The organism is Helicobacter macacae MIT 99-5501, from assembly GCF_000507845.1.
Classification (GTDB): domain Bacteria; phylum Campylobacterota; class Campylobacteria; order Campylobacterales; family Helicobacteraceae; genus Helicobacter_B; species Helicobacter_B macacae.
The window spans coordinates 1503161-1560831 of record NZ_KI669454.1; the positions used below are offsets into that span (position 1 = coordinate 1503161).

General features: G+C 40.4%; 51 protein-coding genes and 2 pseudogenes (1 of these 53 cut by a window edge). 32 read left to right on the plus strand and 21 right to left on the minus strand.

Annotated elements, in window-relative coordinates; genetic code table 11:
- A protein-coding gene (locus HMPREF2086_RS06690; RefSeq protein WP_023928027.1) for a ribonucleotide-diphosphate reductase subunit beta crosses the window boundary here: on the minus strand, window positions 1-144 show its 5' end (the start). The gene continues 921 nt to the left of window position 1, outside the view; the window shows 144 of its 1065 coding nt (coding positions 1-144); it begins with the start codon at window positions 142-144; its stop codon lies off the left edge, out of view.
- Window positions 145-544: 400 nt separating this feature from the next.
- Between HMPREF2086_RS06690 and rpmE the strand changes: the two genes are divergently transcribed.
- The 5 genes from rpmE to HMPREF2086_RS06715 all read left to right on the plus strand — a co-directional run bounded on the left by rpmE (window position 545) and on the right by HMPREF2086_RS06715 (window position 5044).
- A complete protein-coding gene (rpmE, locus tag HMPREF2086_RS06695; RefSeq protein ID WP_023928028.1) occupies window positions 545-748 on the plus strand; it encodes a 50S ribosomal protein L31 in 204 nt (67 codons plus the stop codon).
- 22 nt (window positions 749-770) lie between these two features.
- Window positions 771-1715: a 16S rRNA (cytidine(1402)-2'-O)-methyltransferase gene (gene rsmI / locus HMPREF2086_RS06700; protein ID WP_023928029.1), complete on the plus strand. Its 945-nt coding sequence runs from the start codon at window positions 771-773 to the stop codon at window positions 1713-1715.
- 59 nt (window positions 1716-1774) lie between these two features.
- Window positions 1775-2680 (plus strand): 23S rRNA (guanosine(2251)-2'-O)-methyltransferase RlmB, encoded by a 906-nt coding sequence (gene rlmB / locus HMPREF2086_RS06705; protein ID WP_023928030.1) that lies wholly within the window; start codon window positions 1775-1777, stop codon window positions 2678-2680.
- Between the two features lie 9 nt (window positions 2681-2689).
- Complete coding sequence (locus HMPREF2086_RS06710) at window positions 2690-4000, plus strand: hypothetical protein (RefSeq protein WP_023928031.1); 1311 nt, start codon at window positions 2690-2692, stop codon at window positions 3998-4000.
- Between the two features lie 213 nt (window positions 4001-4213).
- Window positions 4214-5044 (plus strand): hypothetical protein, encoded by an 831-nt coding sequence (locus HMPREF2086_RS06715; RefSeq protein WP_023928032.1) that lies wholly within the window; start codon window positions 4214-4216, stop codon window positions 5042-5044.
- Window positions 5045-5331: 287 nt separating this feature from the next.
- Here the strand turns inward: HMPREF2086_RS06715 and dnaB are convergent, their stop codons facing one another.
- Entirely contained in the window at window positions 5332-6819 is a 1488-nt protein-coding gene (dnaB, locus tag HMPREF2086_RS06720; RefSeq protein WP_023928033.1) for a replicative DNA helicase, read from the minus strand.
- 308 nt (window positions 6820-7127) lie between these two features.
- On the opposite strand from dnaB, the gene HMPREF2086_RS06730 reads away from it, so the two are divergent.
- Together HMPREF2086_RS06730 and HMPREF2086_RS06735 are read left to right on the plus strand one after the other, a co-directional pair.
- Window positions 7128-8090, plus strand: coding sequence for a hypothetical protein (locus HMPREF2086_RS06730; RefSeq protein ID WP_023928034.1), 963 nt, complete (start codon window positions 7128-7130; stop codon window positions 8088-8090).
- A 28-nt stretch (window positions 8091-8118) separates the two neighbouring features.
- Window positions 8119-8637, plus strand: coding sequence for a hypothetical protein (locus HMPREF2086_RS06735; protein WP_023928035.1), 519 nt, complete (start codon window positions 8119-8121; stop codon window positions 8635-8637).
- Window positions 8638-8778: 141 nt separating this feature from the next.
- Here the strand turns inward: HMPREF2086_RS06735 and HMPREF2086_RS06740 are convergent, their stop codons facing one another.
- The 3 genes from HMPREF2086_RS06740 to HMPREF2086_RS06750 form a co-directional block, all read right to left on the minus strand.
- Window positions 8779-9582 (minus strand): UbiX family flavin prenyltransferase, encoded by an 804-nt coding sequence (locus HMPREF2086_RS06740; RefSeq protein WP_023928036.1) that lies wholly within the window; start codon window positions 9580-9582, stop codon window positions 8779-8781.
- A 143-nt stretch (window positions 9583-9725) separates the two neighbouring features.
- A complete protein-coding gene (locus HMPREF2086_RS06745) occupies window positions 9726-12629 on the minus strand; it encodes a phosphoenolpyruvate carboxylase (protein WP_023928037.1) in 2904 nt (967 codons plus the stop codon).
- A 152-nt stretch (window positions 12630-12781) separates the two neighbouring features.
- Window positions 12782-13510 carry a methyltransferase family protein gene (locus HMPREF2086_RS06750; RefSeq protein ID WP_023928039.1) on the minus strand — a complete coding sequence of 243 codons (729 nt, stop codon included), beginning with the start codon at window positions 13508-13510 and terminating at the stop codon, window positions 12782-12784.
- A 270-nt stretch (window positions 13511-13780) separates the two neighbouring features.
- Between HMPREF2086_RS06750 and ilvC the strand changes: the two genes are divergently transcribed.
- Window positions 13781-14827 carry a ketol-acid reductoisomerase gene (gene ilvC / locus HMPREF2086_RS06755; protein WP_023928040.1) on the plus strand — a complete coding sequence of 349 codons (1047 nt, stop codon included), beginning with the start codon at window positions 13781-13783 and terminating at the stop codon, window positions 14825-14827.
- Window positions 14828-15122: 295 nt separating this feature from the next.
- Here ilvC and HMPREF2086_RS06760 read toward each other — a convergent pair whose 3' ends face one another.
- The 4 genes from HMPREF2086_RS06760 to galE all read right to left on the minus strand — a co-directional run bounded on the left by HMPREF2086_RS06760 (window position 15123) and on the right by galE (window position 21806).
- A complete protein-coding gene (locus tag HMPREF2086_RS06760; RefSeq protein ID WP_023928041.1) occupies window positions 15123-16814 on the minus strand; it encodes a LeoA/HP0731 family dynamin-like GTPase in 1692 nt (563 codons plus the stop codon).
- A gap of 65 nt (window positions 16815-16879) precedes the next feature.
- A complete protein-coding gene (locus HMPREF2086_RS06765; protein ID WP_023928042.1) occupies window positions 16880-18919 on the minus strand; it encodes a GTPase in 2040 nt (679 codons plus the stop codon).
- A 168-nt stretch (window positions 18920-19087) separates the two neighbouring features.
- Window positions 19088-20569: a hypothetical protein gene (locus tag HMPREF2086_RS06770; RefSeq protein WP_023928043.1), complete on the minus strand. Its 1482-nt coding sequence runs from the start codon at window positions 20567-20569 to the stop codon at window positions 19088-19090.
- A 193-nt stretch (window positions 20570-20762) separates the two neighbouring features.
- Window positions 20763-21806, minus strand: a complete 1044-nt coding sequence (galE, locus tag HMPREF2086_RS06775) for a UDP-glucose 4-epimerase GalE (RefSeq protein WP_023928044.1) — start codon at window positions 21804-21806, stop codon at window positions 20763-20765.
- 272 nt (window positions 21807-22078) lie between these two features.
- Between galE and HMPREF2086_RS06780 the strand changes: the two genes are divergently transcribed.
- From HMPREF2086_RS06780 to HMPREF2086_RS06810, 8 genes are all read left to right on the plus strand, one after another.
- Window positions 22079-22507: an acyl-CoA thioesterase gene (locus HMPREF2086_RS06780; protein WP_408605734.1), complete on the plus strand. Its 429-nt coding sequence runs from the start codon at window positions 22079-22081 to the stop codon at window positions 22505-22507.
- A 35-nt stretch (window positions 22508-22542) separates the two neighbouring features.
- Window positions 22543-22857, plus strand: coding sequence for a hypothetical protein (locus tag HMPREF2086_RS06785; RefSeq protein ID WP_023928046.1), 315 nt, complete (start codon window positions 22543-22545; stop codon window positions 22855-22857).
- Window positions 22850-23143 carry a type II toxin-antitoxin system RelE family toxin gene (locus HMPREF2086_RS06790; protein WP_023928047.1) on the plus strand — a complete coding sequence of 98 codons (294 nt, stop codon included), beginning with the start codon at window positions 22850-22852 and terminating at the stop codon, window positions 23141-23143. Before HMPREF2086_RS06785 ends, HMPREF2086_RS06790 begins: the two co-directional genes overlap by 8 nt.
- 170 nt (window positions 23144-23313) lie before the next feature.
- Window positions 23314-23802 (plus strand): pantetheine-phosphate adenylyltransferase, encoded by a 489-nt coding sequence (coaD, locus tag HMPREF2086_RS06795; RefSeq protein WP_023928048.1) that lies wholly within the window; start codon window positions 23314-23316, stop codon window positions 23800-23802.
- A 48-nt stretch (window positions 23803-23850) separates the two neighbouring features.
- Window positions 23851-24519: a dTMP kinase gene (locus HMPREF2086_RS06800; protein WP_023928049.1), complete on the plus strand. Its 669-nt coding sequence runs from the start codon at window positions 23851-23853 to the stop codon at window positions 24517-24519.
- A 60-nt stretch (window positions 24520-24579) separates the two neighbouring features.
- A complete protein-coding gene (locus HMPREF2086_RS10865; RefSeq protein WP_023928050.1) occupies window positions 24580-25575 on the plus strand; it encodes a phosphoribosyltransferase in 996 nt (331 codons plus the stop codon).
- Between the two features lie 205 nt (window positions 25576-25780).
- A complete protein-coding gene (locus HMPREF2086_RS11595; RefSeq protein WP_148374482.1) occupies window positions 25781-25975 on the plus strand; it encodes a hypothetical protein in 195 nt (64 codons plus the stop codon).
- A gap of 262 nt (window positions 25976-26237) precedes the next feature.
- A complete protein-coding gene (locus tag HMPREF2086_RS06810) occupies window positions 26238-26702 on the plus strand; it encodes a DUF4156 domain-containing protein (RefSeq protein ID WP_023928051.1) in 465 nt (154 codons plus the stop codon).
- Between the two features lie 276 nt (window positions 26703-26978).
- On the opposite strand, the gene HMPREF2086_RS06815 is transcribed toward HMPREF2086_RS06810, so the two are convergent.
- Window positions 26979-29138, minus strand: a complete 2160-nt coding sequence (locus tag HMPREF2086_RS06815) for an extracellular solute-binding protein (RefSeq protein ID WP_023928052.1) — start codon at window positions 29136-29138, stop codon at window positions 26979-26981.
- A gap of 264 nt (window positions 29139-29402) precedes the next feature.
- Here HMPREF2086_RS06815 and HMPREF2086_RS06820 point away from each other — a divergent pair, with 264 nt between their 5' ends.
- Window positions 29403-32414: a hypothetical protein gene (locus tag HMPREF2086_RS06820; RefSeq protein ID WP_023928053.1), complete on the plus strand. Its 3012-nt coding sequence runs from the start codon at window positions 29403-29405 to the stop codon at window positions 32412-32414.
- Window positions 32415-32653: 239 nt separating this feature from the next.
- On the opposite strand, the gene HMPREF2086_RS06825 is transcribed toward HMPREF2086_RS06820, so the two are convergent.
- From HMPREF2086_RS06825 to HMPREF2086_RS10870, 5 genes are all read right to left on the minus strand, one after another.
- Entirely contained in the window at window positions 32654-32854 is a 201-nt protein-coding gene (locus HMPREF2086_RS06825) for a hypothetical protein (RefSeq protein WP_034560442.1), read from the minus strand.
- 187 nt (window positions 32855-33041) lie between these two features.
- Entirely contained in the window at window positions 33042-33482 is a 441-nt protein-coding gene (locus HMPREF2086_RS06830) for a CoA-binding protein (RefSeq protein WP_023928054.1), read from the minus strand.
- Window positions 33483-33767: 285 nt separating this feature from the next.
- Complete coding sequence (dnaK, locus tag HMPREF2086_RS06835; RefSeq protein WP_023928055.1) at window positions 33768-35663, minus strand: molecular chaperone DnaK; 1896 nt, start codon at window positions 35661-35663, stop codon at window positions 33768-33770.
- 36 nt (window positions 35664-35699) lie between these two features.
- Entirely contained in the window at window positions 35700-36350 is a 651-nt protein-coding gene (grpE, locus tag HMPREF2086_RS11600) for a nucleotide exchange factor GrpE (protein WP_023928056.1), read from the minus strand.
- A 61-nt stretch (window positions 36351-36411) separates the two neighbouring features.
- On the minus strand, window positions 36412-37203 hold the full coding sequence (locus HMPREF2086_RS10870) for a hypothetical protein (RefSeq protein ID WP_023928057.1): 792 nt from the start codon (window positions 37201-37203) through the stop codon (window positions 36412-36414).
- A 393-nt stretch (window positions 37204-37596) separates the two neighbouring features.
- Here HMPREF2086_RS10870 and HMPREF2086_RS06850 point away from each other — a divergent pair, with 393 nt between their 5' ends.
- The 15 genes and pseudogenes from HMPREF2086_RS06850 (at window position 37597) to rpsR (ending at window position 50063) form a co-directional block, all read left to right on the plus strand.
- A complete protein-coding gene (locus tag HMPREF2086_RS06850; protein ID WP_023928058.1) occupies window positions 37597-38907 on the plus strand; it encodes a TolC family protein in 1311 nt (436 codons plus the stop codon).
- A 10-nt stretch (window positions 38908-38917) separates the two neighbouring features.
- The gene (locus HMPREF2086_RS06855; protein WP_023928059.1) at window positions 38918-39700 is read left to right on the plus strand and encodes an efflux RND transporter periplasmic adaptor subunit; all 783 of its coding nucleotides are present in this window, start codon (window positions 38918-38920) and stop codon (window positions 39698-39700) included.
- A 79-nt stretch (window positions 39701-39779) separates the two neighbouring features.
- Window positions 39780-40778 carry an ABC transporter ATP-binding protein gene (locus HMPREF2086_RS06860; protein ID WP_023928060.1) on the plus strand — a complete coding sequence of 333 codons (999 nt, stop codon included), beginning with the start codon at window positions 39780-39782 and terminating at the stop codon, window positions 40776-40778.
- Window positions 40765-41100: an ATP-binding cassette domain-containing protein gene (locus HMPREF2086_RS11925; protein WP_023928061.1), complete on the plus strand. Its 336-nt coding sequence runs from the start codon at window positions 40765-40767 to the stop codon at window positions 41098-41100. The genes HMPREF2086_RS06860 and HMPREF2086_RS11925 overlap by 14 nt, the downstream gene beginning before the upstream one ends.
- A complete protein-coding gene (locus HMPREF2086_RS11930) occupies window positions 41039-41512 on the plus strand; it encodes an ATP-binding cassette domain-containing protein (RefSeq protein WP_023928062.1) in 474 nt (157 codons plus the stop codon). The genes HMPREF2086_RS11925 and HMPREF2086_RS11930 overlap by 62 nt, the downstream gene beginning before the upstream one ends.
- The gene (locus HMPREF2086_RS06870; protein WP_023928063.1) at window positions 41513-42697 is read left to right on the plus strand and encodes an ABC transporter permease; all 1185 of its coding nucleotides are present in this window, start codon (window positions 41513-41515) and stop codon (window positions 42695-42697) included.
- Window positions 42694-43902 (plus strand): ABC transporter permease, encoded by a 1209-nt coding sequence (locus HMPREF2086_RS06875; protein ID WP_023928064.1) that lies wholly within the window; start codon window positions 42694-42696, stop codon window positions 43900-43902. Before HMPREF2086_RS06870 ends, HMPREF2086_RS06875 begins: the two co-directional genes overlap by 4 nt.
- A gap of 71 nt (window positions 43903-43973) precedes the next feature.
- The gene (locus tag HMPREF2086_RS06880; RefSeq protein WP_023928065.1) at window positions 43974-45128 is read left to right on the plus strand and encodes an N-6 DNA methylase; all 1155 of its coding nucleotides are present in this window, start codon (window positions 43974-43976) and stop codon (window positions 45126-45128) included.
- A complete protein-coding gene (locus HMPREF2086_RS06885; protein ID WP_023928066.1) occupies window positions 45115-45903 on the plus strand; it encodes a R.Pab1 family restriction endonuclease in 789 nt (262 codons plus the stop codon). The genes HMPREF2086_RS06880 and HMPREF2086_RS06885 overlap by 14 nt, the downstream gene beginning before the upstream one ends.
- Window positions 45900-46505, plus strand: coding sequence for a TetR/AcrR family transcriptional regulator (locus tag HMPREF2086_RS06890; RefSeq protein WP_023928067.1), 606 nt, complete (start codon window positions 45900-45902; stop codon window positions 46503-46505). Before HMPREF2086_RS06885 ends, HMPREF2086_RS06890 begins: the two co-directional genes overlap by 4 nt.
- Before the next feature lie 153 nt (window positions 46506-46658).
- Window positions 46659-47495, plus strand: a complete 837-nt coding sequence (locus HMPREF2086_RS06895; protein WP_023928068.1) for a type 2 periplasmic-binding domain-containing protein — start codon at window positions 46659-46661, stop codon at window positions 47493-47495.
- Window positions 47496-47510: 15 nt separating this feature from the next.
- Complete coding sequence (gene holA / locus HMPREF2086_RS06900) at window positions 47511-48512, plus strand: DNA polymerase III subunit delta (protein ID WP_023928069.1); 1002 nt, start codon at window positions 47511-47513, stop codon at window positions 48510-48512.
- A gap of 155 nt (window positions 48513-48667) precedes the next feature.
- Window positions 48668-49003 (plus strand): annotated as a pseudogene (gene rpsF / locus HMPREF2086_RS06905) (30S ribosomal protein S6); the annotation flags it as partial.
- Window positions 49004-49207: 204 nt separating this feature from the next.
- Window positions 49208-49783, plus strand: a complete 576-nt coding sequence (locus HMPREF2086_RS06910; RefSeq protein WP_023928071.1) for a single-stranded DNA-binding protein — start codon at window positions 49208-49210, stop codon at window positions 49781-49783.
- 28 nt (window positions 49784-49811) lie between these two features.
- Entirely contained in the window at window positions 49812-50063 is a 252-nt protein-coding gene (rpsR, locus tag HMPREF2086_RS06915) for a 30S ribosomal protein S18 (protein WP_023928072.1), read from the plus strand.
- 264 nt (window positions 50064-50327) lie between these two features.
- Here the strand turns inward: rpsR and HMPREF2086_RS06920 are convergent, their stop codons facing one another.
- The 6 genes and pseudogenes from HMPREF2086_RS06920 to guaA form a co-directional block, all read right to left on the minus strand.
- Window positions 50328-51440, minus strand: coding sequence for a tyrosine-type recombinase/integrase (locus HMPREF2086_RS06920; RefSeq protein ID WP_023928073.1), 1113 nt, complete (start codon window positions 51438-51440; stop codon window positions 50328-50330).
- 80 nt (window positions 51441-51520) lie between these two features.
- Window positions 51521-52228, minus strand: coding sequence for an NYN domain-containing protein (locus HMPREF2086_RS06925; protein WP_023928074.1), 708 nt, complete (start codon window positions 52226-52228; stop codon window positions 51521-51523).
- Between the two features lie 126 nt (window positions 52229-52354).
- Window positions 52355-53956 carry an McrC family protein gene (locus HMPREF2086_RS06930; RefSeq protein WP_023928075.1) on the minus strand — a complete coding sequence of 534 codons (1602 nt, stop codon included), beginning with the start codon at window positions 53954-53956 and terminating at the stop codon, window positions 52355-52357.
- Window positions 53934-55100 carry an McrB family protein gene (locus HMPREF2086_RS12525; protein ID WP_408605735.1) on the minus strand — a complete coding sequence of 389 codons (1167 nt, stop codon included), beginning with the start codon at window positions 55098-55100 and terminating at the stop codon, window positions 53934-53936. Before HMPREF2086_RS12525 ends, HMPREF2086_RS06930 begins: the two co-directional genes overlap by 23 nt.
- 267 nt (window positions 55101-55367) lie before the next feature.
- Window positions 55368-55463 (minus strand): annotated as a pseudogene (locus tag HMPREF2086_RS12530) (hypothetical protein); the annotation flags it as partial.
- Between the two features lie 425 nt (window positions 55464-55888).
- The gene (gene guaA, locus HMPREF2086_RS06940; protein WP_023928077.1) at window positions 55889-57502 is read right to left on the minus strand and encodes a glutamine-hydrolyzing GMP synthase; all 1614 of its coding nucleotides are present in this window, start codon (window positions 57500-57502) and stop codon (window positions 55889-55891) included.
- Window positions 57503-57671 lie beyond the last annotated feature (169 nt).

Sequence of the window (57671 nt, forward strand, 5' to 3'; positions counted from 1 at the left end):
GATTTTGTTTAAATCAAAAATACTCGTAGGGTCACCTCCAAAAATCCGTCTTTCATTTACGCTTTTTTCGGTGGAATTTGGGTTGTAGATTTTTTTGCGTTTGACTATGGTATCGCCTGTTTTAAATGTGTCGTTGCTTGTCATTGGCTATCCTTTGCTTATGAAGTGTGATTGAAGTATGAGGCAAAATCTAATACTGCTAAATCTAGTCAAAATCTCTGCACTAGCAGAAGCTAGCAAATAATGCTAGCAAGGGAAGCTAACACAAAAAACTAGCGAGAAAATCTTGCAATAAATTCTCAACAGCAAAGATTTAAAAAACAATTTGGAAGTATAACAACAAAAGACTTAAAACCTAATAATAAGCCAAGACATTTTTAGAAAAATTACACAAAAATTTTGTGGATTTTTGTGTGTTAATTATCTATTCATTGTCAAATATTTTTTATGTGAAATTTATCACAAAAATGCAGAAAAATTAAACTTTCTTTTATGATAGTTTTGCTAAAATCACGCCTTTTATACTCTAAATAAAGGCAATGCAATGAAAAAAGGAATCCACCCAGAATATGTCCCTTGCAAAGTTACTTGCGTAACAAGTGGTAAACAAATCGAAGTGCTAAGCACCAAACCAGAAATCCGCATAGATATTTCTAGCTTTTGCCACCCATTCTACACAGGAAGCGACAAAATCGCTGACACCACAGGACGAGTAGAAAAATTCCGCCAAAAATACAATATGAAATAGCCCTTAGGCTATCGCCACTTCTGTGCTTACGCTTATCCCCACTCCGCTAGGCAATCTAAAAGACATAACCATTAGGGCTTTGGAGCACCTAGCCACAGCCAAAGTCGTGCTATGTGAGGATACGCGTGTAGCCAAAAGCCTTTTTAAAAATCTATTTGATAGATTTGAAAATAACTTTGAGCGTAAATTCACAGACAATCTTGCAGGCAAATGCGATTCTCCAAAAACTCCACTAGATTCCACCAAAAATCCAAAAACTCTAAATCCAAAATCTAAGCAATTTATCTCCTTGCATTCTCACAATGAGCAAGATTTCCTATCCACTATTGCGCCTGATTTTTTCTCCCAAGAAGTCATCTACATAAGCGATGCAGGTATGCCAAGTATTTGCGACCCGGGCGCACTAATTGTCAAATACGCACAAAAGCACAATCTCCCTTATAATGTGCTTGTGGGTGGCTGTGCGCTAAGTGCTGCATTTTGCTTTAGTGGATTTGCCTCTCAAGGCTTTGTATTTGGTGGATTTTTGCCACACAAAAACAAGGAGCGCGTAGCCAAACTCCAAGAATGCGCCATATCAAGCCTCCCTACGATTTGGTATGAAAGCCCTCACAGAATCCTAGATTCCCTGTGCGACATTGATAGACACCTGCCAGATACTCACATTTTTGCCATAAAAGAGATTAGTAAACTTCATCAGCGACACTTTAGTGGCAAAGCAAACGAGATTTTATCCGCACTTAGCCCAAGCAATGCGGGCAAAAAAAATAGCAATGATGATAGCAAAATCTTGCAAGGCGAATGGGTGCTTATCCTAGAGCCTAGCAGTGCTAAACTCCCTTGCCTTACACTATATGAGAACGACATTATCTCCCTAGAGATTCCCCCCAAAGCAAAAGCTAAGCTACTATCAACACTCACGGGCAAAGATGCAAAAACCATTTATGCCTCCCTCACAAAAACCTAGAAAAATCGCAAAAAACAAAAGCTAAAAATCTACAAACAAAATCTCTAAGGATAAGCAAAATGCCAACTAAAAACCCACGCTACAAGCACCCTCAAACTGATTCTAAGACTTCCAAAAAACCGCAAGATTCCTCACAAAATCTTTTGCAAAATCACTCACAAAACCCACCCAAAACTTCGCACAAAGCCCTGCAAAACCTCCTGCAAAATTTCTCGCAAAACAACTCGCAAGATTCCCTAATCATCTATGGCAAGCAGATTTTACTCTCCATCATCACTCATCACAGCGACAAAATAGAACAAATCTACCTCTCAAAAGACATAGACAAAGCTACCTTTGCCTATCTAAAATCAGCCAACAAACCCATAATAAAAATCGACAACAAAAAAGCCCAAGCCCTCGCACGCGGTGGGAATCATCAAGGATTTTTAGCTTCTATTTCGCCCCTCACACCTCTAAGCCTAAAAGAAATAAAACAATATGACAAAATCATCGTGCTTTGCGGGCTAAATGATATGGGAAACATCGGCGGGATTTTTCGTAGCGCGTATTGCTTAGGAGTAGATGCAATCATTTTGGCAGATTCATTTAGTGATTTTGCTACCAAACTCACTGCCAAATCCGCACAAAAATTTGCAACCATTACACGCTCCTCGGTAGGTGCGGCGTTTGATATGCCTTTTTGCATTGTCCCTAGTGCGCTAGAAATCATTAGCGAGCTAAAAGAAGCGGGATTTATGTTACTTGGCACAGCACCACAAGGCGAAAATATCAAAGATTTTAGAGAATCCAAAAACTACCAAAAAAATAAATGGGCATTATTTTTAGGCAGTGAAGAGAATGGATTATGCGCAAAAATAACAAAAAAATTTGATAAAATTCTAAGCGTAAAAATGCACCGCGATTTTAACTCGCTCAATGTAAGCGTAGCAGCGGGGATTGTTATGTCATATCTATTAAATTAAGGAGTTAGAATGGATGAAAATATCCAAAAATTACAGCAAATCGGCATTAAAGAGATTTCCAAGCAGACAAGGATTTCTAGCTCTCGTCTAAAAAACATTTTTGAGTATAATTTCGCTAATTTCAAGCGCGTGCATTTGGTGGGCTTTTTGCAGATTTTGGAGCGCGAATACAAAATGGACTTATCAAGCGTCTTAGAAGCCTATGATAGATTTGGCGAAAATGACGGAATGCAAGTCCCTTATGATGAGGATTTGCAAGATGATTTCTATCAAGCAAAATCCACTGCCAAACACACAAAGAACCAAGAAGCCCAAGAGCACACACCTAGCCACTCTACACAGCAAGAACCCAAAAAGGCACAAGAACAAATCACTTCTTTTGACTTTGGCGTGATTGACACAGATAATGAACCAAAGCAAAAAACTCCAAAAGAGATTCCACACATTGACTTGCGACTTGATATTGATGAACCCAAAAAAGAAAGCCAAGTAGACACAGCAAACATAAAAGAGAGCAAGTCAAAAGATGAAAATCCTGCAAAAATCCTGCAAAAATCAAAAGAGCCAAAATCCCCAAAAGAGAAAAAATCAATCCAAATTCACAATGAAACGAGCTTTGACACACAAAAAAGACGATATGACTCCATAGACACACGCAAAAAAGAAGCCATCTCAAAGCAGAGATTCTACCTAACTATTGTTTGCACAATCATCGCTGTGCTTATCTACCTCATCTACCAAAACCTCTCCGCACAAAAGCAAATCAACCAAGCAGACAATGACTTGATAATCCCCGAAGAAACAGATAGAAGCTATGAAACGCAATCTATTGAGCAAAATCCACAAAATGGACAAAGCCAAGCAAGCGAGCAAGCCCTAGAAAACACTCAAGACACCCAAGATGAAGAAGCTACAAAAGAAACCCAAGAGGGTAGCACAGATGTGCAAGCACTAGATTCTACCCAAGCAAGTGCCACAAACCAAAATCTACAATCCCTCCAGCCCACACAGCCTGCCCCACAAATCGCAGGCAAAATGGTGCTAAAAGCAGAAACTATGCTGTGGTTTGATATTGTGGATTTGGATACAAATAGACGCAAATATCAAGGTGTAACAAGCGACACCTACTCTATCGACAAAGATGACAACCACAGGTGGCTACTTGCATTTGGGCATAGCAATTTTAGCCTAAGTATGAATGGTGCGTCCGTAGATGTCCCCCGCCTAGATGTGCCACTATACTTTATCTATGAGCCTGCAAGCGGATTTAAGCGCGTAGATAATGTAACTTATAAGCGACTATCCGACCAAGCACGCTAGCGATTTGACAAAATAGCAAAACAAAATAGTAGAAGTAGTAAAGGCAGTAGAATCTTTACTAAAGCATTAAAGTTTTTTGCTTTGCCCTAGATTTTTTGATTTTATCTCTACCCACGCATAGACACACAAAATCAAATCTAGGGCTACCACAAATCTAAGCTAGAAAATCTAAAATTCCACACGCCTCATAAAGTCAAACAAAAAAGGCAAACAATGAAAATCCTGCGACAATTCTTTTTTTATCTCCTTTGTGCCACGCTTTTTTACACTCCTAGCCTTGCTGATATAGTCGATGACAAAGTCCAAGAAATCATAGGCGAAAGCTCATACAACCAAAACAAAGCATTCATAGCCAAAATATTTCAAAACAAAGCCCGCTTTGTCATCTCTGGCACAGAGCGCGTAAATATCGCCCTACTTCTAAAAGAATTGCGTGATAATGGATTATTACAGCTAAAATTCCCAACCCCACTAGAGCTAAAAGCCCGCTTTGTATCAGAGTCCTCGCCTGTATTGCTAAGCTACACGCTAAATAATGTCCTCTCCTCCATTGGCTATTCGTTTTTCATCACTTCAAAATCTGCCAAAATCAAAAACTTCTCTATGATAGAGTTTTCACTCATTACCGAGCACGCACTTGACCCGATGATACTCATAGGCGAGCTACAAAGGCGTGGATTTCGTCTAAATGATATAAAAAAGCTCTCCATAAACGAGTGGGAATACTACATAGGCGCGACAAATCCACAGCTTTTTAATGCCAAGCCAATAAGTGTAGGCAACACACTTATTTTGCGCGAAGTGAGCGGACAATATTGGCTAAACACCATTTCAAAAGGCACGCTAAATATCATTGCAAATGCAAAGTGGATTCCCCGCGTGGTGTGCTATGACAAAAATCTAGAAATCATAAACCTAGTAGTAGCCACCACCCCACAAGCCCGACTAAGCCTAAAAATAGATAGCAAGACTGCCTTTGTGATGATAACCGATGCACAAAATCCAACAATGATTAAGCAAATCGACATTGCATTTTCGTTTTAGTCTATTTGAGTTTTTTGGTTTTTTGGTTTTTGCTTATATTTTTACCTAAATCTAGCTTTTTTTATTTTTTGCCAAAAACGCTTTTTTACGCACATTTACAGGGTTTGCGCAAGCAAATATCACAATGATAATAAAGATTCCCCCCCTCCTTTGTGCGAAAAGTGGCTAGTGGGTGGATAATATTTTCCCTTTAAATCTCAAGCAAAGCTAAGGACTGTTAATAACGCAAATACCACAGCCATTGTGAATAAATCGCAATGATTGTGTAACAATAAAAAAAGCAAAATCTAAATCTGCACCACATCAATACTATCAGGGCTATCTGGCAAATCCATTTTGGTATTTGTAGGTTGATAGGAGGTTTCTCTCTCACTTGCCCTATCTTCAAACCTCACAAAAGGTGCGTTAAACTGCACTTTGACTTCGTCAATCTCGCCATTGCGATTTTTGGCGATGATGATTTCAGCTGTTTCTATGACATTTTCTTCGCGCTTTTCCTTGCGCTCTTGCTCAAGTTTGCGCACTTCATCATCTTTTTTGCCCTCTTGTCTTGCCTTAGCGATTTTGGCACGCAGTGCCCTATCTACATAGACAAACTCCCTATACAAAAACAAAATAATATCCGCATCTTGCTCTATCGCCCCACTCTCACGCAAATCAGAAAGCATAGGGCGTTTGTCATCGCGAGATTCTAGTGAGCGGTTTAGTTGAGATAGAGCCAAAATAGGGATTTCCAAATCCCTAGCAAGTGTTTTTAGTCCGCGTGAGATTTCGCTTATCTCCTCTTGCCTTGCGCCATCTCCCCTCCTTGTGCCACTCCCACGCATAAGCTGCAAATAATCAATAACCGCAAAAGACACACTATCATCTTGGCTTTTTAGTTTGCGAAGTTTTGAGCGCAGTTGCGCTATGCTCAAATCACTGCTATCATCGATATATAGTGGCTTTTGTGAGACACTTTGAGCTATGCGGGTAAATTCACTCATCTCATTATCATTCATTTTGCCGATGATTAAATCCTGCAAGGTAATGTTTGAAAGTGAGGCAAACATTCTAAACATTAGCTGTTCTGCTGGCATTTCTAGGCTAAATATCGCAGCTCCTTTGCCACTATTTAGCACACTTTGGACAAACGCTAAGCAAAGTGCTGTCTTGCCCATAGATGGTCTAGCACCTAGCACGATTAGCTCGCCTTTTTTAAACCCCGCCGTGAAGTGATTTAGCCTAGCAAATCCCGTGTTTAGCCCCACAAGCACGGTATTTCCCCTCTCTTTGCGCTCTTTTATGAGATTGATAGTATGCTCTACGACTTCTTTACTCCCTCTAAAGCTAGTTTCCGCACCCTGTGAGGAAATATCATAGATTCCTTTTTCTATCTCATCTAAAATCTCAATCCCCTTTAGCGCACTATCGCCTGTCTTATCCGCGATAAGCATAGCAAATTTATTTAGCTGTCGCTTGATAGAAGCGTCTTTTATCTCTGCTATATAGCCTTGTATATTGGCGATAGGCGAAGTAGCGATAATCTCGCTAAACTCCGCTTGAGAGACAAAATACGCCCCCTCTAGCCTGCTTAGCACAAATTCTGGCGTGATAGGAATCCCTTGAGAATGCAGACTTTTACACACATCAAAAATCTTTCTATGCGAAGTGTGCAAAAAATCATTACCACTTAGCACATCTGCTATCTCGCTAAATGTCTCACTATCAAAGAGAATGCTAGCGATAAGTGTGCTTTCAATACTGATGATTTGGGGAGTGGGGTTTGTAGGCATTTATCTATCCTTAAGAGATTTTATGGGCATTTTTATCGCAAAGTTTAGCAAATAGTTTTTTATCATAAGCAAATCTAAAGCCACACCAAAAATGCCTAAATTTTACTTTGATAAATGTTTCATAAAAATTTGCAAAATCTCTGCACGATTTTGACTTCTTAAAATGTGTAGAAACGATACGGTTTATATAGAAATTTTGCAAAAAATACCTAAAATTTGCAATTTTTTGCAAAAGCAAACCAAAAAAAAAAAAAAAAACAGCGTTAAAATGCTTATTTGCAAAATCTACTTCACAAAAAGGACACAAAATGAAATCAACCAAACTTCCCTCTTGTTTATTTTTTGCGACATTTGCATTTGCCCTGCTAGGAAGCACAGCACTTGCCCAAAACACGATAGATGACATAGAGAGAGAAATCCAAATGCTAGAGAAGCAAAAAAAACTCTTAGAGCTAAAAAGGCAAAATAGGGCATTGCAAAAAGAGCTAGAGCAAACCCCACAGCAAAGCAAAACACAGCAAAGCAAAAAGCAAAATTCACAAAATCAAGCCCCCTACTATCCACAAAATAACCAAAACGCCCAAAATCAGCAAAACGCGCCATACTACCCTAGTGATAATTCTAGTGCGGCAACTTATGATGAAGCATATCAGCAAAGCTACAAAAAAGCCTACCAAGAAGAAAAAACCTCTCAAGGCTACATTCGCCTAGAGGGAAGCTATGGGACTGCGCTTGTAGCTTCGCCTATACACTATGCTAGCGATGTCTCTGTGAGGACAAATCTATGGCAAGCAAATGTCGAGTTTGGCAAGCAGCTTGGCGGACTTGCACGAGCATATCTTGGCACTAGCTTTATGGAGTATAGCTACAAAGAAGCAGATACTGATGCAGCAGGGAAATTTGATGGACAATACATTACGCTACATTTTGGCACGGATTGGATTCCAAAATTTGGCAAAAGCCCACTGCGAGGTGTGCTAGGTGCGTATATAGGATTTGTCTATGCGGAGTTTCAAGACAAGCTAGAAACTGTAAGTAGTAGATTGCAACAAACAACAGGCATAAAATCTGTAGAATTTAGCTCCAAAGGCTTTGGCACAACGCTAGGGATACGACTAGGACTTGCGCTTGATTTGGGCAAACACGCACAGCTAGAAGTAGGTGGCAGAATGGGGTATAATCTTTTGTTTGGCTCTAGTGTAGGCTACCTTTCTACCTACCCTTACGCGCTATATGTAAATGGCTATGGCGCACTTACATTTTTGTTTTAGTTGATTTTATGTTTTTTAAGGATTTTGTATGAATGCTCGGTTGGTGATTATTTTTGGCGTGGTGGTAAGCGCGTTTTTTATGAGTGCTTGCGCCCCTATGCCAAATCAGCTAGTATATGGAGCACAAGATAGCGCGTATCTTGGGTTTAACATAGAGGGCAACTCTAGGCTTTCAAACCCACCAAGCGATAGAGCTAGAATCTACTTTGGCAGGGCTTCTAGCTTCATAGGTGTAGCCATAAGCTACAAAGCATACTTCGCGTATAATCCACCTGCAAATGGCTTTGGTGGCTACCGCATAAGCAAAGATATGGCACAAGGTAGCTTTGGTGAGCTAAGCAGTGGGGCGAAGTTTGTCGCAGATGTGGGGGGTGGCACACCTCTAGTAGTCTTTGGCAATACAGAAGAGATAAGCTATCTTGTTTTCACTCCTACGGCTGGGAGAGTGTATTGCATAGAGGGCGAAGTCATAGCGGGGAATTTCATCGGGCGTCCAAATCTAAAATTTGTCGATAGAATGCGCTGTGAAGTGTTATTTGGCAAATAAAAATCATAAATTTGCTTTTGCTAGTGTGGCATAAAAGAAAAAAATATCAGGATAAAAACGGGGATAAAATAGCGCAAAATCAAAAATAATGTGTGAAAAACTTAAGGGATTTTGCCTTTTTTATTTTGCTTATTTTGCTTCTCACAGCTCTCCCCAGCGGGTAAAAAGCTCATTTGGTATGCCTAAAATATCTAGCCACTTACCGTAGATGAAGTTTTCCATTTCCTCTAAGTCTTTGGGATAGCTATAATACGCGATGATAGGTGGCGCGATGATAACGCCAAGTGTGGCTAGCTTTTGCATTTGCTCGCAAACTATCGCATTTAGTGGCATTTCGCGCGGTGCTAGCAATAGTGTGCGCCTCTCCTTTATCATCACGCTTGCCGCGCGCGTAAGTAGCGTATCGCTAATCCCACACGCGATTTTTGCCAAGCAATCCATACTCGTTGGGATTATCGCCATAGCTTGCGCTTCAAAGCTCCCAGAAGCCACAGGTGCACCTATCTCACTATCCTCATAAATATAGACTTTGCTATTTTTACTTGCAAGACTTTGACTAGCTAGATTTCGACTAGAATCAAAATCCATAAATTCACTAGATTTTATCTCACTATGCCACACTTGGCTAGAATCTGCATTGCTAGATTTTGCTTTATTTGTTTTTGTTTGGCTTATTTTTGCTTGACTTGTTTGGCTTGATTTTTGAGTAGATTTTACTTGGCTAGAGGTAGTTTGACAAGATTCCAAAAGATATGCTTTTAGCTCGTCTTCATTGCATTTTAGCTCATATTTTGCGCACTCTAGCGCACCTTTTGAAATAATGATATGCACCTCAAAATCTCTCGCAATATGTCGCAAAAATCCCTTAGCTAGCTTTACCCCACTAGCCCCGCTAATCCCCAAAATAAACCTCTTTGGCAAAATCCTTTTTGGCACAAAATCCATATTTTCTCCATTTATTTACATTTAAAATATCTTAAAATCCAAGCAAAGCACAACCAAAACGCTGCTTAGAAAACCCCACCACAAAATCTATAAAAATCCTCCACAAAAATCAGTGCAAAACAAACGCAAAAATCAGCACAAAATCAACCTGTATTGCGAAGCCCTTGTGCTATGCCGATGATAGTGGAGTGGATTTGCTCCATAAGGCGAGATTTTTGCGCATCATAAGTAGCGTTATTATATTTTTTGATAAGCTCGATTTGAAGTAGATTTAGCATCATTACAGAATTATTGCGCAAAAGGATAGATTTTTGCAAAGTAGGCTCGCTATCTAGTAGTCGCTCCTCCCCTCTTATGCCCACAAGCGCATTCATTGTGCGCTCATATTCTAGGCAGATTTTTTGCCAAATATTTTTCCTCACTTCATCATCTTGCACGAAAAAATTATATTGCGCCGAAATAGACAAATCCACTTTCAAAAACGCTTGAGAAATATTACTAATCGTGGCGGCAAAAAACTCACTCTCCTCGTAGCACTCCCTTAGCCTAGCAATATCGCCAATAGATTCTAGCCCGCTTCCTAGCCCATACCACGCGGGCAATATCGCTCGATTTTGCGTCCAAGCAAACACCCACGGAATCGCACGCAAATCCTCAACCCTAGTAGTATCTCGCCGTTTGCTTGGGCGTGAGCCTAGATTTAGCTGCTGGATAAACGCTATTGGTGTAGCGGACTTAAAAAACTCAATAAACCCATCGCTTTCATACACCAAATCGCGATAGACTTTGTGCGATACGCTTGAGATTTGCTTCATCAAGTCTTGGTGTGGATTACTTATGGAGCATTTGATAGCAGATTTTGCAAAATCTTTGCTTGGTTTATTTGCGATTTTTTCATCGCTTTTGTTATTTGCTCCTAGATTTAGCTCCCCTGCACAAAAAGAATCATAGCTTGATTTTTTTAGTAGTGCGCTCATTGTGGAGGATAAGAAAAACTGCGCACTTGAGCGGTTTAGGTATTTTGAGCTTATCATCTCGCCTTGCTCTGTGGTCTTTAGAAATCCTTGCACGCTTTTGGGTGGGGAGGCAAGCAGGGCTGACTCTAGCGTGCCACCACCGCGCGAGACACTTCCACCGCGCCCGTGAAATAGCACAAAATCAATGCCGATTTGCTCTTCTAATTTTTTTAGTGATTCAATAGCGACATAAAGACTATAATTGCTAGTAAAGATTCCGCCATCTTTGCTAGAATCTGAATAGCCCACCATTATTTCTTGTCGCATACCTATATCACGCAAATAGTGCGCATAGTGCTTGTTTGCCACAAGAGTTTGCATAATGCTACCTGCCCTCTCTAAGTCATCTATGGTTTCAAATAACGGCGTGATAGCGATTCTAGCGCGAGATTTGGCAGATTTTGTGGAGTATTTTTGATTGCTAGATTTTGCGCTTGTTTGCTCTAGGGAATCTAGCAAATTTGGCTCTTTGCTTTCTTTGCTTGGCTTCCATAGATTTGTATGCTTAGCAAACCACAGCACGATAAGCAAATCACTCGCTTCAGTCGTCATAGACAAAATAAAAGTGCGCAAAACATTTTCGCCGATATATTTTTTGCCCCACGCGATGCGCATAAATATTTCTACCACTATTTGCGTTTTTTCGCTTAGTTTTTCGGCTAGACTTCCTAGCTCGATTTTAGACATCTCTAGTGCTTTATCAAGTATTTCTAGTTTTTTGGATTCTGCATAAGTCATAAAGTCATTATCACAAATTCCTAGCAAGCAAAAAATCTCACTAATGGCGTTGATAAAGACATCTTTGTGTTCTCTAAAATCTAGCTGCATAAGATGAAATCCACCAAGCAAGACAAATCGTCTAAATTGTCGCAAATACTTGCTTGAGACGCTATCAAGGCATTCTATTAGCATTTCGACATCTTCTAGTAGCTCACTAGGTGTAGTGTATGTCTGACTCACACTATCAGGGGCATTGACAAAGATAAGGCGATTATTTAGCTTTTTTATCATTATGTGGATTTTGGCTCGAAATGGCTCATTTGCATAGGTAGCAAGCGTTTTCTCACTCAAAATATGACTTTCTTTTTGGAGGGATTTTTTTAGCTTAGGAGAAATCTCGCTAGAATCTAGACTGATTGACATTTCACGCTCTAGTCGCTCTAGTCGCTTTATGTAGTAGTTTATGATAAATTTGTGCTGGATTTTCATCACTTCTGTCATAAGCTCATTGGTTACAAAAGGATTGCCATCTCTATCCCCACCTATCCAGCTTCCTAGATGTATAGGCGAACTAGGCAGTGGCTTTTTTAGCATTTTTTCGATATACCAAAGGACTTTTTGGCTAGCGGGCAATATCGAACTCTCCACGATAAAGAGTAGATTATCAAGCTCAAAAAGCACTTCGATTTTTTGCGTGCGCACAAGATTTGTCAGCCACAAAAGTCGCAAGCGGTATTGGATATGCTCTTTTGCCTTTAGCTCGCCTATCTCAAATAGCTTATACAAATCCTGCGTGATTTCACTATGCGCTTCCAAAAAAGTGCGCCGTCTAGATTCTGTGGGATGGGCAGTAAACACAGGATAAAAGCAGATAGATTCTAGCACTTTATCCAAATCCCCCCTATCAAATCCATCTTTTAGTAGCCCCTCATAAGTCGCCTTTATGCGCTCTAAGCTTTTATCCGAATCAATATTAAACCGCTCCTCTACGATATTTATCAAAATATTATACAGCGAAAAAGCCTTGATGATTTCGGGCGTTTTGCCTGATTGGGAGATTTTCTCTAGCTCGGCTTTTAGCCTTTTTAGCGAATCCTCATCAATCGCATTTGAGCTAGTCAAACTAAAATGCTTATCTTTTTTTGCGTTTTTTTGTTTTGTTTGATTGCCATTTTCTAGCAAAATCTTATTTAGATTCAAAAAATATTCTCTTACTTCGCTATCGACTTCCTTTAGCATATCTAGCATAATATCCAAAATAAAGCGCACTTCATTATCTAACGCCTGCCAATTATACTTTGTAGAATCCATTTTATTCCTTTATGTCATCATTATCTCATTATACTTAATGTTTTAAGCCTTTTTTTACTAGATTTATACTCTAGCATTGCAAAAAACATTTGTCTTTTTTACCAAAATCCTTACTACGATATAGCCCACGCTAAATCCTACAAATAGTGCACTCATCGTGCAATCTGGCAATATAATCGCCCCCCCCCCCCCCCCTGCAAAACCCCACTTACTCCCACTACCTTAAAATACCCCAAAATAGCAATAAGATAATGCACCCCAAAAAGCGAGCAAATAAGCCCATAGATAGAATTATACTCCTTGCGTATGATGGTAGAAATACTCAAAGGTAGCTTAGGCTTTACAAACGCACTAAATCGTGGCAAAAAGCACGGTGTTTTATCCGCCCATCTTTCATAATCGTTGCCAAATTTTGGTAGCAAAAAACTCTCTTCGGCAAAAATGATTCTCTCATAATAAAGCCAAAAAGCAAGCACAAAAATCACCACAAAAAGCGCATTGCCAAGCAAAATCACAGGAGCTAGCATCATCAAAAAATTGCCAAGATACAAGGGATTTCTACATAGAGAATATGCCCCTGTGGTGTTTAGCTCATCTGCGACTTGCCCCCTTGTGTTTCTCCCACTTGTCCCACGCGCTGCAAACCCCGCTACAAACATACGAATCCCCTCGCCTACAAAGCCTATGAGTATGCTTGCATAAATAAGCCATTGACTATAAGCATAATGCTCGCTACATTCCTCTAGATTTTCAAACTTCACTAGATTTTGCCCAAAACATAGCGACACAAAAATCAGTGCAGGAAGCAAAAAAAGTGGCAAATAACTGCGATAACCAAAGCAAAAATCCCCCTGTGTTTTTAGCCGTTTTGAAAGAAGCATAGCATATCCTTTTTCATCTCATTTTTTGAAGTTTTGATTTTTTGACTCTTTGAAGTTTTTTGGATTTTGCGGATTTTTAGAGTTTGCTAGATTTTGCACCACTTAAAAAGCACCCAAGATTTTACTTAAAAATTCTTAACCCCCCTAGATTTGCATTTTTGTTTTGGGTATTTCTTTGGGAATTTTTTGATAATTTACGCAATCTTAAACAAATTTGCCCTATAATCCAAAATCTGTTTTAAAATTTAAACACCCAAAAAGGAGATTGCAATGAGTTCTCAAGTAGCACAAAAAGCATTAAAAGTCTATTACGACAAAGATTGTGATTTAGCCCTCATACAGCGCAAAAAGGTGGCAATCATCGGGTTTGGCTCTCAAGGGCACGCCCACGCAGAAAACCTCCGCGATAGCGGCGTAGAAGTCATTATCGGGCTATACAAAGGCGGCAAAAGCTGGGATAAGGCAAAAGCAAAGGGATTTAGTGTGCTAGAAGTGGCAGAAGCCACCAAAAAAGCGGACATTATAATGATTTTAATCCCTGATGAACTCCAAGCAGATGTCTTTGCACGCGACATTGCCCCGCACCTAAGCGAGGATAAAATCATCGCCTTTGGGCACGGGTTTAATATCCACTTCGGGCAAATCACCGCACCAAAAGGCGTGGGAATCATAATGGTAGCCCCAAAAGCCCCGGGGCACACTGTGCGAAGTGAGTTTGTCGCAGGTGGAGGAATCCCAGACTTAATCGCAATAGAGCAAGATACTTCCAAAGGCGATGCCAAAGCAATCGCGCTAAGCTATGCGTGCGCTATCGGTGGCGGACGAAGCGGAATCATTGAAACAACTTTCAAAGATGAAACCGAAACGGATTTATTTGGCGAGCAAGCCGTGCTATGCGGTGGCGTAACAAGCCTAGTCAAAGCAGGATTTGAGACTCTCGTAGAGGCGGGATACCCCGAAGAAATGGCGTATTTTGAGTGCCTACACGAGCTAAAGCTCATCGTGGATTTAATCTATCAAGGCGGGCTAGCTGATATGCGCTACTCTATCTCAAACACCGCAGAATACGGCGATATGGTGAGCGGACCGCGCGTAATCAACGAGCAATCCAAACAAGCGATGAGAGAAATACTGCGCGAAATCCAAAACGGCAGATTTGCCAAAGACTTTATCCTAGAGCGCAAAGCAGGATATGCGCGAATGAACGCAGAGCGCAAAAACCTAGCTGCCCATCCAATCGAGCGCGTAGGAGAAAAACTCCGCGCAATGATGCCGTGGATAGGCAAAGGCAAACTTATCAATAAAGAGAAGAATTAGGATTTTACTTAAGGAGGGGGCTGATTATAATTGGATTTGATTACTTATTGATTGCTTTTATTCTTGCTACACTAGCTTTTTGTTTTTAGCGCACTTGTGATTCTTGTCTGTGAATTTTATAAATTAGGTAAGCACTAGCCACATTAAAATCTACAAAATTAGCATATAAAATCTTAGGCTAAATGTTCTTTTTGCGCTTATTTTTGATTGCAACGACAAAACAAAATCCAAAAACAAACAAAAACCAACTTGCAAAAATCATAAAAACAATATCCAAAAATTTTTACCTATCAAATTATTCGACAATCTCCGCTTCGATAATCTCGCCTTGCTCTACCCACTTTTCAAATTCTGCACTTGCGGATTCTAGCGTTTGCAAATCTTTTTGCGTATCCTCTAGCGCGTTTTTCAAAGGCTCATATCCACTAAAAAGCGCGTAGAATTTTTTAGTATCATTTATCGTATTTAAAAGCTCATTCATTTGATTTTCAAGCATTTCTACAATTTTGGCTTTTGCCTCTTGAAATTTCTGCTCTTTTTCGTATTGTCGATACGAATCCCACATTTCAAGTGTTAGTCCAAAAAAAGCCACTGCGGCAAGTGCGCCATTTGCAAATTTTACAGCACCCCACGGCTTAAAGTTGAGTGCCGTGCCTACATTTACACCTATCTTTTCAAGTCCTGTTTTGAGCAAATCCCTACCCAATATCACATTTTTATTGTTAATAACGCCAGATTTTTGTAGCCACTCTACACCCTGCTTACCATAGCTAATCACAGCCTTTTCAAAATCGTCCCTTTCTTTGTCAAATCGCTCTATACTCGTTTTTAGCTCGTTTATTACAGAATGCGTATGTCGCTGAAATTCATTTTGCACCCTTGCACTCATTAGACTTCCCTCGCTACCGATTTCTTTTTGCATAAAGTCGCCAAATGTCTCCAAACTCGTGCCTTTGATTTGCCTAATCAAATCATTAAAATACCTAGCCACAAATTCCCTAAGTGCTATTTGCGCGTCATTTATCTTATCATTTGTGCGCTCCATATCCTTTCTCAAGGCTTTTATGCTTTCATTTAGTCTTTGCATATCGCCTTTGATTTTATTTTGCAGTGTGATAGCTTGTGGGAGCTGTTTGCTGACAATGTCGCTTAAAATGCTATTTTGTGCCTCTAGAGTAATCGATTCTAATCCGCCATTTTGTTTGATAATCTCTGTGGTGGCGTTTTGTAGCGAATCGATATGCGATAGCTTTTTAAACTCGCTTTGATTCTCTAACCAAAAATCTAATCCCTTGCCTTCTGGATTCGCCGAAACAGCCACGACTTTTAGTTGCGCCTTTTCATTTGCATTTAGCTTAATCAATTCATTTAGGCTTGGAATTATGCTTTTATCTTTTTTGGTGGCAAATTCACTCTCAAAGTCATCATCATCGCCCATATCCGCCACTTCATCAAATTTGCTAAGCACAAAAATCGTTCTAGGCAGTAGATTTAGTGTGCGAAATAGCCACTCTAAGTCCTCTTTATGACTTGCTTTGATGGGATTCGTGGGATTCATCACATAGAGAATTATATCCGCTTCGCTTACGAATTTTTTGGTAATGTCTTTGTATTTTTCGGCATTCACACCTTGCCCCTTTTCTTTGAATCCAAAAAGTCCGGGCGTATCAAAAATCTCTATTTCATCGTCTTTTGTGTCATAAAATGCCACTTCATCGCTTGACTCAGCGCTGTCGATTTTGCCCACGACTTTGCCTAGCCAAGCGGACGCGATAGAAGTTTTACCCTCGCTAAAGCCACCGATAAAGACGACTTTTAGCTTACGCTGGTTGATTTTATCCTTTGCTTTTTGTAGCTTTTCTAAGCTATCATCTACGCTTATGCCAAATAGCTCAAAGTCTTTGCCTTGCTCTAAAAACCCTTGCAGTTTTTCTAAAACCGCTTGTCCTTGCTCTTTTTGATTTTTAAATTCTTGTTGTGTTGTCATTTTTTTAACTCCTTATTGTTGATTTTATTAACCGCCACGATTTACCCAAAAATAAAATATTTTTACTAAACCCCTCCTTCATTTTTGATTTGATTTGCTAGTGGCTCTACTTCATTATCACGCAACGCTCTAAAATACTCACTTGCCCTTTTAATATTATCTACGCTATCTTGTAGTGCTTTTACGATTTTGCCTCTATTTGGTGCTATATTTTCATCAATATGCTTGGAGATAGATTCGTAGGTTTTGCCCTTAATTTCATTGCTTATTTTTCGTAGATTTTCATCGACTGCTTTGCGCTGTTGAGACTTTTTGTAATCATCGCTAAAAGCCTTACGCACAGATTTATAAGCACCCAAAACGAGACTAGCCACACTCGCTACAAGTGCAGTAATAACCAAAGCACTAGCTGCAGCCCAACCAGCAGGATTCCAAAGATTAGCAACTGTCATTGTAACAAGCACACCTGCCACACCAGCACCCACGCTAACAAGTCCCCATTTATCGATTCCGCTATCAATGTTAATATTTAGGTTTGAATCAAAGCTATTTTTTATGCTAAGCGATTGAAATTCTTGTGCGATATTGCCGATTCGCCTCTCAAAGTTTACTAGCTCCCTTTCTATATCGCTTTGAATATCTTTTTCCACTTTTTCAAAGGCTATTTGAAATTTATATTTTAAAGCACCTTGCTCATATTCTATGATTTTTTTGAATCTTGCCTCAAATTCACTATCTTTGACATTTTGATTGATATAGTTGTAAATTTCCTCTCTTATCTTACTGATAAACTTATCTACAACAGCATCACAAGCACTCTTAAAAGCCACTTCTTTTGCATTATACACAATACTCCGTATATTGCTACACGAATCGCTCACTTCTTTGTAGCATTTTTCATACAACTCGCCATAGATTTTATGCAAATTATCCAAAGTATCACTTAATCCAAGTAAGATTTGGTGCGCTTTTTTAAAGTTTGACTTTTTGATTTTTTCGCCTATATTTTGCGCCAAATCATTGCTGATAAAATTTGCAAAGTCCAAAAATAGGCTCTTTTTTAGTAGCTCATCTTTGGAATACGCATTGATAAATTTATCCCTTGTCCTTGCAAAGCCCTTTACCCTTTGCGCTAAATCGCTATCATCTAGTAATTCTACATTTGGCATTTTCTCTCCAAGCGCACAAAAAGCCACTAGCGCACTTAGTGTTTTACGCCCGATATAACCCTCTCCTAGCTCATCACGCATTTTGCTATCCAAATCATTTAGCCCGTTTTCATCGCTTTGCTGAATGATTGAATCGCTAAGCGCACTTGGGGTTTTAATAGATTTGTTAAAAATGCTATACACTTCCGTCTGTGCGCCTAAATGCTCTTTGATTTTCTCAATCGTGCCTTTTGGTTGCGTGTCTTTTGATTCGCCATTTGGGCTATCGCCTTTTTGCGGTGGCTGTGGATTTCGCGTGATATAAAACACGCAATGCGCCTTTTTAGTCGCTTTCAAAATCTCGCCTATCACGGCTTTTTCATCGCCCTCAATGCCCGGCACATCTAAAATATCAAACTCTACGCCATTATGGCTAAAATGATAAGTGTGATTTTGCCTTGTAAAATCCTTCCTACCATCGCCGATAATCGCACCATCACTAGAACCTAAAAGATTGTTAAGCGCATTTGATTTAAGGCTTGGATTAAAATATGCAAGTATTTTGCCCCAAAATCCCTCATTATACCACTTGTATTGTTTGCAAAACTTATCAAACTTCGCGCGTTCATTTTGCTTACTTCCTTCGCCAAAATAAATGCGCAATGCTTCGATAATGGTGGATTTCCCCGCATTTGTCTCACCATAAAATGCAATGGTAAAAGTATCAAATTCCGCGACACTTTTATAATCCTCCGCGCTTTTTATTGCGATAGATTCAAAGCGTTGTAGCAACTCTTTTGCTTGGGTAAGTTGCTTTTGTCGCTCTTTGGATTCGCCACTTGCGTCCTCATCGCTACTCGCACCCACGCTATCATCGCTAATGCTTTGCGCGTGGGACTTCATCGCCTCTACTTTATCTATGACAAAGTCAAAGATTTTATTTGGCTCTAATCGCATAAAACTCTCCTAATTACCAAATGGTGTAAGTAAAGTTTTATACAAAAAAAAAAAAAAAAAAAACAATGAACAAATATTTTGCGCAAAAATATTCTTAAAAAATCATATTCTAATTTTTGGATTCTAATCCCAAACAATCATCATCGTGCCACAAAAAATAGCTAGATTTTATCGAATCACACTAAAGCGCAAATCTCCTAGAAAATCCCTTAATCTCCCACTATCCTCTACAAAATCCCTCAAAAGCAGTCTCTCTTTTGGCTGTGGCTGTGCGCTTATCTCAAGACCTAGTCGCTCACTATCAAGGAAAAACCCGCCAAAAGCAGAGAGAAAATCTAGTGCGAAATTATGCGTATTTATCGGCATTTTGTGATTTGCTAAGTCTTTGCGCAAGTTTATACTTTCTTTTGTTATGGTGGATTCTATGTCTTTTTTGTATGTTTCTCTATCAGATACACGCGCCTTATTTGCGACATCGATAGCATAGATAGCATACATAGTGTCGCTAAAATTTTGCGAAGTTAGCGTAGCTTTTAGATTTTTGGGGCTAAAAAGTGTGATATGAAGTTGGGCTTTCTTGCGCGTTATGGTGCGATTGCATTCTTTGCGACTTAGATTTTGGCATAGCTCCTTGTAGTCCACGCTTTTTGGGACAACACTTAGCATAAAATCTAGCAAAAACTCCGCCAAACTTTTATGCTCATAGAGTGGATTATTTGCACTGCCCTCAAACTCAAGCAAAAGCTCTGTGCCCTCCCCGCTAGAAAACTTCACCCGATAGTCATAGCTGATAGTTGCTCCCTCTTTTTTTATCGTCAAAATATCCCTAAAATCTTTGGGCAAAATCTTTTCAATCTCGCCTTTTTGCGAGAGCGTATGAAAAGAAAGTTTATCCAAAAAACTTTCACTAGACACGCTAGCATTTAGCTCTACTTGCAAGGTATTTGGAAATAGCTTGAAGTGTTGCGAGAAGTTTGATAGCTTGATATGGGGGGATAAAATCTCTACTTGCTTTTTGCTAGTGCAGATGAAATCCACCTCACTTCCCTCACACACTTCCTCTAGCTCCTCTCCTAGACTAGCTTGCTTTGAGCGCAGTCTTTGTGGTTTCATTTGTGCGAGATTCTCTAGCTCATCAAGTCCCAAAAAACTTGGGATTCCCACATAAAATGGCGAAAAATTTAGGGCTTTTTTTAGGTTGCGCTTTAGGAGGTTTTTGGGTGGAGCATTTTTTTCTAGCCTGGCTTTTAGCTTTGCTTGCTTTTTTAGCTCTTTTTGTATGAGTTTTTCCTCTTTTGATTGCTTGGCTTGGGATTGCTTGGTATTAGGTGTTTTGGCTTGCTTAGGGGCTTTTGTTTGTTTTTGTGCCTTAGACTTAGGAGTATTTGTTTGGGTGGCTTCATTTGCTTGATTGGATTGGGTAGTTTGGCTAGATTTGGCGTTAGATTTTGCTGATTTTGTAGAATCTTTTTTTGTAGATTTTGCTTCTTGTTTGTGTTGCGCTTCTTTATTGATTTGTTTTTTGCTTGTTGTAGTTTGTGGCTTGGCAGGATTTGCACTAGACTTATCAAACCCTAGCACAAGCATAATCAAAATCATCGCAAAAAGCCGACAAAAACCAAACTTGATAGACAAATGATTGTTTTGCATTACCTGCCTTTTATAAGTGATTTGTTGGGTATGATTTATGAGATTTTGCCAAGCCAATATGCTGTGCTTCAAAGCACTAGCAACTAAAATCAAATCGGCTACATTGATAAACCAAACATACTCACAAAATCCATATTTATTACACTAGTCTACACTCAAATGCGTTTAGCACACTACTTTTTGCTTCATAGATTTAGTCAAATTGATTTTTTAGTGCTAGCTCCCATTTATACGCACTTTGCACGATAGTTTCTAAGTCATCATACTTTGGTTTCCACGAAGTGTGGGACAAAAGCTTTTGATTACTTGCGATTAGCATAGATGGGTCGCCCTCTCGCCTTTTGGCTGGATTTACCACAAAATCAACTCCGCTTACTTTTTTTACACATTCTATGACTTCTTTTACGCTATATCCACGATTGTAGCCCACATTGAAAACCTCGCTTTTGCCACTATCTGTCAAAAACTCAAACGCACTCAAATGCGCACTTGCCAAATCATCTATGTGGATATAGTCCCTTATGCAAGTGCCGTCTTTTGTGTCATAGTCTTGCCCAAATATCTCCATAGATTTTCTTTTGCCCACCGCACATTCTACGGCGACTTTTATTAGATGAGTGGCGTTTTTGCTTCTTTGCCCTAGCCCTAGTCCTTGTGCTAGATTTTCATCAGTGTTTGCGCTGCACGCCCCTGCGACATTGAAGTAGCGCAGTGCGACATAGTTTATGCTACCGATTTTGGAAGTGTCTTCTAGCACGCGCTCACTCATCATTTTGCTAGCACCATAAGGGTTTATAGGGGCTAGTGGTGCGCACTCACTGATAGGCACAAGATTAGGCTCTGGCTCGCCATACACCGCCGCAGTCGATGAAAAGATAAAGTTTTTCACTCCATAGCGCACGCACAAATCAATCAAATTTATCGTGTTTATGACATTGTTTTTGTAGTATTGCAGTGGCTTTTGCACCGATTCGCCCACGATAAGCGAAGCAGCAAAATGCACACACCCCAAAAAACTAGAATCCTCCAAAATCTTTGCCACACCCGAAGTATCGCCCAAATCCATTTCTAAGAGTTCCACGCGATTGCCATAAACTTTGTGCAAATACTCAAAGTTTTGCTTAAATCCTGTGGAGAGATTATCAAGGATAGTGATATGTGCATCAGTATTTGCCAAAAAGCACCGCGCTGTATGCGAGCCGATATAGCCACTCCCACCTGTAAATAAAAGTCTCATATTTTTTAACCTTTTTTGCAAAATTTGCCCTCCATTGTAGCCAAATAGAGTTAAAGTATGTTAAAATGCCAACCTTTATGCGAACTTTGCGTGAGGTTTATGCGAGATTCGCACGACAATCCAACAACTAAATGAGGTGCAAAATGAGTAAAACTTCAAAATCTACCAAATCCACAAAATCCACTCCCAAATCTAGCCCAAAATCCACCCCAAAATCAAAAAAATCCGCAGAATTTATCACAGATTTTACACAGCAAGAAAACAACCTACTTATGCGAATTTTAGTCGCACCACAAATGGCAAATTTTAGTGGAGTGATGCACGGAGGAGAATTGCTAAAACTTTTTGACCAAGTAGCTTATGCTTGCTCGACTAGATTTTGTGGGATTGGCACGGTTACGATGAGTGTGGATAATGTCGCGTTTTATCAGCCTATCCCCATAGGCTCGCTGCTTAGCCTCTATGCGAGTGTGAATTATACAGGGAAAACAAGCTGTGAAGTCGGCATAAAAGCCATAGCCCAAAATGTCAAAGACAGAAGCGAGGCACATTGCGCTAGTGGGTATTATACAATGGTGGCAAAAAGCGATGGGAAACCCGCTTTGATGAGGGAGTTTACCCCTAAGAGTGCTGAAGAAAAACGGCGATATGCAAACGCCCTAAAAAGACGCGAGCTACGCGGCAACCTTGTGAAAAAATAAACGCAAACTAAAATGCAGGCTTAAGGAGCAAGCTAGTGAGAAGTGCGATTAACTACGACAAATATTCAAAAATGACTACAAAGCAGCTGCTAAATTCGCTTGATAGCGCAAAAAATAAGCGCACTAGATTCCAAACGCAAGTAAATGATGCAAATGAGCTTATCGACTTTCTTACAGAGAAAATCAAAGATAGCCTAAATATGTCAAAAAAGTCTGATTTTGTGCCACTTGAAAAAACAGGTTTGATAGAACTTGCTAAAGAAATAGAAAAAAAAATGACACCTAAAGAACTAGAGCAATTACGACAGGAGCTTGAAGCTGATATAAGTAGAGATTATAGCGATGAATAACAAAATAAGCATCGACAAGAAAAACACCAAATTTCTACAAAAACTTGCAAAATCCGCACCAAAAGAGTATGTAAAAATACTTAATTTTTTGTATGGCATACTATCAAAAAGTGATAATCCTTGCACCTTGCCAAATGCAAAATATCTACAAGGATTTGATGACAATCGCTATCGGTGGCGAGTGGGAGAATACCGCATAATCGGCATTGTAAAAAATGGGAATTTTAAAATTATAGAAATTATAAAGATTGATAAACGAGGAGATACTACATACAAGGGCTTATAAGCACGCTTTATCTAGCACACTTTGATAAAATTTACAACAAATATGGCAAAATAAAAAGCCTAAAAATAAATAACCAAAATCAGTAGCCCAAAATCAAAACATAGTTTTTTACACACAAATGAAAGCAAACAACTTTCATCAAAATTTTGAAGGACACATTAAGGACGCAAATGAGCAACAAAATAGGAATTTACCCCGGGACTTTCGACCCGCTTACAAACGGGCACTTAGACATTATCAAGCGCAGTTGCGAGATATTTGAAAAAGTGATTTTAGCAGTGGCACACTCTGCTTCTAAACAGCCACTTTTTAGCTTAGAAGAGCGACTAGAAATGGCTAGACTTGCCACAAAAGATTTTGGCAATGTATCTTGCCTAGATTTTGGCGGACTGCTAGCAGACTTAGCCAAAAGCCACGATGCGAGGATTCTTATTCGTGGTTTGCGCGTGGTAAGCGACTTTGAGTATGAGCTACAAATGGGCTATACAAACACCTCTCTAAACCCCGAGCTTGACACCATATACTTTATGCCGACACTGCAAAACGCATTTATCAGCTCCTCTATCGTGCGCAACATTTTGGAGCACAATGGCAAAATCTCACACCTTGTGCCTGCTAGCGTATTTGGATACATAGCAGGCAAAATCCCTTGCGCGTAAATACCAAAGCGCACCAACCACGACAAATAAAAATAAAAAGGAAAAAAAATGTATATCACACTAGAGGGAATCGACACTTGTGGCAAATCCACCCAAATAGAAGTGCTAAAAGAGGCTTTCCCACAAGCGATTTTCACAAAAGAGCCCGGCGGAAGCGCACTAGGAGAGAAACTACGCGAAATGATACTACAAAACCACAGCCAAGATATGGCTTTGACTAGCTCGTGCGTAACGCCACAATGCCTAATCGCAAAGCAAAAGGCAAAAGATTTTGCCAAAAATCAAGCCTTTAGCGAGGAGGCGGAGTTTTTTTTGTTTCTTGCTGATAGGGCGGAGCATTTCGCAAAAGTCATAAAGCCAAATGCAGATTCTCTAATCATCGCTGATAGAAGCCTAATCTCTGGCATCGCTTATAGCAAGCACAAAGACGCTGAAATGATGAATCTAGCCTGCACTCAAGGCATAGTCCCTGATATATGCTTTGCGTTCAAAATGAGCGCGGAGGAGCTAAACAAACGCTTGCAAAGCAAACAGCAAGATTCTATCGAGCAGCGCGGAAGCGCGTATCTAATGGCGATTCAATCACGCATTTTGCACTTCGGCAGAAAAATCGCCAAAAACTGCATAATCATTGATGCAGACAAGCCAAAAGAAACAATCAGCCAAGAAATCATCTCTCATATCCACACCGCGATAAAGCCTATCACCACCCGATAAAGCAACCCACCCAACAAAGCAAAATCTTAAATGAATTTTTTTTAAGCTAGAGATTGTGCTATGAAATGCCTTATTTGTGCGAAATTTTGCTTGGGCGTGATATGTGAGAAATGCTTAGATTCTATCCCGCTTCGCCCTAGCGTGCGAGAAGTAAACGGGGTAAGCGTGTATTGCTTTTTTGCATATAGTGATATTGATTTTTTACTAAGTGCGAAATACTACGTCATAGGCTCTAGGATTTATGTAGCTCTTGGCAAAATCGCAGGGGAGTATTTTTTCTCTCAAAAAGCGATGAGAGAAGCTATAAGGCAAATCATAGAAAATACCGCTTTTGGCGAAATAAAGCTAATCGGCATAGATGATTGTGTGCGTAGCTTTTACTCGCACACAGGGGTGCTTGTGCGTGAGTTTGCCCTCTCAAGTGTCAAATCTAGCAAATCCAAAGACTTGCAAAATCGCGCCAAATTCTCACACAAATCTAGCGCAATAGTGCCAATCTATGGCGAGCTAAAAGCGACAAATCAAGTAAGCTACGCAGGGAAAAGCCTAGCATTTCGCCAAGCAAACAAGCGCGGACTAACACTTAGCGCGAGAATGTCTAGCACAAAAAATAGCGCAGGTTTTGGAGGATTTTTAAAGCGAAATTTTATAGTGGATTTTGGTAAGTGCTTTAGGGCGGATTTTGCAAGTGGTTTTATAAAAGATTTTGCACAAGATTTTATGAGAGATTTTATGAGTAGTTTTAGCGCAATGCTTAGAGATAGATTTTGCCAAATTTTTAAAAAAGATTCTATCACAGCGCAAAATCAGCCTTTACCCAAAGATTCCACGACAGATTTAAAAGCAGATTCTACGCTAGATTCTAGTGTGGATTCTGCGCGAAAATCTACGCTAGATTCTGTGTCAAATTCTGCGACAGACTTTGACACAGGTTGTGTTATCATTGTCGATGACATCATCACCACAGGCACGAGCTTTGGCGAGGCGATAGAAGTTTGCCAAAAAAGAGGACTAAAAGTGCTTTTTTGTCTAAGCCTTTGCAACGCCGCACTATAACGGTTCCAAATCCACGCCAATACACACAAAAATCTTAATAAATTTTCCACAAATTGTCATACTTAATGGCTTTTAAGCCCGAAGTATACAAAATGTGGATTAGATTTTATAAAAAAGTATTTTTGGATATTTGGGTTTCTTACAAAACCTAAATATCTATATTGGATTCTACTTGAGATACTTCGGCTTCTTGCAAAACCTCAGTATGACAAGAAATAAAAAACCCCCTCCCTTTGCGGAGGGGGTTTGGGGGTGGGTATCTTTTCCGTCATTGCGAGGCAGTGGCTTTAACCACAACGAAAAGCAATCCATAAACCCGTCATTGCGAGAGAATTCACTTCGTTCATTCTCTCGCAATGACGAAACTTCGTCTTATAATGACAGCGTTGTGAATTGCTAAAAAACTGCGCTTCGCTTGTTTTACCACGCAAGTCTTGCGACTTGCTCGCAATGACTATGGGCATATATATGCCATACAAGCCTTGCGACTTATTCACAAAGTCCATATACTCTACAAAAACCGTTTGCACTTCCCTGCAAAATCTATCCACACTTACCTACATTAACAATTTGTTTTTTTTTTTTTTTTGTAGTATTGCTTTTTAGGGCGTTAGAGAAGCATTTGCACTTTAATTGCTCAAATACTAAAAAAGGAGCTAGTAATGCTTAGCAAGGTTTTAAAATTCAGTGGTGCTTGCACATTTGGAATGGTGTTTTTGACAGGCTGTGGGTTGTTTGGTGGTGGAGAACAGCCAAAGCCACCTTATGAGCCAAAAAAGCTAGAAGCGCAAGCTAGAGGTATCACTGTGGCAAAAAGCACACCATATAATTGCAAGATTTTGGGCGAAGTAGAGGGCAAAGACAATGTAGGTGATAGAAGCGGTGCGACAAGAGAGCTGCTAAGAGAGGGGGCGATAAATGACTTAAGAAACGAAGCCTCTTATGTCGCTGGCGAAGGTAAACGAGCGATGATAGCTATCACAAAAGAGGAAGTCAAATGTATAGCCACCGTAGGCAAAGCAAGGCAAAATGTGGATTGCACAAACGGCTTGCCAAATGGTGCAACAAATGGCGTGCTAGTCTCTCAAAGAATCCACGCACAAGTCTTTGATTGTGGTGAAAAATAAGCAAACCGCATAGATAGTAGGCAAAAATTTACATTTTGTATATTTTTGCTATTTCTCGCGCCCTGCTAGAGTAGCACTCCTTACCATAATCTAGCAGGGCGTTTCTTTTTTTTCTTATACTTTCTTTGACATATTTTTTAATTTCTCCACTTTTTTATCTCTCCACTTGCCAAAGCCCTGCCAAACTTAAAAATCTAAAACCCATAATTTTCCTAAATCTATCCCACCGCTTCGCTAATTTATCTTCCCCACACACTACCCACACATAAAAAGATTTTACTCACTAGCATTTGTATCCCACCAAATCTGCGGGCTTAAGTCATAGCGCGGGTGGATTTTTGGCATTGAGATATTGTGCCAAAACGCCACCCTAAAGTTTGGCAAATAATAATGAGGCACGACAAAGTCCCCCCACAAAAGCACCCTATCAAGCGCGTGAGTAGAGAGAATCTGCGCTTCTCTATGCGGAGCTGCTATCACGCGCTCTATGAGGCAGTCTACCACTTCTAGCCCTACCCCACTATAATTCCTACTGCCTACCATACTCGCACTCTCTTTGCTCCAAAAATACCTCTGCTCATTGCCCGGGAAAAGGCTCTGCCCGATAATCCCCACAATCATTTCATAATCAAAATTTTTCACTCGATTGGCGTATTGACTAGAATCTATTTTTTGGATTTGCATTTGTATGCCAAGCAGTTTTAGATTTCGCCCATATCGCACAGCTAGTCGCTCAAAAGCAGGATTATCTAGAAGTAGCGTGAAACGCAATGGCTTGCCACTTTTAGAGTCAAGCAGCACTCCATTTTTCATCACAAATCCCGCTTCTTCTAGCAAATCTCGCGCTTTTTTTAGATTTTCTCTCTCTTGTAAGATATGGCTTGGCACTTGGCTTTTGGGGGATTGATTTTGCTCTGCTTGTCGCGCAAGATTTTGCGCACTTTTTTGCTCGCCATTTTTAGCTTGAGATTGCCCACCATTTTGCGTTAGATTTTGCCCTTGCACTCCTCCGTTTATGCTAGTCGCGTCAAAATCTGCATTCGTGCTAGGTATCACATAAGGAGTGTCAAACATATTTTTTAGTCGCGTTTTTGAGATTTCGCCCCTGCTATCACACTGCTTGATAAGCTCGGATTCTGCCTTGCTTGGCAAAGGTGGGCTAGCAAAAATCGAGTGATTAAAGTAGCTTGTCGTGCGCTCGTATTGAGAAAAAAACAAATTTAGATTACTCCACTCGAAGTTAAACGCATAAATAAACGCCCTACGCACAAGCGGATTTGCAAACACCTCCTTGCGCGTATTCATAAAAAACCCCTGCATACCGCTAGGTAAGCTATGAGGAAATGCCTTTAGGCTAAATTGCTTAGAATCCAACGCCTTGCTTTTATACCCCCTAGCCCACACCTTTGCCGCACTCTCCACACGCCAATCATACTTATGGCTCAAAAACGCCTGCAACGCCACCGCATCATCTCTGTAATACTCAAAAACAAGCGTATCAAAATTGAACTGCCCTACCCTGCTTGGCAAGTCTTTTGCCCAATAGTTTTTGTTTCGCTCATATATGATTTTTTTGCCTACTTCGTAGGATTTCACCGAGTATGGTCCGCTTCCTAGCGGGATTTGCAGAGGATTTTCCCCAAATGTGTTTTTGCCATTTTTGACATAAAAATGCTTTGGTAGCACACTTAGCTGCCCCAAAATCAGTGGTAGCTCCTTGTTTTGCGTGGTTTTAAAAACAAACTCCACACGATAAAAATCCAAAACCCTCACTTCCCTGACATCTGCATAGTATTGACGATAGAGCGGACTAGCCCTGCTTATCATCATCTCAAAGCTAAACGCCACATCTTGCGCACTTACCGCTACCCCATCGGCAAACCTCGCCCTTTTGTCTATGGTAAAAATCACGCTAGAATTATCACTAGCCACAGCGACATCACTAGCGATTAGGGCGTATTGAGCATAAGGCTCGTCCATACTTTGCGCCATAAGCGTATCATAGACATTTTCTAGCCCGCTAGCAGACTCGCCCTCTATACTAAAAGGATTTAGCGAGGAGAAGCTCCCTAGTGCATAGCTTTTTAGCGTGCCACCTTTTGGGGCGTTTGGATTTACATAGCTAAAGTGCTTTAGATTTGGGTATTTTGCCCTCTCTCCTAGCGCGATATATGGCGCAGCCCTAGCAGAATCTAGCGTAAAAAAGAGGGGAAAAAAGAGGGGAAAAAGCGAGGTAAAAAGAGTTGTAAAAAGGGTGGCAAAAAATGAAGCAAACCTCCGCCCAAAAAACAAATGCGTAAAAAAAGCAAAAAATCTTTTGATATTTTTTTGCTTTGGTGGCATTGGTGGCGTTGTCGGTATTTGCAACATTGGTGGTATTGGTGGTATTGGTAGCATTGGTGGCAGTGGCATTTGGCGCGGTGTGATATGTGGCATTTTTATCCTATTTATTTGATATTTATATGCAAGCAAGCAAATTACAAGCAAATTTTTAACAAAATCTAGCAAATCTTTGCAAAATCTAATAGAGATATTTCGCTTGTCCTCAATATGACAACTAAAAATGAGCAAGCAGAATCTGCTATTTGTAATACTTAAGCGAAGCGAAGTATCTCAAACAAACTTCTTAAATTGTCATACTACAACTTTTTGTCATACTTAAGGGCGTAGCCCGAAGTATCTCAAAAGATTCTGCAGATAATGCAAAATCCTTTGGATATTTCGGTTTCTGCGAAACCTCAATATGACAAAGCAGGTGGGCACAATGTAGTTTCCCCCTCCATTGTAGGTGGTGATTCTACTTATTCCCCCTCCCTTGCGAGAGACAACCTCACGAGTTCCCCCTCCCTTGCGAGAGACAACCTCACGAGTTCCCCCTCCCTTGCGAGTGGGCTAAATCCAATCAGTTCCCCCTCCCTTGCGGAGGGGGCTAGGGGGTGGGTAGATACCACCTCCGCACTTCAAGCAAGGCTGGCAACTGCTAACGCAAAAGATACCCACCCCCAAACCCCCTCCGCAAGGGAGGGGGCTTTTAAAATCGCCAACAGCGCAAGCCAACAAACCACCCCATCCAAACCCAAACGCCTAGCACTATCACTTATCACAGCTAGTGCGCTTACAGGACTTGCACTAGACATAGCAGCGGCGCAGTGTGCTTGGAATATCGACTGGGCTCACGGAGGAGATGCCAACAATGTCGGCTATGCTGGCAAGGTTGATTGCACGGGCGTATCCAATAATATTGACCAATTCCTAAAAAACGGCGATGGGTATAACCGCCCCACCTACTATCGCTCAAACTATTGGAATCTAAGCGGTAGCACGACTGAATCAACCATAACCACCACCTTTGATACGACTAAGTGGAACAACCCCACTTCATCTATCGCTTCTGTTAGGAATTTCAACAAGTCCAACATCTACCAAGAGGTAAATTTCAATAGCTTCAATGGTAGCAACACTTCCTTTACATTCCAAAGTGGCTCTAGCGATAGCAACCCAGACTTGAACTACAACAGAGTAAGGATAAATGTAAATAGTGGCACTAGGCTAAAAGAACTGCACCTTACAGGGCATTTCAATCAAGGCGTGGGTATAACAGGCTCTACGATAACAACCCTAGAGACAAAAACAGGGACAATATCCGCCCTAAACATAAGTGGCTCAAATATCACTAGCTATACCAAAACTTCTGGTAATGTCAATACCCTAAACATAAGTGGCTCAAATATAAACTCATTTACCAATACCGCAGGTAACATAGGCACGCTTACCATAAGTGGCTCTACACTTCATAATGCTCTAACAGTAAATGGTGGCAACATAACCAATCTAAATATCGAGGGAGGCACTACCCTATCTAAAATAACAGGCACAGGCACAGGCACGATAAACACTCTAAGCATCGGTAATAGAAGTGGTGGATATGGTAGTGCAAATATCGCTAACTATGACTTATCATCACTCAATGTCGGCACATTGAATCTATTCTCTGCTTCACTTACGATAAATAGTCCATCAGGCACTTGGAATCAAGCAAGTGATGCAGGGAGTAATAACCTAGAGCATATCTATGTGAAAAATAGCACTTCTGTGGGTGTAGCTACCAACTCCGTGCGTATCACGCTAGGACAAGGAGCTAGAGTAAATGAAGTGTATTACTACAACAAAATCATCACAGGTGCTAACGTAAGCGGTGTAAATGCAAACCATGTGCAAGGTGCTCCGGGTGTAGGTATAGAGCCTACCGCTTATGGCACAGGATTCCTCCTAAGTGCTGATGTAGCCACAAGCTATGGCTCAAGCGTGTATCGCGCGCTAGCTTTGTCAAGCCTCCGCCGCAATGCTATGACGCAAAACATACTAGATACGATGACGACTAAGACATTCCATAGCGATAGGTATTACAATCAAGAAGTAGAACTTCGCTTGCTTCAGTATGATTTATCTAGGCTGACAAATCGTAGCTCAAAATTCTCTAAGCAAACGCGCAAAAATCAAAGCAAAGTCGATAAAGTGCGTGAAAAAATGGCGAAACTAACCCTAGAGCAATCCAAAGGGCAAAATCTAGACAAAGGCTATAATAACTTCGAGCTAATAGACCAACTAGATGCAATCTTTATCCCCTACACAGGACGCAGGGATTGGAGATTTTTCGCACTTCCTTATGCTAGCCATAGCTATGTGGATTTGGGTGCTTCTAGTGCTATGGAATACGCAGGTGGTGCAGTATTTGGCGTGCAGCGAAACCTAAGAGCAGCTGGAATCTTTGGTGGCTATCTAGGATATGAGTTTGTAAATACTGATACCGAGCTAGTAGGCGCAGCCACTAGAGTGCAAACTCACTCTTTGCAAGCAGGGCTAAACTACTTTAAGACTTTCTCATTTACTTCAAAGACTTGGGAAGGATTCTTGCGAGCAAATGTGAGAGGTGGGGTAGATTTACCACAATTTAACTTTAACACAGGGGTTTATAACCTTAAGCTAGAAAGCAATGAAAAAGCATCATCTATCCCTCTACTATGGAATGTCGGTGCAGAAGTCAAAGGTGGAATCACTTTCTACTACTTCAAACGCAATAGCTACCTAAGCCCTGAAGTAAGCCTAAGCTATGATATGCTATCCACCTTTGATACTTGGCTAAACAAGCCTACTGCTTCGCTAGGTGGGACAAGCTTTATGCCACTAGGTGCGCACGAATACTACAAAGGCTTTTATTGGCATTTGCCTCAAATCGGTGCTGCGGTGCGCTACTATAAAATGTGGGGCAATACTTTCCGCACAAACCTAAAAGCTGGTATCAAGTATAATATGCTAAATAAGCAAGACGCTACATTTAGAATCGGTGATAGCAAAGACTTCGAGGATACATCTGCGATTACTCTACCTGCAGTGTATGGAAACCTAGCATTTGACTTTATCTGGATGATAAAGAAAAACCACGAGCTAAGTTTCGGCTATGATGGACTTTTCTATGCTAGCACATTTGACAAAAGTAGCACTAACGCGCTAAATAATTGGTTTAACGGTGTAACCACTACGCTAAACTTCAAATACGCTTATTGGTTCGGCGGGACTGACTATGTAACTGATAAAGACGGAAATGCAGTCTCTCGCTCCATCGCAGAGGGCAAAAAGTCCAAAAAAAGCAAGAAGTCTAAGTCTAAAAAGTCAAAGAAGTCTAAGAAAAAAGTCTACTATATCGATGGGTAATGGCATTGTAGATTGAGTAAGTGAGCTTTGTATCGTGGGGTAAGGGGGCTTAATTTAGTAGCCATTTGGTAAGGGGGACTTAGTAGGTGAAAGTATTTGTCATACTTAAGGGCTTTTAAGCCCGAAGTATCTCAAAAGATTCTACTATTTGTCATACTGAGCGTAGCGAAGTATCTCAAGTAAAACAAAAAGAGATATTTCGCTTACGCTCAATATGACAAAGTAATTGGAAGCAATCTTTAAGATTCCCCCTCTCTTGCAAGTGAGGGCAAGCAAATTATTTCCCCCTCCCTTGCAAGTGGTAATCTCAAAATTCCCCCTCCATTGCTAGCGACAACCTCAAAATTCCCCCTCCCTTGCGGAGGGGGATAAAGGGGGTGGGTAACCATTTGATAAGCGAGGGGATTAGATTTACTTAGACTAAAGCACTCGCTTGTCATACTGCGACTTCTTGTCATACTGAGCGTAGCGAAGTATCTCAAAAGATTTTGCAGATAATGCAAAATCAAGTAGAGATATTTCGCTATCGCTCAATATGGCAATGAAATTGGCGACAAGACAATATGACAAAAAATGGGTAACAACACGACAATTAAAAAAGTCAGTATGGCAGTGGATTGTTGTGATTTAGCTAAGTAGCCTCTTATGCTCTACCTTTATGCAGCTATTTTCCTCGTAAATGATTTTTGCGTTTGTGAGAATCTCTTTTGCACGCGCATTGCTTAAGCCTAGCTGCACCCACACGCATTTTGGTTTATTCTCTAGTGTGATGATTTCTTGTGCGATTTCTTCTAGCACTTCACTTTTGCGAAAAATATTTAGAATATCAATTTTGGCATTTTGGCTAAATGCTTCTTGCAAATTTGCATAAGCCTTTTTGCCCAAAATCTCGCCATTTGGTGGAATCTTTGGGTAGATAGGAATGACATTATAACCTTGTGCTAATAAATACTTTGCCACTGCGTTACTTGCTTTGCCCTCATCAGGGCTAAGCCCCAAAATCGCTATGTTTTTGGCACTCTTTAGCACTTCTATTTTTATGAAATCTTGTTTTTCTAAGTCTTGCATTTTAGTTTCCTTAAAAGTCTAAATCGCCTTTTATCACTTGAATCAAAAAAGTGGTAGATTTTTATAGATGATTTGCAGATAAATGTTTTGTAGATAAACGCGTAGCAGTATTTATTATGATTTCCTTGCTGTGGATTTTTCGTGCTTGTGTAGGCGGTTTAGTTTCTCTCACTTACATTTTCCCTCCACTTCTGCGCTATACTTTTTGGCTATATTTTTTGGCTTCCCTCTAAATTTCCCCCTCCAAAAAATCTCCCCCTAGTTTCCCCCTACTCTGCTTTAAGCCTACTCCACTTCAGCATCTATAACATCATCATCTTTGCCTTTTTTGCCACCGCTTGCATTACCTGCATTTGCCCCACCTTGCGCGTTTTGGTCTTTGGCATACATAGCTTCGGCAAGTTTGTGGCTTGCTTCTGTGAGTATTTTTACCTTTTCATCGATTTGCTCTTTTGTAGCGTTTTCATCTTTTAGCGTGGTTTTTAGCTCCTCAAGCGCAGAGTTTATCTTTTCGACATCGCTAGCCTCTAGCTTGTCTTTCATTTCTTGGAGTGTTTTTTCTGTTTGATAGACTAGCGAATCTGCCATATTGCGCGATTCTATCGCACCTTTTCGCTTAGCGTCCTCCTCTTTGTGCAGCTCGGCATCTTTTACCATTTTTTCGATTTCGCTATCGCTTAGCCCGCTAGAGCCTGTGATTTTGACTTCTTGAGATTTGCCGCTTGCTTTGTCTTTTGCACTCACGGTTAGGATTCCATTTGCATCTATGTCAAATGTTACCTCGATTTGTGGCACACCACGCGGTGCAGCTGGGATTCCTTGCAAGTCAAAGTTTCCTAGCAATTTATTGTCTTTGGCTAGCTCGCGTTCGCCTTGAAGCACGCGAATGGTTACGGCTGGCTGATTATCCTCTGCGGTAGAGAAAGTCTGGGTTTTTTTGGTAGGGATTGTCGCACCTCTATCGATTACACGCGTCATCACGCCACCAAGTGTCTCAATCCCAAGCGATAGCGGCGTTACATCAAGTAAAAGCACATCTTTGACATCACCCTTTAGCACGCCACCTTGTATCGCCGCGCCTACAGCCACGACTTCATCAGGATTTACAGATTTGTTGAGTTCTTTGCCGATGAAGTCTTTTACGCGCTCTTGGACTTTTGGGATTCTCGTGCTTCCACCCACCATTACCACTTCGCTAATATCACTCTTGCTAAGCCCCGCATCTTTAATCACAGAATCAATCTTAGTGATTGTCTCATCGATTAAATCATCAATAAGGCTTTCAAACTTCGCTCGAGTAAGCTTTTTGACAAAGTGCTTAGGACCGCTTGCATCAGCAGTGATAAATGGCAAGTTGATTTCAGTTTCTTGCGCACTGCTAAGCTCTTTTTTGGCATTTTCTGCGGCGTCTTTTAGCCGTTGCAACGCCATTACATCGCTTTTTATATCAATCCCGCTTTCATCTTTAAATTCACCCGCTGCCCAATCGATTATGCGGTTATCAAAGTCATCGCCTCCCAAAAACGCATCTCCGCCTGTGGCAAGCACTTCTACGACATTATCGCCTGTTTCTAGCACTGTTACATCAAATGTTCCGCCACCCAAGTCATACACCATTATTTTTTCGCTCTCTTTTTTATCTAGCCCATAAGCAAGCGCGGCTGAAGTAGGCTCGTTTATGATTCTAAGCACATTTAGCCCTGCTATCGTGCCTGCTTCTTTGGTAGCTTTGCGTTGAGAATCGTTGAAATACGCTGGCACGGTGATAACCGCCTCACTCACGCTCTCGCCCAAGTAGCTCTCCGCGTCCTCTTTGATTTTCATAAGAATCTTCGCGCTAATCTCTTGAGGCGTGTAGGTTTTATCCGCGATTTCTACCGCACACGCGCCATTTCTATCCACGATTTTATACGGAAGTCGCTTTTGTGCCTCTTTTGCCTTATCCTCATTTAGCATAAGCCCCATAATGCGCTTAATGGAGTAAATCGTCTTTTGAGGATTGGTAACGGCTTGCCTTTTGGCTGGCTCGCCTACGAGAATCTCGCCCTTATCTGTAAATGCCACGATTGAGGGTGTGGTGTTTTTGCCCTCTTTGTTGGCAATGATTTTTGCCTCTGTGCCTTCATATACCGCCATTGCGGAGTTTGTCGTTCCTAAGTCTATTCCAATTACTTTTGCCATTTGTTATCCTTTGTGTTGGTTTTTGTGTGTTGGTTTTTAGTTTTTGACTATTGCCACCATAGCTGGTCGCAAAGTCCTTTCTTTGTAGACATAGCCCTTTTGCAAAACTTGGGCTATGTCGCCATCTTTTAGTCCCTCATTTTGCACCTGCATAATACACTCGTGCAAATTGGGGTCAAACTCGCCACTTGTGCTAATCTCCTCTATGCCGTGCTTTTGCAAGGCTTTTAAGAGATTATCCTGTGTGAGATTGATTCCCTCCAAAATCGCACTATGCTCTTTTGCCGCTTCTTTTGCCCTATCAAGCGTATCTATGATAGGAAGCAAGTCTTTGGCAATCTTTTCATAGGCGTATTCTAGGGCTTGATTTTTATCCCGCTCTAGTCGTTTTTTGACATTTTCAAAATCCGCGTGAGCGCGAACATATTTGTCTTTCCATTCGCTTAGCTGGGACTTTAGCGTATCTATGTCGCTAGAGTCGCCCTGCCCGCTAGAATCACTTTGGCTTAAATCCGCACTAGAATCTGCTAAATCTGTGCTAGATTGTGATTTTGCAGTTTCTTGTGCTTCTTGTGATTGTGCACTTGATTGGCTTATCAGTTCCTCTTGTGCGCAATCACTAAAATCCGCGCTTTTAGATTCTAGTGCAGAATCCAAATCGCTAGATTGCATAGAATCTTGGCTCATTTTTACTCCTTTGTGTTGGGATAAATCTTTTTATTCTTTTTTTTTTGTGATTTTGCTTGCCTCACGCGCTTGCTTCTAGTGCTTCATAAAAGCCCTCATAGTCTTGCGTGATTTTGCCTACACATAGCATTTTTGCCTCTCTATCCTCGCCGTTTTTGGTATAAGTCGCGCTATGTGCTAGCACCATATATTCGCTTTTGTCAGGGAAAAACATAGTATTTTCAAGTTTGGAAAACATCTCGCCGCTAAGGATTTCAAGTGCGGTTTGTGGCTGTGTGCTAAATAGCTCACCCAAAAACTCTAGCCCAAAAAACTTCGGTGTGCTTTGTAGATTGCAAAGCACACTATATAGGCTAGTAGCGCAGACTTCCTTAGCGATTTTGATAATATCCTCAATAGACATTCCAAGCAATTCCTTGCAAAAGCGCGACATATTTGCCACAAGCGGAATAGCAACCCTATCCTTACTAAAGCAAAGTAGTAGTGTATCTGCTTCCTCTAGCTCGATGACTTTTAAGAGTTTTTGACTAAAGTGTGGCTTTATGGCGCAAGATAGCGCGAAAAACTTACAACTAGATTCTAGCTTGGCAGAATCTAGTGTGGGGTTTAAATCTTTGGGGCTAAGCACATTGCGCCAATAGTTTTTTAGCGCGTAGGCTGTCGGCACTCGCCCAGAGCTGATATGGGTTTGCACGATTACGCCCTCTTGCCCCAAAATCTTAAAATAATTGCGAATCGTAGCAGAAGAGATATTTACACCAAGTGCGACTTTGAGAGTCTCCGAGCCGATAGGCTCTTGGCACTTGATATAATGCTTAATCATCTCATTAAGCAAAAACTCTTTTTTTTGCATTTGCTAATCCTTACAATATTTAAAAAAGCCAAAAGTTTCAAAAACTTGCAAAGGCTATAAAAACTAAAGACTAAAGTGATTTATCTTTAGCGATGAGAATATTAGCCAAAAAAAGTAAATAAAATTAGCATTTAAGCAAAAAGATTGCTAAAAATATCAAAATATGAGTGTATTACTATAAACTTTACTTAGTATATTTACTTAGATTTTCTTATGCAAAGATTAGCAATATGTAAAAAAATAACGGAAAATCAAGCAAAAATACAACCATAAAAATTATAAATTCTAGGATTCTTAAATATTTCTCACTTTTACATTTTCAAACAATCGTTTGACTTTTTTAAATTTCTTTGCTAGTATTTCGGCACAAACATTATCAAACACGGAGCGACAATGAGACAAATCCTACTCCTCTCGCTTATAGCCTTGCACCTAAATGCCGAGCCACTCACACTTGAATCCGCGCTTAGTAAGGCAAGGGAGCATTACCCACTGCATAAAAACAAAGATTTGCTCCAAAAAGCACAGGACTTAGAGCTAGTAAAGCTCAATATGAGCTATATCCCGCGACTAAAGCTAGGCGCAAAAGCCACTTATCAAAGCGATGTAACCACTCTGCCATTTTCTAGCCAAACGCTAAATAACCTTTCTGGTGGGAATCTCAACTACAAACCCCTAAGCAAAGACCAATACAATGCAAATATAGAAATCTCTCAACCGCTCTTTGACGCGGGGAATCTCTGGGCAAATCGCTCACTCACAAAGGCAAAATACAGCACGCAACAAGCCGAGCTAGAATCCGCGCTTTACTCCGTGCAAAATAGCGTAATAAATGCCTATTTTGCGGCACTTTTGCTAGAGAGGCAAATCAATCAAAGCGAGATTCACGCAAAAGAGCTAGGCAAAAATCTAGCCACGCTAAAAGCTAGATATGCCAATGGCGTGGCAAATAAAAGCGACATTGATAAACTAAAGATTGAGATTTTGCAAACCCAAAACACCCTAGCAAATCTCACAAATGAGCGCGAAATCGCCCTAAGCACGCTAAAAGAGCTTGTGGGATTAGAGCAAGACATAGAGCTAGTAACACCACGCCAATCGCTTGATTCTCTGCAATCACTTGAAGTAAAAAGCGCAAGTTTTGAATCGCGCCCTGAAATGCGCGTTTTTACCCAAAGAGCAAATGAAATCACAATGAGTAAAAATGCCGAAACGGCGCGGTTTTTGCCCTATATTGATGCGTTTTTCCAAGCAGGATATGGCAACCCCGCACTAAATATCCTAAAAAGCGGATTTAATAGCTACTATATCGCTGGGATAAGGCTAAATTGGGACTTTGGCAATCTTTATTCGCTCCATCAGCAAAGCGAGTTGCGTAGAATGCAGATTTTGCAAAATGACGCCAAAAAAGAGGAATTTTTACTCAATATGAGAATTTCGCTAAAAAGCCAAATCAAACGCGCGAACAATTTACAAGATAAGATTAGCAAAGATACGCAAATCATCACCCTGCAAGAAAATCTCACCAAATCCGCACAAGCAAAGCTACAAAATGGCGTGCTAAGTGTGAATGATTTTTTAAGCGAAATAAACGCGCTAAACACGCTCAAACTCCAAAATAATTACGATGAAATCGAGCTTCTAAAGCAAATCTATGAGATTTACCAAAGCCTAAATCAATGGCAAAACCCACAAAATCAATAAAGGAGTGATAATGAACATTCTAAAAAAAGCATTTGCAATAAGCACAATATGCACCATAAGTGTGCTTTTTAACGCGTGTGGAAACAACAACGACTTTGATGCGATGGGGATTTTTGAAGCTGATGAAGTGCTAGTGAGTGCAGAAGTGAGTGGGAAAATCATCGAATTTAGCGCGGTAGAGGGAAGTGAACTTGCACTTGGGCAAAGCAGTGTGCGCATCGATTCTACACAAATGCAGCTAAATGAGGCAAAACTATCCTTACAGCTCCAAAACGCCAAAAGCGAATCTACGCGCTTAGAGCGACTATATCAGGCAAATGCGGGGACAAAAAAGAGCTATGATGATGCGCATTTGCAAGAGCAGATTTTGCAAAAAGAGCTAGAGATTGTGCGTGATAGCCTTGCAAAAAGCGACATAAAAGCCCCCATAAGTGGCATAGTGCTAGAAAAATACGCCAAACTAGGCGAGCTCGCCCTGCCAAATAAGCCCCTTTATAAAATCGCAAATATCGATTCACTGCGACTAAAGGCTTACTTCACAAACGCGGATATAAGCAAAATCGCTTTGGGGCAAAAGGTGGCTGTGTTTGTGGATTTTGGTAAGGGATTTAGCGAGTATGAGGGGAAAATTATATGGATTTCGCCAAAGGCAGAATTTACCCCAAAAACGATTATGACAAAAGATGAGCGCGAAAATGTCGTATATGCTGTCAAAATCGAAGTGCAAAACAAGTCCCAAAATGGCGAAAAACTCATCAAAATCGGCTCTTATGGGCAAGTCAAATTGAAATAGATTCTAGATTCGTGAATCTTGAATCTAGATTCACGAATCGCGATTTGTAGAGAATAAACAAAAAATTAAAGGCACAAAAATGAGTAGCAAAAATAGCGAAGTGATTTTGCAGGCGCGAGGTTTAAGCAAATCTTATAGCGAAAAATCTAGTGCAACCCTTGCGCTAAAAAACGCTACATTTGAAGTAAAGTGCAATGAAATCTTTGGGCTTATCGGCGCAGATGGCGCGGGCAAAACCACGCTTATTAGAATCCTAGCCACGCTTTTATTGGCAGACAGTGGGGAGTGCAAGATTTTGGGAGGCGATTTTGCGCGTGATTTTGCACTTATTCGCGCACATTTGGGCTATATGCCTGCGGTGTTTAGTCTTTATAGCGATTTGAGTGTGGAGGAAAACTTGCACTTTTTTGCCAATATTTTTAATGTGAAGCTAGAGACAAACTACGCGCTAATTGAGCCCATCTATCGTGCATTGAAGCCATTTAAAACCCGCCGTGCAGGTGCGCTCTCTGGCGGAATGAAGCAAAAACTCGCCCTTTGTTGCGCGCTAATCCATAAGCCCAAAATCTTGCTGCTTGATGAACCTAGCACGGGTGTAGATGCGCTTAGTCGTGCGGAGTTTTGGGAGATTTTGCGCATTTTAAAAAGCCAAATGTCTATTATCGTATCCACGCCCTATATGGACGAAGCACAGCTTTGCGATAGAGTGGCGTTAATGGCAGGTGGCGAGATTTTCCGCATAGGCTCGCCTAGTGAGATTGTGCGTGATTTTAGCGGGGAATTATTCGCACTAAAAAATCTGCCCTTTGCGCTTTTAGCAAATTTGCGAAATCTGCCCCAAGTCAAAAGTGCGTTTTTGTTTGGAGAGAGTTTGCATTTAAGGCTAAATCCTAATGTGGATTTTAGCTTTGATTCGCGTGAATCTAACGCGGATTTTGACACAAAATCTAGTGAAAAATCTAACGCGTATTTGCAAACATTTTTGAGGCAAAAATTAGGCTATGATGATTTAGAGATTACGCGCATTAGCCCAAATATCGAGGATTGCTTTATGGAGTTTGTAAATGCAAAAATCTAGCCCTATCATAAAAGTGCAAAATCTCACCAAAACTTTTGGGGATTTTAACGCGGTTGATGATATTAGCTTTGAAGTTTTTGGTGGCGAGATTTTTGGATTTTTAGGTGCAAATGGCGCAGGGAAAACTACGGCTATGAAGATTCTTTGCGGACTAAGTCTGCCAAGTCGTGGCAGTGGAAGCGTGGCGGGATTTGACATAGCCACACAAAGTGAGCAAATCAAACGGTCTATCGGCTATATGAGTCAAAAATTTGCACTCTATGAAAACCTCAAAGTGTGGGGAAAATATCTACTTTTTTGGGCGAATCTACGGAATGAGTAAGGGCGAGATTGAGTCAAAAATGAAAGATGATTTAGCAAGATTAGATTTTAGCGATAAGCGCGATATGATGGTGAGCGAACTCCCGCTTGGGTGGAAGCAAAAGCTCGCCTTTTGTGTGGCAAACTTTCATAGCCCAAAAGTCATATTTTTAGACGAGCCAACAGGTGGCGTAGACCCGCTTACAAGGCGGCAGTTTTGGGAGCGCATATACGAAGTCGCACAAAGTGGGACTTGTATCTTTGTAACCACGCATTATATGGACGAAGCGGAGTATTGCGATAGGGTTAGCATTATGGTAGATGGCAAGATTTGCGCACTTGATACGCCAAATAATCTCAAAAAAGAATTTCGCGTTAAGGATATGAATGCGGTGTTTTTCCACCTCGCAAAAACTGCCAAAAGGGGCGAGTAAATGGGGAATCTAAAAAATCGCATTGCAAATCAAACGCAAAACTTCCTAAATAGTCCAAATATCTTGGCTTCAAAGGCATTTATCAAAAAAGAGTTTTTGCATATATTCCGCGATATTCGCACGATTATGATTCTTGTGCTTATGCCTTTGGTGCAGATTTTGCTCTTTGGCTTTGCCCTAAGTAGCGAGGTGCGCAATGTGCGCTTTGCATTACTTGATTTTGCAAATGACTCAAACACACAAAAAATCATCTCTCACTTAAGCCAAAATCCGCATTTTATCTTGCACCAAAACCTTATAGCACAAGATTTTGGCAGTGATTTTTCAAGCGCGTTTAAAAGTGGGGATATTGATTTTTTGCTTGTTTTTCCGCCAGATTTTAGCGTGAATCTCTATGGTGGTGTGCGTCCCGCGCAAGTGCAGCTTATCCTTGATGCAAGCGATGCAAACCGCGCAAGCACAATCAATATCTTTGTAAGCAACATTATCCAAAGCGCGTTTATAAGCGATATAGCGCAAATCCCGAATCTAGATTCAGAGCAAAATCTAAGCATTTCCACCACAATGCTTTTTAACCCGCAAGGCAAATCCGCACCAAACTTTGTCCCCGGGCTACTAGGGCTTGTGCTGATGCTGATTTGTGCGATGATGACTAGCATTTCTATCGTGCGCGAAAAAGAGCAAGGCAGTATGGAAGTGCTACTAATCTCGCCACTAAAGCCCTATCTTGTGATTATTTCAAAGCTCATTCCTTATTTTTTGCTCTCATTTGGGATTTTGGTTTTGGTGCTTGTTGTGTGCGTGTTTGTGCTAGATTTGGCGATTATGGGTTCGCTTTCGCTACTTATGGCTTTTTGTTTGCTCTATCTATTTTTAGCCCTTTGCATAGGGCTAATGGTATCAAACCTCGCAAAAACCCAAGTTGTGGCAATGCTTGTGTGTGCAATGCTGTTTATGATGCCTGTGATGATGTTTAGCGGTATGATTTTCCCTGTGGAATCAATGCCAAAAATCTTGCAATATTTTAGCGACATTATCCCTGCAAAGTGGTTCATAATAGGCGTGAAAAAAATAATGATTGAGGGCTTAGGGCTTAGCTACATTCTAAAAGAGGGCGTAATTTTATGCGCTATGTTAGCAATCGTTTTGGGCGTTAGCCTTAAAACTTACAAGGTGCGATTATGAGAGCAATATTTGTGGCGTTTTTGAACGCGCTTAGTAAGGCAAAGCGTGATTTAGGATTTTTAGTGCAAAAAGAATTTAAGCAGTTTTTTCGCAATAGCTTTTTACCTAGAATGCTTATAGGATTCCCCATAGCAGCGATTTTGGTAATCCCTTGGGTAGCAAATATGGAGATAAAAAATATCAATCTCTCAATAGTAGATTTTGATAAATCCACCCTTTCAAATGAACTCATAGCAAAGATAGAGGCGGGGGATTACTTCAAAATTGCGCAAAACGCGCCTTCATTTGAGAGTGCCAAAGAGTGTATTTACCTCGCTAAATGCGACATAATAGTGGAAATCCCAAATGACTTTGAAGCAAATATGCTCTCACAAAGCGCGTCTATCGCGCTATATGCAAATGCGATAAACTCTACCAAAGGCACGCTAGGAGCGGGTTATCTAAGCAATATCATCGCAGAATTTAGCGCGGAGAAAAATGCGAAGATTTTAAATTGGCAAGGTTTTGGCACGACAAGCGCGACAAGCGCAAATCTCTCAAACACTGCAAATCTAGGCAACCTCGAAATTTTAAGCCTCTATGCTTACAATCCACACTTAGACTACAAACTTTATATGATTCCAGCCCTGACCGTTATGGTGCTAACGCTTTTGTGCGGATTTCTCCCTGCGTTTAACATTATCGGGGAAAAGCAAAGTGGCAATATCGAACAAATCAATGTAAGCCCCTTGCCAAAGTCGCTTTTTATCATCTCAAAAGTCATTCCTTATTGGATTATGGGAATCGTGGTTATAAGCGTGTGCTTTTTGCTTGCATTTATCATCTATGGCTTTGCTTCAAAGGGTGGATATGGTAGCATTTTTGTTTTTGCGCTTGTGTATATTCTAGTGGTTACAGGGCTTGGGCTAGTCATCTCAAACTACTCAAACACAATGCAACAAGCAATGTTTGTAAGCTATTTTTTTATACTGATTTTGATTTTGCTAAGTGGGCTTTTTACCTCCATAAAGTCAATGCCACTTTGGGCGGAGATGCTGACTTTGGCAAATCCTTTGCGCTATTTCATCGAATCGCTAAGGGCGATATTTTTGAAAGGCGATAGTTTGCTTAACTCGCCATTTTTGTGGTGGGATTTGTGCGCACTTGTGGGCTTTGCACTTGTCTTTAACCTCTGGGCGATTGTAAGCTACAAAAAGCAAAGTTAGGCATTTTTAGATATAATTCGTGTGGTTTTTATTTTGGTGGTAGCATAAATGAAGTTTAAGAGAGGTTAGCAATGTCGCATACGCATTTAGATAAAATCAAAGCGGTAAATTTGGGGAGTTTTTATACACCCACTTTTATCGTGCAAATAGCACAGCAAATGCTACTTAATGCGCTAAGCAAAGCGCATATATCGCCAAAAGATTGTGCGTTGCTTGATAGCTCGTGTGGCTATGGGAATTTTTTGAACTTTGATAATTGTGATAAGGCAAACAATAACCCCAAAGATTTTACAGATTTTGCACTAAAAATTGGCATTGACATTGATAAAAAGGCAATAGATATTGCCACAAAAGCCATAAACACACCTAAAAATCCCCCGCTATTTATTCATCAAAACGCATTATTAAATGTCAATAGAAAAACCTTTAAGATTCCACCAAATACACCACTTGCAATCATAGGCAACCCTCCATATAATGACAAAACCTCAATCGTGCAAAAACATATAAAAGACAAAATATATGCGCTAGATTCTGCACTTAAACACCGCGATATAGGTGCTAGTTTTTTGCTATCTTTTGTTGAATTACAGGCGGATTTTATCTGTGTGCTTCACCCGCTATCCTATCTCATTAAAGAAACAAATTTTAAAAGCCTAAAACGCTTTTTTGCGCACTATACGCTTATAGATTCTCTTATCATTAGCTCACAGATTTTCTGCCCTAACTCTACTAGCTTTTTCCCTATTATCATTGCACTTTATGAGAGAAAATCTAAAGTGCCAGATTTTGCTAATGTGAAAAATCATAGATTTTACACGATAGAGGGCAAAAATTTCGCGCTAAATGATTTTGATTTTATCGGCAAATACATCGATAAATACCCAAACAAATCGCGCGTGAGTGATAAAGACAGAGTAGCATTATTTTACACATTGCGCGATATAAATGCACTTCGCCGCTCTAAGACATTTTTAGATAAGCCCACCACAAACGCCATAAATGTGCCACAAGAAAAATATAGCTTGTATTGCTATGTAGATGTGTTTAAGCAAATGATTGAGCGAGTGCCTTATTATCTTGGGAATTGCGATGTTTTGATTGATTGGGCAGAATTTAAGGCGTTAGAGAGTGAGTTTGTAAAATGCGCAAAATCTAAAATCATTACACCAAAAATTACGCAATACTTTGAAAATCTTTTGGGAGAGCATTATGAAAATAGCTAAATTAGAGCAAAATAGTGGCAAAATCTTTGTTGAGTTTCCACTTACAGAGCAAAGTGGCAAAGCACGAGTAAAAATAAGAAATAGCTTTTATGAGTATGGCTTACCAAGTGCAACGAGGCAAAGTCCATTTACTCAAAAGCACTATATAGAATGGCAAATCGGCTATGATGTGGATAAAAGCGATAAAGAAAAACTAGATTTAAGCACTTGCAAAGACACAGAATTTGTAGGAGCAAATGGCAAGAAAAAAGCACTTTATGAACTAAGTGATTTTATATATTATTTCACAAAATGGGGGATTATCGGCATAGATGAGATAAGTGAAATGTTAAGTTTTTTAGAAAATATTAAACAAAATGAATTTCTAGATTCGCGAAGCGAGTTGGCAATTTTACGAAGCCACCCTATTACACGCAATATTTTGGGAGTGGAGTTTTATCATAGCGAAGTGAAATATCCGCTTTTAATGCGAACTTTTAGTGTATTTGATATTTTGGTAGAAATAATCATCAAAGAAAAACAACGCGCTATCGGCACTCAACCAATGCTTTATGTATGCTTCCCCATCACGCAACTTTGCCCAACTAATGGAAATATTGCGCTACTTGGTAGAGTGGCACAACAAAAAGAAAAAGCGCATTTGATATTAGATTCTACGCATAAGCAGTTTTTATTAGAATCTTTTAAGATTTTTGGCATATTAAGTCCAAATCATAACCACGATGTGCGCGAAATTTTAAAAATTATAAAATCGCTAAAAAGGGGCGAAAAATGAAAGATGAAAGCAAATCTGCAGATAAATCCACAAAAGAGGCGATTTTAGATACTGCGCTAGAGCTTTTCGCGCTTCAAGGCTATGATGCCACTTCCACGAGGCAAATCGCGCAAAAATCAAATGCAAACTTAAGCGCGATTTCTTATCATTTCGGTAGCAAAGAGGGGCTTTATAGGGCGAGTTTTTATCACTGCTTTGGCTTTGTGGAGGCGATTTTGGAATCTGCACCCACTGCGCCATTAGAGAGAATCGCCCACTACGCTACAAAAATGAGCGAACTGCACCAAAAAAAGCCCTACATAGGGCGACTTTTTATCGAAAATGTGATTAACTCAAAGCCATTTATGTTTGATGATATTGCAAAGAGACAAGCAAAAATGCGTGGTTTTTTCTTTGAGGCGTTGCAAGAGGGCATAAAACAGGGCGTTTTTAGGGCTGATATAGACATCGCTTCTAGTGCGATTGCGCTATTTGGGATTGTGAATTTTTACTTTTTTGTCCAGACTACAAAAGTCTTGCCACAGGGCTTTAAAAATCTATCAAATGTCTATGCTAAAAATTCTTTAGAGATTTTCCTAAATGGGATAAAGGAAAAATTATAGGAAAGAGGTGGATTTGCGCTAGATTTTGGCAAATCTAAAAAAATCAAATAAATAGATTTTGTTTTTAGATATATTTCAATGCTATAATGTGGCTTTTTGCAAAAGCACCAAAATCTAAATATCCCACATTCACATTTCTTAAGGAAAATCAAAATGCGATTTGGCAAGATTTGCTACCTCAATCTACTGCCTTTTGATATGTTTATCAAGTCCTACCCTACCCCATCTCGCTTCAAGCAAAGCCTTTTTGCCCATAGTTCCTATCCTGCCAAGCTAAACCAATCTTTTTTATTTAATCGCATTGATGCGGGGTTTATCTCCTCTATTGCAGGGGTTAGCTCTCACAATAAGCAATGTGGCAAATACGCCACAAAAAGCGGAATCATCGCCAAAGGCGCGGTATGGAGTGTGCTAGTGAAGCACTCCACTCCCAAAAACGACTACCAATCAGACACTTCAAACACCCTAAGCAAAGCACTAGGGCTAAAGGGCGAAGTAATTATCGGGGATAAAGCACTTTTGTGGCTATACCAAAACAAAAAAACACAGAGCGATTTTTCTAAGGCAAAATCTAAAGCAAACTATAAAGACTCTCACAAAAAGATTTCGCACTATACGCATAGACATACAAGTGAGCAGGGATACATAGATATGGGAGAAGCGTGGTTTAGCAAGCAGGGATTGCCTTTTGTTTTTGGGAGGCTTTGCTGCGCAAAAAAATACGCAACATTTTATGAGCAAATTTCAAACAGATTTAACGCAAAATTTAATCCCAAACGCGTAAAGATTCCGCACTTTTGGCTACTAGAGCGAGCTAGGCAAATGGGAATCTCGCTAGATTTTGCTAAAGAATATTTAGCGCATATTTACTACAAAATAGGGGCAAAAGAATCTATCGCTATTGCTAGATTTTATCGCTTGGCACGGCTAATGCGCTTAAGCCCACCAAAGCGAGCATACAAAACACCAAAACACCCAAAATCTAAATAAAGGCTTTGCTTAAAAATGTATAAAAAAGACTTTGATACATATCTAGCTTCTCGCACACCAAAAGCTGCTCTGCTGTATGGAGAGAGTGATTTTTTGATACAAGTGTATTCCAAAAAAATCACAAACGCGCTAAATGTTATCCCAGAGGTGTTTTATTATGCGGATTATAGTTTGGATTCTGTGATGAATATTTTGACACAAAGCAGTCTTTTTGGCGATGCGCAAGTGGTGGTGCTAAAGCTTGATAAAAAGCTAGATTCTAAACATCTAAAAGCAATAATGGGTGCGCTAAAAAGCAATGAAAACAGCGCGATTATTATTGAATTTTATCAAGCGGAAAATAAGCCTAGCGCACAATACGCGCGGGATTTCAAAGCGTTTGCCACAAGCCTACACACAGAATCAAATGGCTTAAGTGGCGTGGTAGATGTGCGGTTTTTCACCCCAAATGCTCGTGAAAGTATAGATTTTTTGCGTGAGAGGGCAAACTCGCTTGGGATTTTTATAAACAATCAAAACTTACAAACCCTCCTTGAAATGCAAAACAACGACATTGCCCTAGCCTGCGCAGAACTAAGTAAATTTAGCATAATACAAGGCGAAGTAAAAAGAGAGGACATTGCTTTTTTGTGCTATGGACTAGGAAGCGTGGGGATAGAGGAGCTGCTAGAACGCATTTTTAGCAAAAAGTCGCCTTTTTTGGTGCTAGAAAAAATGCTAGAGAGTGGGCTTGATGAAATGGGACTAATGCGTGATATGGAGGAGTATTTTAATAAATTATTTTTGTTTTTTGCGTATGCTAGGGCAAATGGCAGGATTGAACCAAAAGAGATTTTGGGATATGCCCCACCAAATCTCATCAGCGATGAATACAAGAGAAGATGCTTGCAAGTGCGCTCTGAAGAGGGGTATTTGGAGATTTTTAAGCTACTTGGAAAATGGCGAAATGAACTTATGCAGGGCAAAAAAAGCATTTCTTTGCAAAGTTTAATCAAAATTCAAGATTTTATTCGCTAGAATTTGCACTTTATTTTCCTTGCTCTATTGCGCTTAGATTCTGCAAAATCCCTAGATTTTCTTTAGATTTGCCTAATGATTTTCTTGGATTTTTGCGGATTTTTAGAGGTTTTAGGACTTAAAAAGCATAGGGCGAAAACCAAAAGGAGACTTCAATGAAACACTACGAAACGATGTTTATCGTAAAGCCTACTCTTGTCGAGGAAGAAATCAAGCAAAAAATCGACTTCTACAAAGACGCGATTACCAAAAATGGTGGTAGCATACAAACCTGCCTAGATATGGGAATGCGTAACCTCGCTTATGAAATCAAAAAACACAAACGCGGATACTACTTTGTGATTTATTTCACAGCAGAGCCAAAATCTATTTTGGAGCTAGAGCGACTATATCGCATAAATGAAGACATTTTGCGCTTCATCGTCATCAAGTATGAGAGCAAAAAAGAGCAAAAAGCGTGGCAAACCCTCGTAGATAGAGCAGATAAAAAAGTAGAGCCTATCAAACTTGGAGCACCAAAATCTAGAGATAGAAGCGAAGACAGAGGCGGAGAAAGCCTAGCGCAAAAATCTAGCACGCTAGATTCTGCGACAGATTCTGCTACTGAATCTGTGAGAGAACCCAAAGAATCCTCTAGCGATTCTGCTGAAAGCTAGCTTTATCTAGTTTTGTAAGGAAGCCCTAAGGAAGCCAAAATGTTTAACAAGATTATCATTGTGGGCAATCTAACTAGAGATGTCGAGCTACGACATTTGCCCTCATCTACTGCGCTAGCCACGCTAGGAGTAGCGAGCAACAGAGCATACACCAAGCAAGATGGGACAAAGGCTGATGAAACTTGCTTTGTAGATGTGAAGCTATTTGGACGCACTGCAGAAGTAGCAAGTCAATACCTACGCAAAGGTAGCAAGGTTTTGATTGAGGGGAGATTGGTCTATGAGACTTGGAGTGACCAAAATGGACAAAAACGGTCAAAGCACTCTATTGTCGCAGAAACTATGAAAATGCTAGATAGCAAAAACGCAAGCGGTGGATATGGTGGCGATAGCTATGATGAGAGCTATGGCAGAGAGTCAAGCTACGCAAACAACTATGGTGGCGATAGCTACGGCGCAAACGGCTATGGTAGTAACCCAAGCGGTGGAAATAACTCAAACTACGGCGGTAGCAACTACAACCAATCAAACAAAAACTACCAAAATCCACAGCCTAAACCCCAGCAGGACAATATCCCAAGCATCGACATTGATGATGATGATATACCATTCTAAAAAGCAATTCTAAAATAAGGAGAACACAATGGAAAGAAAACGATACTCAAGAAGATACTGCCGATACACAGAAGCAAAAATTGAATTTGTAGACTACAAAGACATTGATTTGCTAAAGCACACACTAAGCGAACGCTACAAAATAATGCCAAGACGACTAACAGGCAATAGCAAAAAATGGCAAGAGCGTGTAGAAGTCGCTATCAAACGCGCTAGACATATGGCACTTATTCCATATATCATCGACCACAAAAAAGTCGTAGAAAGTCCCTTTAGATAGGCTTATTTAGGGCTTACTTGCTAGATTTTATGCTTGTGTGTGAAATGTATTCGCACACAAGCATTTACAAGATTTTTTAGATTTTTTTACTTGCTAGATTTTATGCTTTAGCTTCCTAGAATCTCCACAGCATAATCCAAACACTCATCACAAATACCCACCACAAAATAACTATCAATAACTATCACAAAAACCTATAAATCCCCCACCTTAAAAGCTATTCACAAAAACTACTACATAAAACACCCTCGCCACAAACCGCTCTTACTTCGTAAGATTATCCATTAGGCTTGCTGCTTTTCTTAGCCTATCTTTATCAAAGTGTGTGTAGATTCTACTAGTGTTTAAGTCTGCGTGCCCTAGTGCTTCTTGAACTAGGACTAAGTCTTTATGCTTTTGATATAGTAGCGTAGCAAATGAGTGCCTTAGCAAGTGCGCTCCCATTTTTTCTTTGCGTATGCCTATATATAGTAGCATATTTCGCACGATACCATAGATATATGGCTGACTTAGTGGCTTGCCTTTTTGGTTGCAAAAAAGCAGATTCCCTTGTATTTTTTCTTTTTTTGTTGCCCTTTGACTTTCTATGAGGGCACGGTAGCCTAGCCACTCTTTTAGCAAATTATCTATATGCGCTTTTTTTATCATCACTACGCGCTGTTTATCGCCCTTGCCTTGAATGTTTAGCAGATATATCTCGCCATCGGGCAAAACCTTATTTACCTCCAAATTTATCGCTTCACTCACGCGGATACCTGTGTAGACGATTAGTTTTACGATGAGCCTATCTCTAGCTTGCACCCCCTCACTTACCGCGCTTATAGGTGCTTCATCTATCGCCTTTAGAAACTTCTCTAGCTCCTCCTCTTTTAGAAAAGTCGGTAGCTTTTGCCCGCTTTTGCCACGCGTGCCAGAGAGGCTTTTTAGCTCAATATTTAGGATATGAGATTTGCCGTTTTCGTCCTCATTGTGCTTATCTACAAATCCAAAAAACCCTATCAGCACTATGCGAAAATTGCGCTTGGTGGCATTGCTAAGTCTTGCCGTAGCGATAGTGATAAACTCACTCAAAAACACCTCATCAATCTCACGCAACGAACTGATAGAATCCGCGCTAGCTAGATATTCGCCCAGCTTAAAAAGCGGATTTGCATAGGTGTTTAGCCCTATCATTCCACAATTCCTAGCACTTTTTATCGCTCGCTCAAACTCGCCTAGATTTTGCGCTGACTTGATAGAATCTAGGCTTTTGGTAAATGCTTCTTTGTCGTGGATATGGCGATTTGAAAGTGTAGTCATTTTGTGGATAAAAAACTTTTGTAGCCAAAAAAGATAGTTTCGCTCCACGCTCTCAAATGGCTCAAGCGGATAAGTCATCACGCTATCCTTTTTAAGTGAATTTTTGAGTGAATCATAGCATTAGGCATAAGACTTTTTAGACTTAAAACTCCCAAAACCTAATCCTTAGGCTTCACTTTTTCATACCGCTCATAGTCCAAATAATCTTTGCATTTTTCACATTGTGTGAATTCTTTTGGAATCCAACTGCTGTATTTTAGGTTTTTTGTTATCTCCTCTGGTTGTTCTCTTGATTGGATATTGCTTAGGTATTCTTTTGGCATTTTTTCTTTGCCATTTTTTGTCTTTGCAGGTAGCAGATGGGCGGCTAAATCATCTTTTGTGATATTTTGATTTATGACTTCACCAAAATTAGCTAAAAGCTTGTGTGTGGGTGGCAAAAGTAGCAAAACCTCTTTCCGCAACTCCTTGACTTCTTTTATTGCAGGGATAAAGTCCGTATCCGCACTTAGCAAAATCGCCTTATCATATTTATCATCACGAGCGTCTTTGTATAGCTGAAGTGCGAGCTTTATATCTGTTTCCTTTTCTTTTATTTCTCCATTAAATTTATTAAAACGACCAAAAATAGTCTCCACACCAAAATCCTCCAAAAAATCCTCGATATAGATTTTGTGCCTATCTTTGATACCACCTTTTGGTTGATATGCAAACGAAGTAAAATAATACACCTTATCCAAAATATCCACTTCATCACAAAAGTGCTGGCACAAAGCGCGTAGATTTACCCACTTCAAACGATTATCGTTTAACTTTCTTTCAGCGTGATACAAATTATACCCGTCAATATAGGCATTTACCCTCATATTACATCCTTTTTATGTTTTGCCTTTTTATGTATTGATTTTATCGTGCTGATAGACAGGTTTTTACTTCATCGTCATAGCACGATGAATGATTTTAGCAAAATATGCTTAGCGAAGTTTAAAGATTCATAGCGATTTAGCATTGATTTGCGCAAGAATTTCATTTGCTGCTTCGCTTGGATTGCGGAGATTAAAAAGCAATATTTGTAGCTTGTGTGGATTTTGATTTGGCAGATTTGATTTTGCCTTGTATGTGAAGTGTTTGTGCGTAAAATCTTGCGGGGCTTTTGTGTCCTCAATTTCACTAGCCCCAATTTCCCCAATCTGTGGGTAAATCAAAAATCCATTTTCGCACTCATACTTCGCCAGATACGCAAACATTTGATACAAGTCGCCTTGTGCGATTCCATAATTATTTGATTCACTAGATTCGAGAATCTTCCACTTCGTATCCGCGATAAACACCACATTATTCCCACCATTATCACTCTTGCGACACACTATATCAGGCTTGATTTGAAATTTCCTCGCCCCACCCACTTCTAGCAAATATTTGCGCGATTCTTGCGTGCTTATCACATATTTCCCACCACTTGCCCTTTTCAAATGCCACGCCACAAAGCTCTCAAACAGCTTATTCATATCAAATAGCAGCGCAAAGGCTTTGTCCCCGCCTTGATAAGGCATAAAACTTTTGCGCCGCAAAAAAATCTTACACCACGCTAAAAGCAGCTCATAGTCCTTATAATGCCGTGAGCTAGGGCATAGCGCGAAGTCTTTGTCGATACTTTTGCTTGGGCGTATATCCGCAAAGATAAATCGCGCTTGGCTTATGCGCCCGCTCGTGCGGGGACTAAAGCCCTGCGCGGACAAAAACAAAATCGTGCTTACGATAAGGCGATTTGGCGCAATGTCAGCGATAAACTCATCGCTTGCGCTGAAAAACCGCTCTTTGTGCGCGAAATTGCGCTTAAGATTTTCGCCAAAGAGTAGCTTGCCTTTGAGAAATGTGCGATTTTCCTCGCGCACGACATAGTCGCTCTTTATCCCGCGCTTGATTAGTCGCTCCACCTCGTCCAAAAACATTATGGCAAACACCTCTAGCAGGGGGAATCTGTGGATTTTGAGGTTTGAGATATGGCTTTGCTTAAATGGGCTAGTGCGCAGTGTGCGTAGCATATTTAGTAGGATTTGCTTGGCTTGGCAGACTTGGCATTGCTGGCTTTTTGTGCTGTCATTTTGTTTATTAGCGTGGCAATCCACGCCATTTTGGCTTGCTCCATACCCCTCCCCAACCCCTCCCGCAAGGGGAGGGGCTTTTTCTTGTTCCCCCTCCCCAAAAGTTAAATTTGTGGCGGAGGGGGTTAGGGGGTGGGTGGATTTTTGTGATGAGCAGACACAATTTTTGATTGCAAACCCATCGCTATTCTTTGCAGTGCAAAAAGTCTTTGGCAAAATCTCTAAGCAAAATCCACTTTTTGTTTGGATAAGCCCGACAAAATTCCGCGCCTTTAGGCGATTGTTGCGATAGGGCGTTAGGAATATATGATTGCCCTCTCTATCATCAAAGTTGCCTTTTTGATTGGCAAAGTTTTGCAACTCGCTAAAAATCTTTTGTGCTTTTTTCTCGCTTTTATCGGCAATGACTTCTTGTATATCATCTGTGCCAAAGCTCTGCCACTCGGCTATGCAAAGGGTGTTATTTTTACTCATTTTCGTCTGATTCATTAGAATCTTGGCTTTGTGATTTTGTTGCCTTACTATTATAGATTTTTACAAACTGCCACAACTCCCACTTTTGCCACTCTTTTTCAATCTCATACACGACTTTTTCATCATTCACTTCATCGCTAAATTTAGACAAAAATTCAGGCTTTGGCTTTGGTTTAATCATATCATTATCATTCAGCACGGCTTGAATCTTCGCATAATCATCATAAAAATACTCTTGCAAAAGCGGGATAATTTTTAGCTTAAACACCTCACGCAATTTGCCCAAAGAATTCACGCCGATAAAAAAGCTATGCCCGATTGTATGCTCCCTATCAAGCAAAAACTCGATTCGCTCATTCATTTTATCCAAAAGTCGTGCCAAATCTATAGCACCACAAGGCTTTAATTGGCTAGAATCAGGCATCATCTCTACAAACTCAAACCTCCTACGCAACGCCGTATCAAGCAAGGCTATGCTTCTATCAGCCGTATTCATCGTGCCGATTATGTAGAGATTGCTCGGCACTCCAAAGCTATCATTGCTATATGGTAGCGTTACCTCCAAAGATTCATCGCCTATACCACGCGCTTTTTCCTCCTCACTCGCACCGATTCGCTTACTTGGCTCGATAAGCGTGATAAGTTCACCCAAAATCTTAGATATATTTCCACGATTGATTTCATCGATGATAAGGATATAGGGCTTTTTACTTATTTTCTTGGCTTGTATACTTGAAGATTTTTCAAATTCTTTGAGTTCTGCATAAAAATCCAAATACCACCAAGATTGTGCGTGTTTCTTGCCTGTGTGATTTGACACTATATCTTTTGCTTCTTTTATTGTCCCATTTTTATAATTATCATAATCTCGTAAAACCATTGCGCGTGTAATCCAAATAGGTGTTTTGCCAGATGAAGTTGTGCAACGAAGCCCAGCGTTAGCATTATTTTTGAAATCTACAACTCCAACGACTTTCACATTATTTTTGCCAAAAGAGATTACTTCCCCTTTTGCAAGTTTTTCTTGCACTTTTTCCGCATATCTATCAAACACCTCTCCCGCATCGATTTGCCCATCGTCAATATTTGCTTGTCTTAAATTTTCTTGTGCTTTGATACAAATTTCCTTAAAGATTCCTGCCTTTGGTTCATAAATCATATTTTCTGGGTTGTCAGTATTTGGCTTAATTCCCTCTACAAATTCCTCATACGAAAAACTTTGATGAAAGGTTACAAATTCGATTTGTCCTTGCTCTGCGCTACGATAATAATCAAATAATAATTTAGCCAATTCTCTATCATTTTTAGAATTTAGATTTTCCAAATCCAATCCCACGCCCTTGTTATTGTCCGCAATATTTTGTAACTTTTCCTTGATTTTAGTGTAATCTAGTATGACTTTACCATTATTATTAGATTTTGTATAGCCTAAAATCTCCAAAGCCTTATCAATCGCGCTATAAGTCTTGCCCGTCCCCGGCGGTCCATAAAGGATTTGATTAAGTGGCGGGATTGCCATATTTTGTGTATTTGGTGTTGGTGTTGGTAAAGGCTGGTCAATTGGGACTCCACCTAGCCATTTGTTATACTCATCGCAAATAAAATCTGCAACAGGTTGCCATAAACTAATTGTATTTCTTTCATATTCCTCAAAAAATTTACCATTAGCATTATTGTTTCTAGCTTCAGTTTTCATTGAAGCTAGATTTCCATCAAAATCTCTAATATCACCACAAATTTTCCTCAAATCATCAATGTAAACAGGTTTTGTATTTTTATTTGATAATTCCATAAACCTGACTAAAATTCTCGTATTTATTTGATTAGGTTTATAAAACCACTTATTTTCAAGTATTCGTTTTCTAACTTTTTCAATTTCTTGTTGTATTTCTAACTCTGTCATTTCTTACTCCTTAAACAAAAATTTATCACAAAAATCACGGTTTTCTACTCCCACTCTATCGTGGCTGGGGGTTTGGAGCTTATGTCATACACTACGCGATTTACGCCCTCTACTTCGTTTATTATGCGATTGCTTACGCGCTCTAGGAAGTCAAAATCTAGCCTACTAAATCTCGCCGTCATTCCGTCAATCGCCTCCACCGCGCGAAGTGCGATAGTATTATCATAAGTGCGATTATCGCCCATTACACCGACACTCCGCACATTTAATAATACGCAAAACGCCTGCCACACGGTATCATACAGCCCATTTTTGTGTAGCTCCTCTATGTAGATAGTATCCGCCGCGCGTAAAATCGCCAAGTCTTTTTGCGTAACCTCGCCCATAATGCGAATGGCAAGTCCGGGTCCGGGAAATGGGTGGCGCATAAGCATAGATTCGGGCATTCCTAGCTCACGCCCAAGCGTGCGCACCTCGTCTTTAAAGAGTTCGCGCAATGGCTCGATGAGCTCAAACTTCATCCACTCGGGCAGTCCGCCGACATTGTGGTGGGATTTGATTGTCTTGCTTGGTCCTTTCACGCTTACCGATTCGATGACATCGGGGTAGAGCGTGCCTTGCGCTAGGAATTTGATTTCGCCATTTGCGTTGTGCGCTTTTGCCTCGCGCTCAAAGACTTCGATGAAAGTTTCGCCGATAATCTTGCGCTTTTGCTCTGGCTCGATTATGCCTTTTAGTCGGCTTAAAAATAGCTCGCTTGCGTCCGCCGTGATAAGCGGGACGCGCAAATTCTCTCTAAACATAGCCTCCACAGCTTCGCGCTCTCCCGCACGCAGTAGCCCTGTATCGACAAAAACGGGGATTAGACTATCCCCGATAGCTTTGTGTAGCAATGCCGCCACGACACTTGAATCAACACCGCCTGAAACGGCGCAAAGCACCTTGCCATTCCCCGCCACTTCGCGCACTTTGGCAATCTCTATCTCGGCGAAATTGTGCATATTCCACTCATTGCTAGCCCCACAGATTTCAAGCGCGAAGTTGCGTAAAATCTGCGCTCCACACTCGCTATGCACCACTTCGGGGTGGAATTGAATCGCATAGATTTTACGCTCTAAATCTGCAATCGCGCAAATCTCGCTATTTTCACTTCTACCAATAGCACTAAAGCCCTTTGGCAACGCAATGACTTTATCACTATGGCTCATCCACACCATAGAATCGCTTTTAATATCCGCAAAAATGCCACTAGAATCCATAATCTCTAAATGCGCTTTGCCAAACTCTTGGGCATTTGATTTCGCCACTTCGCCACCAAAGAAATGTGCGATATACTGCATTCCATAGCAGATACCAAACACGGGGATTCCTAGCGTGAAAATGCCCGATTCAGGCTTATAGGCGTCCTTTTCATACACACTAGCAGGTCCGCCGCTAAGGATAATCCCACGCGGATTTTTCGCCCGAAGTGAATCTATACTAGCAAAATAGGGCATTATCTCGGTATATACGCCGATTTCACGCAACCTTCGGGCGATTAGCTGGGTGTATTGACTTCCAAAGTCAAGCACGATGATTTGGGGGTTTAGCGTGGTTTGGGAGGTAGATTTTGTGGTAGATTTGAAAGCAGATTTTGGGGTAGATTTTGAGGTGCTCATAGATTCTCCTAGATGATTTAAGTGTCGCAAAATTTTGCATATTTTTTGCATAATGCTTTGGCATTATAATCAAAAATGTCTTAAATCTAAAACAAACGGCACTAAGAATCTAAAGAAGCCAAAAATCTAAAATCCATTTCCCTCCACTACAAAAACAAGCAAAAAACAT

Coding starts and splice junctions, on each gene's coding strand:
- rpmE (WP_023928028.1), top strand. CDS start 545: ATGAAAAAAGGAATCCACCCAGAATATGTCCCTTGCAAAGTTACTTGC.
- rlmB (WP_023928030.1), top strand. CDS start 1,775: ATGCCAACTAAAAACCCACGCTACAAGCACCCTCAAACTGATTCTAAG.
- HMPREF2086_RS06710 (WP_023928031.1), top strand. CDS start 2,690: ATGGATGAAAATATCCAAAAATTACAGCAAATCGGCATTAAAGAGATT.
- HMPREF2086_RS06715 (WP_023928032.1), top strand. CDS start 4,214: ATGAAAATCCTGCGACAATTCTTTTTTTATCTCCTTTGTGCCACGCTT.
- dnaB (WP_023928033.1), bottom strand. CDS start 6,819: ATGCCTACAAACCCCACTCCCCAAATCATCAGTATTGAAAGCACACTT.
- HMPREF2086_RS06730 (WP_023928034.1), top strand. CDS start 7,128: ATGAAATCAACCAAACTTCCCTCTTGTTTATTTTTTGCGACATTTGCA.
- HMPREF2086_RS06735 (WP_023928035.1), top strand. CDS start 8,119: ATGAATGCTCGGTTGGTGATTATTTTTGGCGTGGTGGTAAGCGCGTTT.
- HMPREF2086_RS06740 (WP_023928036.1), bottom strand. CDS start 9,582: ATGGATTTTGTGCCAAAAAGGATTTTGCCAAAGAGGTTTATTTTGGGG.
- HMPREF2086_RS06745 (WP_023928037.1), bottom strand. CDS start 12,629: ATGGATTCTACAAAGTATAATTGGCAGGCGTTAGATAATGAAGTGCGC.
- HMPREF2086_RS06750 (WP_023928039.1), bottom strand. CDS start 13,510: ATGCTTCTTTCAAAACGGCTAAAAACACAGGGGGATTTTTGCTTTGGT.
- ilvC (WP_023928040.1), top strand. CDS start 13,781: ATGAGTTCTCAAGTAGCACAAAAAGCATTAAAAGTCTATTACGACAAA.
- HMPREF2086_RS06760 (WP_023928041.1), bottom strand. CDS start 16,814: ATGACAACACAACAAGAATTTAAAAATCAAAAAGAGCAAGGACAAGCG.
- HMPREF2086_RS06765 (WP_023928042.1), bottom strand. CDS start 18,919: ATGCGATTAGAGCCAAATAAAATCTTTGACTTTGTCATAGATAAAGTA.
- HMPREF2086_RS06770 (WP_023928043.1), bottom strand. CDS start 20,569: ATGCAAAACAATCATTTGTCTATCAAGTTTGGTTTTTGTCGGCTTTTT.
- galE (WP_023928044.1), bottom strand. CDS start 21,806: ATGAGACTTTTATTTACAGGTGGGAGTGGCTATATCGGCTCGCATACA.
- HMPREF2086_RS06780 (WP_408605734.1), top strand. CDS start 22,079: ATGCGAATTTTAGTCGCACCACAAATGGCAAATTTTAGTGGAGTGATG.
- HMPREF2086_RS06790 (WP_023928047.1), top strand. CDS start 22,850: ATGAATAACAAAATAAGCATCGACAAGAAAAACACCAAATTTCTACAA.
- coaD (WP_023928048.1), top strand. CDS start 23,314: ATGAGCAACAAAATAGGAATTTACCCCGGGACTTTCGACCCGCTTACA.
- HMPREF2086_RS06800 (WP_023928049.1), top strand. CDS start 23,851: ATGTATATCACACTAGAGGGAATCGACACTTGTGGCAAATCCACCCAA.
- HMPREF2086_RS10865 (WP_023928050.1), top strand. CDS start 24,580: ATGAAATGCCTTATTTGTGCGAAATTTTGCTTGGGCGTGATATGTGAG.
- HMPREF2086_RS11595 (WP_148374482.1), top strand. CDS start 25,781: ATGACAAGAAATAAAAAACCCCCTCCCTTTGCGGAGGGGGTTTGGGGG.
- HMPREF2086_RS06810 (WP_023928051.1), top strand. CDS start 26,238: ATGCTTAGCAAGGTTTTAAAATTCAGTGGTGCTTGCACATTTGGAATG.
- HMPREF2086_RS06815 (WP_023928052.1), bottom strand. CDS start 29,138: ATGCCACATATCACACCGCGCCAAATGCCACTGCCACCAATGCTACCA.
- HMPREF2086_RS06820 (WP_023928053.1), top strand. CDS start 29,403: ATGCAAAATCCTTTGGATATTTCGGTTTCTGCGAAACCTCAATATGAC.
- HMPREF2086_RS06825 (WP_034560442.1), bottom strand. CDS start 32,854: ATGACAAGCGAGTGCTTTAGTCTAAGTAAATCTAATCCCCTCGCTTAT.
- HMPREF2086_RS06830 (WP_023928054.1), bottom strand. CDS start 33,482: ATGCAAGACTTAGAAAAACAAGATTTCATAAAAATAGAAGTGCTAAAG.
- dnaK (WP_023928055.1), bottom strand. CDS start 35,663: ATGGCAAAAGTAATTGGAATAGACTTAGGAACGACAAACTCCGCAATG.
- grpE (WP_023928056.1), bottom strand. CDS start 36,350: ATGAGCCAAGATTCTATGCAATCTAGCGATTTGGATTCTGCACTAGAA.
- HMPREF2086_RS10870 (WP_023928057.1), bottom strand. CDS start 37,203: ATGCAAAAAAAAGAGTTTTTGCTTAATGAGATGATTAAGCATTATATC.
- HMPREF2086_RS06850 (WP_023928058.1), top strand. CDS start 37,597: ATGAGACAAATCCTACTCCTCTCGCTTATAGCCTTGCACCTAAATGCC.
- HMPREF2086_RS06855 (WP_023928059.1), top strand. CDS start 38,918: ATGAACATTCTAAAAAAAGCATTTGCAATAAGCACAATATGCACCATA.
- HMPREF2086_RS06860 (WP_023928060.1), top strand. CDS start 39,780: ATGAGTAGCAAAAATAGCGAAGTGATTTTGCAGGCGCGAGGTTTAAGC.
- HMPREF2086_RS11925 (WP_023928061.1), top strand. CDS start 40,765: ATGCAAAAATCTAGCCCTATCATAAAAGTGCAAAATCTCACCAAAACT.
- HMPREF2086_RS11930 (WP_023928062.1), top strand. CDS start 41,039: ATGAAAACCTCAAAGTGTGGGGAAAATATCTACTTTTTTGGGCGAATC.
- HMPREF2086_RS06870 (WP_023928063.1), top strand. CDS start 41,513: ATGGGGAATCTAAAAAATCGCATTGCAAATCAAACGCAAAACTTCCTA.
- HMPREF2086_RS06875 (WP_023928064.1), top strand. CDS start 42,694: ATGAGAGCAATATTTGTGGCGTTTTTGAACGCGCTTAGTAAGGCAAAG.
- HMPREF2086_RS06880 (WP_023928065.1), top strand. CDS start 43,974: ATGTCGCATACGCATTTAGATAAAATCAAAGCGGTAAATTTGGGGAGT.
- HMPREF2086_RS06885 (WP_023928066.1), top strand. CDS start 45,115: ATGAAAATAGCTAAATTAGAGCAAAATAGTGGCAAAATCTTTGTTGAG.
- HMPREF2086_RS06890 (WP_023928067.1), top strand. CDS start 45,900: ATGAAAGATGAAAGCAAATCTGCAGATAAATCCACAAAAGAGGCGATT.
- HMPREF2086_RS06895 (WP_023928068.1), top strand. CDS start 46,659: ATGCGATTTGGCAAGATTTGCTACCTCAATCTACTGCCTTTTGATATG.
- holA (WP_023928069.1), top strand. CDS start 47,511: ATGTATAAAAAAGACTTTGATACATATCTAGCTTCTCGCACACCAAAA.
- HMPREF2086_RS06910 (WP_023928071.1), top strand. CDS start 49,208: ATGTTTAACAAGATTATCATTGTGGGCAATCTAACTAGAGATGTCGAG.
- rpsR (WP_023928072.1), top strand. CDS start 49,812: ATGGAAAGAAAACGATACTCAAGAAGATACTGCCGATACACAGAAGCA.
- HMPREF2086_RS06920 (WP_023928073.1), bottom strand. CDS start 51,440: ATGACTTATCCGCTTGAGCCATTTGAGAGCGTGGAGCGAAACTATCTT.
- HMPREF2086_RS06925 (WP_023928074.1), bottom strand. CDS start 52,228: ATGAGGGTAAATGCCTATATTGACGGGTATAATTTGTATCACGCTGAA.
- HMPREF2086_RS06930 (WP_023928075.1), bottom strand. CDS start 53,956: ATGAATCAGACGAAAATGAGTAAAAATAACACCCTTTGCATAGCCGAG.
- HMPREF2086_RS12525 (WP_408605735.1), bottom strand. CDS start 55,100: ATGATTTATGAACCAAAGGCAGGAATCTTTAAGGAAATTTGTATCAAA.
- guaA (WP_023928077.1), bottom strand. CDS start 57,502: ATGAGCACCTCAAAATCTACCCCAAAATCTGCTTTCAAATCTACCACA.